The 57,057-nt window shown below is 50.4% G+C and carries 58 protein-coding genes and 1 pseudogene (2 of these 59 only partly in view); 47 read left to right on the plus strand and 12 right to left on the minus strand.

Going from position 1 to position 57,057, the window contains the following annotated elements; genetic code table 11:
• On the minus strand, positions 1–1,080 hold the 5' portion of the coding sequence (locus BQ7367_RS08810) for an MFS transporter (RefSeq protein WP_072525105.1). 90 nt of this gene lie to the left of the window's left edge; only the first 1,080 of its 1,170 coding nucleotides appear in the window; the start codon lies at positions 1,078–1,080; its stop codon lies off the left edge, out of view.
• Between the two features lie 129 nt (positions 1,081–1,209).
• Here BQ7367_RS08810 and BQ7367_RS08815 point away from each other — a divergent pair, with 129 nt between their 5' ends.
• The 8 genes from BQ7367_RS08815 (at position 1,210) to yajC (ending at position 7,421) form a co-directional block, all read left to right on the plus strand.
• A complete protein-coding gene (locus BQ7367_RS08815) occupies positions 1,210–2,136 on the plus strand; it encodes an AraC family transcriptional regulator (RefSeq protein ID WP_072525106.1) in 927 nt (308 codons plus the stop codon).
• Between the two features lie 249 nt (positions 2,137–2,385).
• Entirely contained in the window at positions 2,386–2,862 is a 477-nt protein-coding gene (gene agaV, locus BQ7367_RS08820; protein ID WP_072525107.1) for a PTS N-acetylgalactosamine transporter subunit IIB, read from the plus strand.
• A 37-nt stretch (positions 2,863–2,899) separates the two neighbouring features.
• Positions 2,900–3,733, plus strand: a complete 834-nt coding sequence (locus tag BQ7367_RS08825; protein ID WP_072525108.1) for a PTS mannose/fructose/sorbose/N-acetylgalactosamine transporter subunit IIC — start codon at positions 2,900–2,902, stop codon at positions 3,731–3,733.
• Positions 3,723–4,643, plus strand: a complete 921-nt coding sequence (locus BQ7367_RS08830; protein ID WP_072525109.1) for a PTS system mannose/fructose/sorbose family transporter subunit IID — start codon at positions 3,723–3,725, stop codon at positions 4,641–4,643. Before BQ7367_RS08825 ends, BQ7367_RS08830 begins: the two co-directional genes overlap by 11 nt.
• 99 nt (positions 4,644–4,742) lie before the next feature.
• Positions 4,743–5,402: a hypothetical protein gene (locus tag BQ7367_RS08835; protein WP_072525110.1), complete on the plus strand. Its 660-nt coding sequence runs from the start codon at positions 4,743–4,745 to the stop codon at positions 5,400–5,402.
• Between the two features lie 21 nt (positions 5,403–5,423).
• Positions 5,424–5,852 (plus strand): PTS galactosamine/N-acetylgalactosamine transporter subunit IIA, encoded by a 429-nt coding sequence (gene agaF, locus BQ7367_RS08840; RefSeq protein WP_072525111.1) that lies wholly within the window; start codon positions 5,424–5,426, stop codon positions 5,850–5,852.
• 80 nt (positions 5,853–5,932) lie between these two features.
• Positions 5,933–7,114, plus strand: coding sequence for an SIS domain-containing protein (locus tag BQ7367_RS08845; RefSeq protein WP_072525112.1), 1,182 nt, complete (start codon positions 5,933–5,935; stop codon positions 7,112–7,114).
• A gap of 25 nt (positions 7,115–7,139) precedes the next feature.
• On the plus strand, positions 7,140–7,421 hold the full coding sequence (gene yajC, locus BQ7367_RS08850; protein WP_072525113.1) for a preprotein translocase subunit YajC: 282 nt from the start codon (positions 7,140–7,142) through the stop codon (positions 7,419–7,421).
• Positions 7,422–7,528: 107 nt separating this feature from the next.
• Here yajC and BQ7367_RS08855 read toward each other — a convergent pair whose 3' ends face one another.
• Positions 7,529–8,713, minus strand: coding sequence for a helix-turn-helix transcriptional regulator (locus tag BQ7367_RS08855; protein ID WP_072525114.1), 1,185 nt, complete (start codon positions 8,711–8,713; stop codon positions 7,529–7,531).
• 88 nt (positions 8,714–8,801) lie between these two features.
• Between BQ7367_RS08855 and nagA the strand changes: the two genes are divergently transcribed.
• Together nagA and BQ7367_RS08865 are read left to right on the plus strand one after the other, a co-directional pair.
• Entirely contained in the window at positions 8,802–9,953 is a 1,152-nt protein-coding gene (gene nagA / locus BQ7367_RS08860; RefSeq protein ID WP_072525115.1) for an N-acetylglucosamine-6-phosphate deacetylase, read from the plus strand.
• Positions 9,954–9,982: 29 nt separating this feature from the next.
• On the plus strand, positions 9,983–10,522 hold the full coding sequence (locus BQ7367_RS08865; protein WP_072525116.1) for a hypothetical protein: 540 nt from the start codon (positions 9,983–9,985) through the stop codon (positions 10,520–10,522).
• A 450-nt stretch (positions 10,523–10,972) separates the two neighbouring features.
• On the opposite strand, the gene BQ7367_RS08870 is transcribed toward BQ7367_RS08865, so the two are convergent.
• Positions 10,973–11,899 carry an IS30 family transposase gene (locus BQ7367_RS08870; protein WP_235837579.1) on the minus strand — a complete coding sequence of 309 codons (927 nt, stop codon included), beginning with the start codon at positions 11,897–11,899 and terminating at the stop codon, positions 10,973–10,975.
• Here BQ7367_RS08870 and BQ7367_RS14825 point away from each other — a divergent pair.
• Positions 11,864–12,181 carry a hypothetical protein gene (locus BQ7367_RS14825; RefSeq protein WP_235837580.1) on the plus strand — a complete coding sequence of 106 codons (318 nt, stop codon included), beginning with the start codon at positions 11,864–11,866 and terminating at the stop codon, positions 12,179–12,181. The two genes, BQ7367_RS08870 and BQ7367_RS14825, sit on opposite strands and share 36 nt — an antisense overlap.
• 15 nt (positions 12,182–12,196) lie before the next feature.
• On the opposite strand, the pseudogene BQ7367_RS14950 reads toward BQ7367_RS14825, so the two are convergent.
• A pseudogene (locus BQ7367_RS14950) lies at positions 12,197–12,289 on the minus strand (hypothetical protein); the annotation flags it as partial.
• A gap of 38 nt (positions 12,290–12,327) precedes the next feature.
• Here BQ7367_RS14950 and yhfZ point away from each other — a divergent pair.
• The 8 genes from yhfZ (at position 12,328) to BQ7367_RS08910 (ending at position 20,036) form a co-directional block, all read left to right on the plus strand.
• On the plus strand, positions 12,328–13,410 hold the full coding sequence (gene yhfZ / locus BQ7367_RS08875) for a GntR family transcriptional regulator YhfZ (protein WP_235837581.1): 1,083 nt from the start codon (positions 12,328–12,330) through the stop codon (positions 13,408–13,410).
• Positions 13,411–13,522: 112 nt separating this feature from the next.
• Positions 13,523–13,882 (plus strand): PRD domain-containing protein, encoded by a 360-nt coding sequence (locus BQ7367_RS08880; protein ID WP_072525118.1) that lies wholly within the window; start codon positions 13,523–13,525, stop codon positions 13,880–13,882.
• A gap of 22 nt (positions 13,883–13,904) precedes the next feature.
• Positions 13,905–14,270 (plus strand): DUF2620 family protein, encoded by a 366-nt coding sequence (locus BQ7367_RS08885; RefSeq protein ID WP_072525119.1) that lies wholly within the window; start codon positions 13,905–13,907, stop codon positions 14,268–14,270.
• Positions 14,271–14,298: 28 nt separating this feature from the next.
• The gene (locus tag BQ7367_RS08890) at positions 14,299–15,615 is read left to right on the plus strand and encodes a YhfT family protein (protein ID WP_072525120.1); all 1,317 of its coding nucleotides are present in this window, start codon (positions 14,299–14,301) and stop codon (positions 15,613–15,615) included.
• Positions 15,616–15,653: 38 nt separating this feature from the next.
• Positions 15,654–16,568: a phosphotriesterase family protein gene (locus BQ7367_RS08895; protein WP_072525121.1), complete on the plus strand. Its 915-nt coding sequence runs from the start codon at positions 15,654–15,656 to the stop codon at positions 16,566–16,568.
• Between the two features lie 14 nt (positions 16,569–16,582).
• Positions 16,583–17,686, plus strand: a complete 1,104-nt coding sequence (locus BQ7367_RS08900) for an aminotransferase class V-fold PLP-dependent enzyme (protein ID WP_072525122.1) — start codon at positions 16,583–16,585, stop codon at positions 17,684–17,686.
• Complete coding sequence (locus BQ7367_RS08905; protein ID WP_072525123.1) at positions 17,677–18,834, plus strand: YhfX family PLP-dependent enzyme; 1,158 nt, start codon at positions 17,677–17,679, stop codon at positions 18,832–18,834. The genes BQ7367_RS08900 and BQ7367_RS08905 overlap by 10 nt, the downstream gene beginning before the upstream one ends.
• On the plus strand, positions 18,831–20,036 hold the full coding sequence (locus BQ7367_RS08910; RefSeq protein ID WP_072525124.1) for a phosphopentomutase: 1,206 nt from the start codon (positions 18,831–18,833) through the stop codon (positions 20,034–20,036). The genes BQ7367_RS08905 and BQ7367_RS08910 overlap by 4 nt, the downstream gene beginning before the upstream one ends.
• A gap of 150 nt (positions 20,037–20,186) precedes the next feature.
• On the opposite strand, the gene fba is transcribed toward BQ7367_RS08910, so the two are convergent.
• The gene (fba, locus tag BQ7367_RS08915) at positions 20,187–21,038 is read right to left on the minus strand and encodes a class II fructose-1,6-bisphosphate aldolase (protein ID WP_072525125.1); all 852 of its coding nucleotides are present in this window, start codon (positions 21,036–21,038) and stop codon (positions 20,187–20,189) included.
• A 202-nt stretch (positions 21,039–21,240) separates the two neighbouring features.
• On the opposite strand from fba, the gene BQ7367_RS08920 reads away from it, so the two are divergent.
• The 9 genes from BQ7367_RS08920 (at position 21,241) to BQ7367_RS08960 (ending at position 30,449) form a co-directional block, all read left to right on the plus strand.
• Positions 21,241–22,575, plus strand: coding sequence for a cytochrome c biogenesis protein/redoxin (locus BQ7367_RS08920; protein ID WP_072526152.1), 1,335 nt, complete (start codon positions 21,241–21,243; stop codon positions 22,573–22,575).
• 101 nt (positions 22,576–22,676) lie between these two features.
• On the plus strand, positions 22,677–23,525 hold the full coding sequence (locus tag BQ7367_RS08925; RefSeq protein ID WP_072525126.1) for a DNA-3-methyladenine glycosylase family protein: 849 nt from the start codon (positions 22,677–22,679) through the stop codon (positions 23,523–23,525).
• Positions 23,522–24,052, plus strand: coding sequence for a cysteine hydrolase family protein (locus BQ7367_RS08930; RefSeq protein ID WP_072525127.1), 531 nt, complete (start codon positions 23,522–23,524; stop codon positions 24,050–24,052). The genes BQ7367_RS08925 and BQ7367_RS08930 overlap by 4 nt, the downstream gene beginning before the upstream one ends.
• A 45-nt stretch (positions 24,053–24,097) precedes the next feature.
• Complete coding sequence (locus BQ7367_RS08935; protein WP_072525128.1) at positions 24,098–25,279, plus strand: iron-containing alcohol dehydrogenase; 1,182 nt, start codon at positions 24,098–24,100, stop codon at positions 25,277–25,279.
• 67 nt (positions 25,280–25,346) lie between these two features.
• Positions 25,347–25,877 carry a nitroreductase gene (locus tag BQ7367_RS08940; protein WP_072526153.1) on the plus strand — a complete coding sequence of 177 codons (531 nt, stop codon included), beginning with the start codon at positions 25,347–25,349 and terminating at the stop codon, positions 25,875–25,877.
• Positions 25,878–26,084: 207 nt separating this feature from the next.
• On the plus strand, positions 26,085–26,297 hold the full coding sequence (locus BQ7367_RS08945) for a FeoA family protein (protein ID WP_072525129.1): 213 nt from the start codon (positions 26,085–26,087) through the stop codon (positions 26,295–26,297).
• Between the two features lie 144 nt (positions 26,298–26,441).
• Positions 26,442–26,915: a MarR family winged helix-turn-helix transcriptional regulator gene (locus BQ7367_RS08950; RefSeq protein WP_072525130.1), complete on the plus strand. Its 474-nt coding sequence runs from the start codon at positions 26,442–26,444 to the stop codon at positions 26,913–26,915.
• Complete coding sequence (locus BQ7367_RS08955; protein WP_072525131.1) at positions 26,912–28,648, plus strand: ABC transporter ATP-binding protein; 1,737 nt, start codon at positions 26,912–26,914, stop codon at positions 28,646–28,648. Before BQ7367_RS08950 ends, BQ7367_RS08955 begins: the two co-directional genes overlap by 4 nt.
• On the plus strand, positions 28,641–30,449 hold the full coding sequence (locus tag BQ7367_RS08960) for an ABC transporter ATP-binding protein (RefSeq protein WP_072525132.1): 1,809 nt from the start codon (positions 28,641–28,643) through the stop codon (positions 30,447–30,449). The genes BQ7367_RS08955 and BQ7367_RS08960 overlap by 8 nt, the downstream gene beginning before the upstream one ends.
• Before the next feature lie 160 nt (positions 30,450–30,609).
• On the opposite strand, the gene BQ7367_RS08965 is transcribed toward BQ7367_RS08960, so the two are convergent.
• Positions 30,610–32,358, minus strand: coding sequence for an IS1634 family transposase (locus tag BQ7367_RS08965; protein ID WP_072524224.1), 1,749 nt, complete (start codon positions 32,356–32,358; stop codon positions 30,610–30,612).
• A gap of 308 nt (positions 32,359–32,666) precedes the next feature.
• Between BQ7367_RS08965 and BQ7367_RS08970 the strand changes: the two genes are divergently transcribed.
• Entirely contained in the window at positions 32,667–33,917 is a 1,251-nt protein-coding gene (locus BQ7367_RS08970) for a glutamate-5-semialdehyde dehydrogenase (protein WP_072525133.1), read from the plus strand.
• Between the two features lie 180 nt (positions 33,918–34,097).
• Here the strand turns inward: BQ7367_RS08970 and hypE are convergent, their stop codons facing one another.
• The 6 genes from hypE to hypA are packed head-to-tail and all read right to left on the minus strand — an operon-like array spanning position 34,098 to position 39,763.
• A complete protein-coding gene (gene hypE, locus BQ7367_RS08975; protein WP_072525134.1) occupies positions 34,098–35,117 on the minus strand; it encodes a hydrogenase expression/formation protein HypE in 1,020 nt (339 codons plus the stop codon).
• On the minus strand, positions 35,114–36,241 hold the full coding sequence (gene hypD / locus BQ7367_RS08980; RefSeq protein ID WP_072525135.1) for a hydrogenase formation protein HypD: 1,128 nt from the start codon (positions 36,239–36,241) through the stop codon (positions 35,114–35,116). The genes hypE and hypD overlap by 4 nt, the downstream gene beginning before the upstream one ends.
• The gene (locus BQ7367_RS08985; RefSeq protein WP_072525136.1) at positions 36,231–36,449 is read right to left on the minus strand and encodes a HypC/HybG/HupF family hydrogenase formation chaperone; all 219 of its coding nucleotides are present in this window, start codon (positions 36,447–36,449) and stop codon (positions 36,231–36,233) included. The genes hypD and BQ7367_RS08985 overlap by 11 nt, the downstream gene beginning before the upstream one ends.
• 5 nt (positions 36,450–36,454) lie before the next feature.
• Entirely contained in the window at positions 36,455–38,767 is a 2,313-nt protein-coding gene (hypF, locus tag BQ7367_RS08990; RefSeq protein WP_072525137.1) for a carbamoyltransferase HypF, read from the minus strand.
• Complete coding sequence (gene hypB / locus BQ7367_RS08995; RefSeq protein ID WP_072525138.1) at positions 38,764–39,420, minus strand: hydrogenase nickel incorporation protein HypB; 657 nt, start codon at positions 39,418–39,420, stop codon at positions 38,764–38,766. Before hypB ends, hypF begins: the two co-directional genes overlap by 4 nt.
• Positions 39,380–39,763 (minus strand): hydrogenase maturation nickel metallochaperone HypA, encoded by a 384-nt coding sequence (hypA, locus tag BQ7367_RS09000; protein ID WP_072525139.1) that lies wholly within the window; start codon positions 39,761–39,763, stop codon positions 39,380–39,382. Before hypA ends, hypB begins: the two co-directional genes overlap by 41 nt.
• A 216-nt stretch (positions 39,764–39,979) precedes the next feature.
• Here hypA and BQ7367_RS09005 point away from each other — a divergent pair, with 216 nt between their 5' ends.
• From BQ7367_RS09005 to BQ7367_RS09090, 18 genes are all read left to right on the plus strand, one after another.
• Positions 39,980–41,872: an NADH-quinone oxidoreductase subunit 5 family protein gene (locus BQ7367_RS09005; protein ID WP_072525140.1), complete on the plus strand. Its 1,893-nt coding sequence runs from the start codon at positions 39,980–39,982 to the stop codon at positions 41,870–41,872.
• The gene (locus tag BQ7367_RS09010; RefSeq protein ID WP_072525141.1) at positions 41,869–42,732 is read left to right on the plus strand and encodes a complex I subunit 1 family protein; all 864 of its coding nucleotides are present in this window, start codon (positions 41,869–41,871) and stop codon (positions 42,730–42,732) included. The genes BQ7367_RS09005 and BQ7367_RS09010 overlap by 4 nt, the downstream gene beginning before the upstream one ends.
• Before the next feature lie 16 nt (positions 42,733–42,748).
• Complete coding sequence (locus BQ7367_RS09015; protein ID WP_072525142.1) at positions 42,749–43,186, plus strand: NADH-quinone oxidoreductase subunit B family protein; 438 nt, start codon at positions 42,749–42,751, stop codon at positions 43,184–43,186.
• A gap of 5 nt (positions 43,187–43,191) precedes the next feature.
• Positions 43,192–43,599: an NADH-quinone oxidoreductase subunit C gene (locus BQ7367_RS09020; RefSeq protein WP_235837582.1), complete on the plus strand. Its 408-nt coding sequence runs from the start codon at positions 43,192–43,194 to the stop codon at positions 43,597–43,599.
• A gap of 5 nt (positions 43,600–43,604) precedes the next feature.
• Positions 43,605–44,684 carry a hydrogenase large subunit gene (locus BQ7367_RS09025; RefSeq protein WP_072525143.1) on the plus strand — a complete coding sequence of 360 codons (1,080 nt, stop codon included), beginning with the start codon at positions 43,605–43,607 and terminating at the stop codon, positions 44,682–44,684.
• Between the two features lie 46 nt (positions 44,685–44,730).
• On the plus strand, positions 44,731–45,309 hold the full coding sequence (locus BQ7367_RS09030; protein ID WP_072525144.1) for a 4Fe-4S binding protein: 579 nt from the start codon (positions 44,731–44,733) through the stop codon (positions 45,307–45,309).
• A 198-nt stretch (positions 45,310–45,507) separates the two neighbouring features.
• The gene (locus BQ7367_RS09035) at positions 45,508–46,431 is read left to right on the plus strand and encodes a Fic family protein (RefSeq protein ID WP_072525145.1); all 924 of its coding nucleotides are present in this window, start codon (positions 45,508–45,510) and stop codon (positions 46,429–46,431) included.
• 301 nt (positions 46,432–46,732) lie between these two features.
• Positions 46,733–47,773 carry an N-acetyl-gamma-glutamyl-phosphate reductase gene (gene argC, locus BQ7367_RS09040; RefSeq protein WP_072525146.1) on the plus strand — a complete coding sequence of 347 codons (1,041 nt, stop codon included), beginning with the start codon at positions 46,733–46,735 and terminating at the stop codon, positions 47,771–47,773.
• 18 nt (positions 47,774–47,791) lie between these two features.
• Positions 47,792–48,238: a GNAT family N-acetyltransferase gene (locus BQ7367_RS09045; RefSeq protein WP_072525147.1), complete on the plus strand. Its 447-nt coding sequence runs from the start codon at positions 47,792–47,794 to the stop codon at positions 48,236–48,238.
• A 72-nt stretch (positions 48,239–48,310) separates the two neighbouring features.
• Entirely contained in the window at positions 48,311–49,534 is a 1,224-nt protein-coding gene (gene argJ / locus BQ7367_RS09050) for a bifunctional glutamate N-acetyltransferase/amino-acid acetyltransferase ArgJ (protein WP_072526155.1), read from the plus strand.
• Between the two features lie 52 nt (positions 49,535–49,586).
• Entirely contained in the window at positions 49,587–50,486 is a 900-nt protein-coding gene (gene argB, locus BQ7367_RS09055) for an acetylglutamate kinase (protein ID WP_072525148.1), read from the plus strand.
• Positions 50,476–51,657: an aspartate aminotransferase family protein gene (locus BQ7367_RS09060; protein ID WP_072525149.1), complete on the plus strand. Its 1,182-nt coding sequence runs from the start codon at positions 50,476–50,478 to the stop codon at positions 51,655–51,657. The genes argB and BQ7367_RS09060 overlap by 11 nt, the downstream gene beginning before the upstream one ends.
• 77 nt (positions 51,658–51,734) lie before the next feature.
• Entirely contained in the window at positions 51,735–52,166 is a 432-nt protein-coding gene (locus BQ7367_RS09065; RefSeq protein ID WP_072525150.1) for a DMT family transporter, read from the plus strand.
• Between the two features lie 156 nt (positions 52,167–52,322).
• Positions 52,323–52,988 carry a helix-hairpin-helix domain-containing protein gene (locus tag BQ7367_RS09070; RefSeq protein ID WP_072525151.1) on the plus strand — a complete coding sequence of 222 codons (666 nt, stop codon included), beginning with the start codon at positions 52,323–52,325 and terminating at the stop codon, positions 52,986–52,988.
• Between the two features lie 24 nt (positions 52,989–53,012).
• Positions 53,013–53,699, plus strand: a complete 687-nt coding sequence (locus BQ7367_RS09075; RefSeq protein ID WP_072525152.1) for a response regulator transcription factor — start codon at positions 53,013–53,015, stop codon at positions 53,697–53,699.
• On the plus strand, positions 53,656–55,131 hold the full coding sequence (locus BQ7367_RS09080) for a sensor histidine kinase (RefSeq protein WP_083588914.1): 1,476 nt from the start codon (positions 53,656–53,658) through the stop codon (positions 55,129–55,131). Before BQ7367_RS09075 ends, BQ7367_RS09080 begins: the two co-directional genes overlap by 44 nt.
• A 13-nt stretch (positions 55,132–55,144) precedes the next feature.
• Positions 55,145–56,065, plus strand: a complete 921-nt coding sequence (locus BQ7367_RS09085; protein ID WP_072525153.1) for a GerMN domain-containing protein — start codon at positions 55,145–55,147, stop codon at positions 56,063–56,065.
• A 5-nt stretch (positions 56,066–56,070) separates the two neighbouring features.
• Positions 56,071–57,057 carry the 5' end (the start) of a ComEC/Rec2 family competence protein gene (locus tag BQ7367_RS09090; RefSeq protein ID WP_072525154.1) on the plus strand. The gene runs 1,314 nt beyond the window's last position, so the window shows 987 of its 2,301 coding nt (coding positions 1–987); its start codon is at positions 56,071–56,073; its stop codon lies beyond the right edge, outside the window.

Raw genomic sequence — 57,057 nt, forward strand, 5'->3', positions numbered from 1 at the left:
ACGATTGGCGATCAGTCCGAAAACCGGCGGCATCAGGCAGGTGCCGGTATAGGCGGACGCCATCTGCACTCCGATCATGGCCTGCGATCTTTCCGCTCCGAAATGCTGTGGAGTGGAATGAATGACAGAGGGATAAACTGGAGCGCAGCCCAGGCCCGTAAGAGCCAGGCCGGCAAGAGCGGAGACTTCACCAAAAGGGAGCAGGAACAGCAGAATGCCTGCCAGCAGAAGTCCCTGTCCCAGCCGTATCATTTGTGTGTCATTTAACTTCAGTGTCAGAAAACCGCTCAGCGCGCGTCCCACAGTGATACCGATGAAAAACAGTCCGGCGCAGCCGGCGGCTGTCTCAGACGAAAGACCGCGATGAAGCGCCAGATAGCTGCTCGCCCAAAGGCCAATGGTCTGTTCCAGCGCGCAGTAGCAGAAAAAAGTTATCATCACTTCTTTTGCCCCCGGGATCCGGATGATCTGCGGCAAGGATAATGGCCGGTCATGAGGAAGAACCGGTATCTTCCGGTCTGCCGTGGCGATGACTTTTTTATTCCAAAGCGGAAGGCTGAACAACAGCACTGCGGTCAGGACAAATTGCAGAATGGAAATGCAGAGATACCCCAGATTCCAGCTGTGCCCGTCGGATAACGCCGCTCCCATGATATAAGGCCCCAGAGAGGCGCCGATTCCCCACATGCAGTGGAGCCAGTTCATATGACGGCTTGCGTAATGAAGCGCGACATAGTTATTCAGCGAGGCATCCACACAGCCTGCGCCAAGTCCGTAAGGGACGGCCCACAGACATAACATGAAATAGGAATGACTGGCGGAAAATCCCAGAAGAGCCGCGGCGGTTATCAGTACACTGACGGCAGTGACCATTCCCGTACCTGCTTTTTTCGTCAGGCGGTCACTCTGCAGACTGGAAATGATCGTGCCTGCCGCGATGATCATGGAAATTCCGCCCGCATAAGAAACGGGAACAGAAAATTGCTGATACATACTCGGCCATGCCGAGCCCAACAGAGAGTCCGGCAGTCCTAAACTGATGAAGGCCAGATAAATAATGGCCAATAATAACTGAAACATTGTATTCCTCCTGCTGAATTTATACATGGTAATAATATCGCCTATTTTCTGTTGAAACAACTTGATTTTGGACATATAATATAAGAAAACCGACAAAAGCCAAGAATCATGAAAGGAGATATTTGTCCGATGCCATTACAGGAATGCAGTGTGAATGTGAATAGAGAATTAAAAGAACTTCGGCCCCACGGTACGCTTGACTTTCCATGTGCCGGCTATTCAGCTCTTTATGCGGACGATGAGGGTGACATCATAACATGGCACTGGCATGAGGAAATGGAAATTGTTTATGTGATGGAAGGATGCATGGAATTCAGAGTATCTTCCAGAACCTTTATGATCCGGGAAGGAGATGGATTTGCGGTCAATTCAAATGTTCTGCATTACGGAGCAGCCAGCGGAAGCTGTCGGTTATTATCGCTGGTCTTCAGTCCTCTGCTTATAACCGGAAATGATCATTCTGTATTTGCCAGAAAATATTTACAGCCGCTTACAGCGTGCCGGTCCTTTTCGGGGTATCCTGTATTTTGCCGGGAGGATCCGGACATGCTCCGTGATTTTCTCAGAGCGTTCGACGCAATGGAGAAAGAACCTCCGGGATTTGAATTTATTGTCCGGGAAAATCTGTCCCGGATATGCTTTTCTCTGACAGAGAAACTGAAGAGTGAGATCGATACGCCGGGGACGGGAGCAGAACAGAATGATCTGCGGATCCGGAAAATGATAGAATTCATCCACAAAAATTATTCCCGGGAGATATTTTTATCTGAGATCGCGGGACAGGCGGATATAGGGGAAAGAGAGTGCCTGCGCTGCTTCCAGAAAACGATCCGGTGTTCACCGATCCAGTATTTGCTGAAATATCGCATTATGAAGGGAGCGGAAATGCTTTTGCTGGAACCGGGGAGGAGTATTTGTGATATCGCACTCTCCTGCGGGTTTGGAAGTGCCAGCAATTTCGCTCAGTTATTTAAGCGTTTCTATAACCGTACTCCCCGTGAATACCGAAAAGCAGGGAGTCAGCGGCACAAGGACATGCATCTGGATACAAAGTAAAAACAGAATTGTTACTTTTGTGAGAAAGAAGTAAAATTTTTCTATATTTTTTATTAAAATTATATAACCAAAAATGCAAAGGGATTCATAAAAAGTGTAAATTAATTGGGGCAAAGTCTGGTATAATTACTCATGTAAGCAGCTTTTACTTTCCGTGATACCTCGGAAAGAGCTTGTTGAAACAGCATGAGGAAAGGGCTTTGCCCCGTCCTGTGTATGTGAAATCTTATAAGGAAGGAGGTTACGAGGATGCCAGATATCAGGTTGACTAGAATTGACAACCGGCTGATTCACGGTCAGGTGGCAACCCAGTGGTGCGGCGTTGTAGGCGCAAATCTTCTGCTGGTCGCGAACGACGCGGTGGCGGCAGATGAATTCCGTCAGGGTCTGATGAATATGGCTGCGCCGTCCTATGCGCAGACACGGTTCTTTACGATCCAGAAGACGATCGACATCATCCACAGGGCTTCACCAAATCAGCACATTGCGATTATCTGCGAGACCCCACAGGATGTGCTCAAGCTTGTCGAGGGCGGAGTGCCGATCAAGAAAGTAAATATCGGCAACATGCACATGGCTGACGGGAAACGTCAGGTCGCGACTTCGGTTGCGGTCAATGACGACGACGTTGCAACTTTCAGAAAGCTGCAGGAGCTGGGGGTGGAACTTGAGATCAAGAGAGTTCCGGATACACCGGCGGAGAATATTGACAAGTTATTTAAGTAATTAAAAAGTTTTATCGGTTAAGAGGAAAGGAGTAGACATGGGAGATATTACGATCATCCAGGCAATACTGGTCTTCATCGTTGCCTTTATCATGGGTATTGACCAGTTCAGCTTTTTGGAGTCCCTCTATCAGCCCATCGTTACCTGCCCGATCATCGGAGCGATCCTTGGTAACTTTGAGCTTGGTATCGTAGTCGGAGGCGCTTATCAGCTGATCCAGATCGGAAGTATGCCGATCGGAGGAGCACAGCCCCCGAACGCGATCCTTGGTGGTATCATGGCGACAGTCTTTGCGGTTTCACTGAATCTGGAAGCAACTGCAGAAGGCGTTGGTACAGCGCTTGGCCTTGCGATTCCGTTCGCGGTATTCGGGCAGTATGCAGTTACCCTGACATTTACATTTATGTCCGGTATGATGGCAAAGGCTGACAAGTATGCGGAAGAAGCGAATGTGAAAGGTATCCGGAATATCAACTTCCTGGAAATGGGAGTACTCGGCTGCCTGTTCGGTCTCCTGGCGGTAGCAGGTCTGTATGGCGGCACCGCGCTGGGCGATACGCTTCGTCAGTTCTCACTGGATTATTCATGGGTAATGGCAGGCCTTGACGCGGCCGGCGGAGCAATGAAGTTCGTCGGATTCGCGATCCTTATGAAGGTTATGATGTCAAAAGAAATGTGGGGATTCCTGCTGGCAGGTTTCGTTATGGCTCTGCTCTGCAGCGCTAACTCGACTACATCAGGAGCAACTCTGATCCTGTGCGCATTCGTAGGTGTTGCTATCGCAATCTATGACTTCTCGACACAGACAAAGATCAAACAGAACGCAGGCGCAGGTGCCGGCTTTGTGGGAGGTGACCAGGATGGCATATAATATTCCGGATAAATATCAGGATCTGACTCCGGCGCCACAGCTGGATAAGAAAACGTTAAATAAGATGGTATGGCTGTCCTGTTTCTTACAGGCATCCTTCAACTATGAGAGAATGCAGGCGTGTGGATGGCTCTGGTCCATGCTTCCGGGTCTTCAGAAGATACATACGAACAAGGAAGACCTGAAAGCCTCCATGGCACACAACCTGGATTTCCTGAATACTCACCCGTTCCTTGTTACATTTGTAATGGGTATTGTTCTTTCACTGGAGCAGAATAAGGCAGACACACAGACGATCCGTTCCGTGCGTATCTCCGCTGCAGGCCCGCTGGGCGGCATCGGTGACGCACTGTTCTGGCTGACACTTGTTCCGATCGCTGCAGGTTTGACAGCAAACATGGCGATGGACAACAAGAGTATCGCCGGCGCGATCATCTTCCTGCTGATCTTTAATATTGTTCAGTTTGTCATCCGTTTTGGTCTGATGTACTGGTCTTATGGACTGGGAACGAAGGCAGTTACTCTGCTTACTGCTAACGCGAAAGAATTTACGCGTGCGGCAAGCATCCTGGGTATCTTTGTAGTGGGCGGACTGATCGCGAACTATGGATCTACCACGGTACGTATGATCGTTGGCGAGACGCAGATCAATATTCAGGGACTGCTGGACGGCGTTCTGCCGAAGCTGATCCCGCTTCTGATCACACTGGGTATCTATGCTCTGATCAAGAGAGGCTGGACTCCGGTGAGATGTATCATCCTGATCCTTGTAGTGGGTATCGTAGGATGCGCGTTCGGTATCTGGACAGGTAATTCCCAGGCACTGGATGCAGACGGCAACGCACTTCCGGGCGGATATACTCCTCTTGTAGAGTGGTATGAGTACCCGACAGAAGACGCGGCCGAATAGAGTTAATTAAAGAAAAGACCTGACGTGTCGTCAGGAAAAGCGAGGGGAGGGATCCAGGTCCCCCCCTCCTGTTAATCTACAGAGAAATCAGGTGGCTGTTTGAGTACGATAACAATTTTTATTGTAGTGATCGCTCTCGTGATCTATCTTATTTTCCAGGGCGTGAAAAATTTTCAGCTTCATATAATGAATACGGGGCTTGGGAACAGAGACAAGGGTATTGTGGAAAAGACAGCAGATATGCCGGTGTCGAGGAAACTGCTTGGAGAGTATGTCTGTGATCTTTATAAACTGCGTGTATATTACATCACAAAAGACGAAGATAAGTTTGAAAAGATGCTCCGGCATATGATCGATACTGAAAAATATCGTCCGGATGACAGAGAAAGCTTCCTGGAGACATATTTTCATACTTTTCTGATCAAGGGGAACCGAAAATATGCAGACTGGCTCCTCGATGGGATCCGAAAGACGGGAAATGAGAAATTTATCCGGTACAGTGAAGAATCTTACGCAGTCATGCTTGACGGCAGGAATGACCTGATCGATAAAATGGTGGAGGATATTAACTCCAAAGTTTACTATGGATTTGCGCTGGGCGTAATTCTGTTTATGGTTGCAAAACAGTATTCCTATCTTGGAGATGAGAAGAATGCGCTTGAATATATGAGGAGCGCAAAGGCATGTTTTCATCCAAAGGCAGTTTATATGCCTGTTGTTGACAAATATCTGGAAAAAGATTTGAATAGCATGCAGTGAGTGTTTAACAGGAGGAATATCATGATTGGATTATTAGTGACAGGACACGCGAATTTTGGCTCTGGTATGACAAGCTCAGTGAATCTGATCGCGGGAGAGCAGGAGGCATATCAGTATGTGGATTTTCTGCCCACATACAGTACGGAAGACCTGACACAGGAGATAGGCAAAGCGCTCGAAGCTTTGAAAGAATGTGAAGGAATTATTATTTTTACGGATCTGATGGGAGGAACTCCGTTTAATGTGGCTGCCCAGCTTGGACATGGCAAAGAGAATATCCGCATTGTGGCAGGAACCAATCTGCCGATGCTGGTGGAGATCGTTATGTCCCGCAAGTTTATGGATGATCTGGACGGGCTTGTGGATTCAATCCTGGAGACGGGGAAAGAGCAGATCGTTAAATATGAATTCAAGCAGGTAGTACAGGAAGAATCCGAAGAGGGGATCTGACCGAAATATCTGCATACTATAAACATTATGCCGCACAGGCAGCGCCTGCGTGCGGCAGAATAATCAGAAGGAGAAGTAAGATGGGTGAGATTTTTGGTATTACACAGGGAAAAATGCAGGAAACTTCCTCAACTTTTACTCTGACGGAGATTTATCAGCAGCCCGCTACATGGGAGAAAACCTGCAGACAGATCAAAGAGCACAGGGATGAAATTAAAAAGTTTATCGATCAGGTGATCAGGCATGATGATTTTGATGTGATCCTGACAGGCGCGGGTACCAGCGAATTTGTGGGGAATGCATTGTTCCCCCATCTGGCGGGGCTGTTGGACCACAAAGCAAAATCTTATGGGACTACTGACATCGTGGCTACACCGGAGGCTTATCTTTCCCGAACGAAGCCGACACTCCTGATCAGTTTCGGACGTTCCGGAAATTCACCGGAATCTGTGGGGGCCATTGACGCCGCCGAGGCCGTATGCGACAATATCTGGCATCTGTTTATTACGTGCAATAAAAACGGCGCTCTTTCAAAAAGAGCCGACACAACAGACAACTGTTACGCCATTAATCTGACAGATGAGACACATGACCAGAGCTTTGCCATGACATCCAGTTTTTCCAATATGTATCTGGCAGCTTATCTGTGTTTCCATCTGGACGATCTGGACGAAGTCCTGGATAAGGTCCGTAAGATTACAGCGGCGGGACAGGAGTTCCTTGACACGAAATACAGTATCGCTCAGAAGATCGTGGACGAGTATGATTTCAGACGTATCGTTTATCTGGGGAGCAATACGCTGAAGGGCACGGCTCAGGAGTCCGCGCTTAAGATGCTGGAACTTACGGCAGGACGGGTTGTGACCATGTATGATACTCCGATGGGGTTCAGGCACGGGCCAAAATCCATTGTGGATGATACAACGCTTACGGTAATATATCTCAGCGATGATCCTTACACAAGACAGTATGAGATGGATCTGTTAAAGGAAATGAGCGGACAGCGCAAAGGCAATAAGATCGTGGCTGTTATGAGCGGCCAGGATGAAACTGCCGCCGGTCTTGCGGATTACGCGGTAGTCTATGGACTGGATGGAGCTTATGAGAATGTACAGCTGGGGCTTGATTATATACTCTTTGCCCAGACTCTGGCGGTGCTGAAATCTCTGTCACTGTCAATTACGCCGGATAATCCGTGTCCGACAGGGGAAGTAAACCGGGTTGTAAAAGGAGTTACCCTGTATCCTTACACAAGAAAATAGGACCGTAGGAGGCTAGACAATAACTATGAACTTAGAGATCATCATATGGAGCTGTGTCACTGTAGGCGTTCTGGCAGGAATCTTTGTCATCATCCTTGGAATCATCTCGGCTAGGAACATGAAGAAAAACAGAGAATCCATGAAGGAGCTTCAGAACGGGATCAAGCCGGGAGCAAGGATCCTGTTTGGCGGCGGTATCTATGGAAAGATCGTGAAAGTAAAGAATGACACGATCGATGTTGAGATTAATAAGAGTACAGTTATACAGATTTCACGCTACAGTATCCAGAGCATCATAACTGAATAAATGGAAACAGCGTATTTTTAGAAGCATAAGGATTCATAGCGAAACCAGTAAAATAGAACCGGTTGACACCGGTTCTATTTCCGGCATATGAACCTGGAACTCCCGGATCAGGGAGAATGTTCTGACGATTGTTTACTCTGGTTTTCTGCTATTTTTCTTGAATAGGCGCTGGGAGTAGTGTTAAAATATTTTTTGAACAGCCTTGAAAAATAATGGATAGAGCTGAACCCAAGTTTATACGCGACTTCACTGATCGTATATTGCTCTTCCCGGATCAGCTCTTTGCTTTTTTGGAGCTTCATGTTGAGAAGATAATTTTTCGGGGAACTGTTCAAGTGGGTTTTAAACAGTGCCTGAAGAGAAGATCTGGAAACATAGAACTCATGGCAGATTTCTTCTATAGTGATGGGTTCGGTTATCCGTTTGTTCATATAGACCAGGATCTCGGACAAGAGATCATTACGGGCCGAGCTGTTGTCTGTAAAAAGAGTCTGATGGCTGATCGTCTCATAGAACTGCATAAGCAGAAGGAGGGCTTCCTGAAGATAGCAGACCATCAGTGTGCGTGTATAATAGGAATTTTCAAAACTCTCAATCAGCAGTTTCCAGAGGATCTGCTGAAGTTCGCTGGTGCAGTGGAAAGTATGTTCGAGGATATGGAGAGCTTTTCTCTGATTTACGTCAAACACCACTGTGAGATAGGAACAGTCCGTATCCACATTGATGACAGCCGCATCGGCCCGATATAGGATCAGGTCATGCGGATGAAGGGAATAGGTCCCTGAGGACAGAGTAATATCCAGAGCTCCTTCATAGACATAAATCATTTCATAAGACTTGTGAGCCGGTTTCGAGAGACGGCACTGTTTGGAGCGCTTGACAAACCAGCAGTCCAGTATCCTGCGTACGTGGAAGGGAACAGAGACGGGCTGGTATGTGTATGGGGACGGAAGCTCCGCGATAGCCGGAGTGGTTTCCGAAGCAATCAGATGCCATTCCAGAGGAATGGACAGCGGGATAATATTAAAATAGACTCCCGGGCGGAGCTTTATATTATGTCTGACCGGAAATGTTCTTAAATCATTCATCTTGCGGGAACTGGCCACCAGGATCAGCGCCAGGCCAGGCGGACACTCAATATAGATCTCACAAGGAAAATAAAAAAGTTCTGTCAGCCTCTTCTGATCGGAGGTGAATTCCTGACGGTCCAGTCCATGCTTCTGGATATCAAGCGGCTCGTCGTAGAATGTACCGAAAGGTTCAAAAGTGCTGTCAAGTGTTTGATTTGTCATAGGATGGCCCTCATTTTGCGCAAAACAGTTTGTACTTTTTAAAGTATAGTATATGTATTTTTAAAAATCAAGACAGGAGGTATCTATTATGATCATTCAGAGTAAAAAGGTCTGGCTTGCTGATCAGTTTGTGCCGGCGCAGATCGAGGTGAAAGACGGAAAGATCGTGGATCTGCTGGAATATGGTACAAAGCAGGCGGACGTTGATTATGGGAGCAATCGGATTCTCCCGGGATTTATTGATATCCACTGCCATGGCGCGTATGGGTTTGATACGAATGACGCCAAGGAGGAAGGCCTGCGTTACTGGGCACGTAATATTGTGGATGAAGGAGTTACTGCTTTTCTTGCCACTACGATCACACAGAGTGAGCAGGTACTTACAAATGCATTGAAAAATGTGGCAAAAGTCGTAAAAGACGGCTATGAAGGTGCTGAGATTCTGGGAGTTCATTTCGAAGGCCCCTATCTTGATATGAAGTATAAAGGAGCACAGCCGGAACAGTATATTGTAAAGCCTGCCGTAGAACAGTTTAAGAAATATCAGGAGGCAGCTGACGGGCTGATCCGGTATATTACGATAGCCACAGAGCAGGATGAGGATTTTGCTCTGACACGTTATTGTACAGAACATGGCGTGGTTGTCAGCATTGGACATTCTGCGGCGACGAGCCGGGAAGCGGTACAGGCCTTTGCGCATGGCGCAAGATCCATGACGCATGTATACAATGGCATGACTCCCTTTAATCACAGAGCCAACGGTCTGGTAGGCGCGGCATTCCGAATGAAAAGCATGTACGGAGAGGTCATCTGCGACGGCAATCATTCCACTCCGGCTGCGCTGCGCATGTTTTTTGACGCCAAGGGGCCCCATTATGGGATCATGATCAGCGACGCTCTCATGGCCAAAGGATCACCTGCCGGATCCAAATTTATATTCGGCGGAAATGAGATTGAGATTTATGAGGATGGAAGCGCGCATCTGACTTCTTCAAAGAGTCTTGCAGGCTCTACTCTTCATATCAATGAGGGTCTCAGGATCCTGATTGAGGAGGCACTGGTCCCGGTGGATACGGCAATCAATTCCTGCACGAAAAATCCGGCTGCCTGCCTGCGTATCGATGACAGAAAAGGGTCTGTCAAAGTGGGGCTGGATGCGGATCTGGTTGTTCTGGATCCGGACTATCAGGTGCTGCAGACATACTGTATGGGCAGGGCTATGATCGGAGAAAAAGAATAGGAAACAAAAGATCAGGAAGGTAAGTTAAGATGAGCAAGAAAAAGAGACCGGCCCCGGTGGAGAAGATCCGCCTGTCGGGAAGGAATATTTATACAGATAAGAGAGGCCGTACGATATTCTACGATATGATAACCAAAAAAGGATATCTGGTGGATAAGAAAAACGAAAATTCAGCGGTGTTTTTCAAAAACAGATTTGTTGTGATCCTGTTTGCGGCAATCCTGTTCGGGGCAACATTTCTGACCGTGTTACAGGCTGTGATCGCCTGGGCAGTTATGATGGTTCTGTCAGAATTTGCCTTCCGCTGGTCTTTCCTGAAAAAGCTGGAGCCGGTTACAGATGTAGATTTTGAACGGCGTGTCTCAGCATTGCAGTATATCGTGGAGAACAAGGAAAAAGGAAGAGTTATAGTCCTGGCAGTATTGTATCTGGCATTTGCGGTTCTTATTATCCTGAACGCGTATATGGAAGAATACGCTGTGGGATTGTGGGTGTTCAGCGGATGTCTGGCAGTGGTAGGAGTGTATTTCGGTGTCTTGCACATCATTGCGCTTACCAAAATGAAATAAAAGTGTAAATATTCAGAAAATGGCGAAAATTGGGGACAGGCACCTTTTAAAAGGTGCCTGTCCCCAATTTTCGCCATTTTCTGAATTGTTTTTTGTAACAATGAAATTTGTTGGAAATGATAGTAATATAAATAAAATGAAATATATACATGTATATATTTCACAGTTGATCTAAGAAAAAAGAGGAGGTGATATAAAAAAGGTTGAGTGAAAAAGTAAATTCTGCATGTAAAGTTAAATTCCATACTGAAGACTAAATTCGTTATTAAAGGGTTTGACGAAATGCGTCAAACCCTTTAAAGTGGAATTTAACCAGATAATAATTACTTTTCTGCAATAAAATTGTATGCCAATAAGACAACTGGAATCTGCCCTGTAAGACTAAATTCCACTTGTCTGGCACGATCGGTATGGAGCCTTTATCCGCAGATTCGTTATTATTATCTGGTTTTATTTTTTGAGTAATGCAGGCGTTAATACGATCTCATCTGCCGGTATTTCAGTGAGAGCGAAAAAGTTTAATAGCTCCTGGGGCAGCATAAGCTTAGCCAGAGCCATAGGCGATAACCCTCCAAGGCTTTGCCGTGGTGAGCTGTTGATATGGCTCATCATCAGGTTGATATCTTTTTGTGAGTAATCGTCAAAGGATGTTCCTTTCGGGCATATTTTCCGGATATACTCATGGTTCTTCTCACAATGGGGGTTTTGCCAGGAACACATAGGGTCACAGTAATAAATACTTGTCCGGATCAGGTTGTCTTCCCCGCATTCCAATGCATCCGGGATCTGAAATTCACCGCCTCTGTCCGTTAAAATCAGCGAAAATGCAGAAGCAAAGGAAAAGGTCCCAATCGCATGTTCAATAGAGTCGAATACGTTTTTTACATGACGTGACTCCTTGCTGTCAAGGAGATAAGCCATCATAAAAGAGCAGCCGGAAAAATGGAAAGTGAGCAGTGCCCTGCGGGAACCTTCACAGCCGAGTACGGTGTCCATTTCCGTAATCCTTGTATCCGGGAATTCTTTTAAAAATGCCTGGAGATCTTTATAAGTACGTCCTTCATAGATTGCCTTATCGGCTGGCTCAGAAGGACCGGAAGAGCGGATCTTATATTTTACTTTTTTAGGCAGGTCGATATTTTTAACACTCAGGGCACCGGATTCAATGTAATTGTAAAGAGTCTTTTCTGAGTAAGGGATTTCCGGATGATTCTGAAGGATCATGTAAGGAGACTGACCCTGCAGGATGAGAGGGGAAACCAGCTCGTCCTGCCTTATTAAATCTTCCGGAGAAATATTGATACCGGTCCTGGATTCAAGAAGAACTGTGCGGTATTCCCTATGAGCGGTCGTGGCCCTATAATAGGCTTTGTCCAACCGGCATCCACTTTTCTTGCTGCAGGCATTGCAGACAAAAGGAGCTTTATCCAGGATTGGGCAATGATAAGTGCGAGGAGTGAAGTCATCGCAATGGGAATTGCAGTGATTACAGAGTTTACACATCCTTTTGCAGACTGGGGCATAAATACCACAGATGTTCTTTTTCTTGCAGTCTTTAACCAGGGCACATTTGTTTTTAGATTCATTGAAATGGTTATGTTCCTGAAAAGAGCGGTGCTTTTTGATCTCTTTGGAGATTGTAGTTGGGTCTTTCCCTAACTGCAGAGCAATACTACGAAGGGACCTACCCTGATCCAAGCCCTTTTCAATCGTGATACGTTGATCCATTGTCAAATGTTTTTGGGTTCCGGGGATTGATTTACACATAAGTACCTCTTTTCTACTGCGGATAGAAGGTACTAAGAATGATAAAGGATATAGAAGAAGAGAGTAAGACTAAATTCAGCATGAAAGCGGAATTTAGTTTTTCATTCAAGGGTGATATAAAAAATGACGAAAAAATGTTGACAATTATCAGAAGGTGTACTATAGTAACAATATACAATATTTTGTACGAAGGTGTTATCGGTATGGATAAAGGGCTGTACCAGAAGATCGGGGTTACGATCGGACAACTGGCGATGGATTTTCTGACGAGAAATATAGGAGACAGGATTCCGTCTGTCTCGGAATATCAGGAGAAATTCGGAGTATCCAGAGGAACGATCCAAAACGCGCTTGCATACATAAAAGACAATCGCGCGGTTTCACTGCGATCCCACGGACATATGGGTACCTTTATCGAAGCCATGGATTACACCAGACTGCAGAACTGCTGCGTCAGGGAAGAGATCCTTGGCATTATGCCGCTGCCATATTCTGTCACGTATGAAGGATTTGCTACGGCGATTTATGAGGCCCTCGGGAAGCTGAATTTTAATATGGCATATGCCAGAGGCGCGGTGGGGAGACTCCGCCTGGTAGAGGCAGGGACCTATCAGTTTGCAGTATGTTCGCGATATGCGGCAGAACTGGCAATCCGTCAGGGATGTGGAGTCCAGATCGTTCTTGATTTTGGAGTGGGCAGTTTCCTTTCCCGCCATGTTCTGATGCTGCGTGATAATCATGCGACGGGGCTTGAGGACGGTATGCGTGTAGGGTATGACAGTGCGTCCCTGGACCAGAGCAAGATCACGGAAAGGATCATTCAGGGCAGGAATGTCAGACTTGTGGAGACAAAGACGCAGAATATTGTATCAAGTCTTAAGGCAGGAACGATCGATGCCGGTGTCTGGAATTATGACAGTGTGGTGGATCATGGGCAGGGCGGTCTGAAAGTCGTATTTTTGTCAGATGAAGAATATGACACGGATTTTTCGGCCGCGGTGATCGTTGTAAAGGTCGGAGCGGAATATATTAAGGCGCTCCTGGAAAAAAATATAAAGAAGGAACACGTACTTAAAGTACTTGAGGAAGTGCGGGAAGGAAAACGACCCGCGGACTATTAAAAAGATATAGTTGTCTGTGGAAAATTTTGAATATCTGCTGTTTGAGGTTTACCACAGGCAAATATATATAGACCAATATACAAAATATTGTATATTGAGAAAGGAGGGTGTTTTGAGCAGGGCTGAAGATCTATATGCGCGGATCGATGTTCTGTGTGGCGCCGGGCTGATATCCGGAGAGGATGCGGATACCTGCCGTGAGACAGTAGATATGCTGCTGTCTGAGAAGGAAGACGTGGATGAAGAGAGGTCGGGAATTTTCATCACTCATCTGGCGATGGCGCTTAAGAGGGCACAGAACGGGCAGACGGAGACTCCTATCGACGCGGCTGTGCTGGAGGAATTAAAAGAAGAGCCTGTCTATGAGAAAGCTGCTGAGTTTTTCGACAGAATGACAGAGATACTTCCAGAGCCGCTTCCGGATGCGGAAACAGGATTCATCATGGTTCATTTATGTAATGTATTGGCATGATCAAAAAACAGGAGGAGAGAAAATGAAAATCGCAGTAGGCGGAATGCAGAAAAATGAAATGAGAGACGCGATCCTGAAAGCTTGTCCAGACGCGGAAATCATTGTTACCACAGACATGGGCGCGGTGCCTATGTTAAAAGACGGCCGGGCAGACTACTATTTCGGAGCCTGTGAGAGCGGCGGGGGATCGGCCATCTCAATCTTGATCGGGCTGATGGGATACAGTAACTGCTGTACTGTATGCAAGAATGGGGGAAGTCCGAACAGAGATGAGATCCAGAAGTTTGTGGATGCCGGAAAGATCTGTTTCGGGATGACAGTTTCCAATATTGACGGAACAGTTCCCGTACTTATGGATGTGCTGATGAAGAAGGAAGCAGAAAAGTAATTCTAAAGAAGAAAGAGAGGAAACAGGAATGGAACTTAGTGTAATAAACATTATCTTAGTTATGGTAACATGTGCCATGACCGCATTTATGTCGCACATGGGAATGGCGGTATTCCATGACGGAATCCGCCCGGTTATCCCGGAATATATTGAGGGGCGCATGCACAGGTCTGAGATGGCTACCATCGCGTTTGGACTCAGTGTGGGATTTATCGCGTCAGTCGGTATCGGAAACGCGCTGGCTACGAATCTTTTGAATCCGTGGCTGCTGTTCCTGGCGACGGATATCATCGGGATCGCTTCCCCGAAGAAATGGCTTGCACCGATCCTCGGAGCGGCTTACGGCGTACTTTGTATCACCGCCATCGGAGGCGTCAATACGGTGCTGACAGGAATGCCTGTAGATCTGATCTCCGCGCTTGGCAATGTAGGTACCTATGTAGTGACCGGCTTTGCAATTTTCCCAATTGTAACGATCATTATGCAGTTTGGAATGAAAACGGGCATCATCTCAGCTGTAGTCGTGCTCATCTTCCGTTTCGCGGGACCCAGATTTTCTTCTATCAGCGATGACGCATGGACAATGATGGTGGGTGTGATCCTTCTCGTTGTGCTCTGTATCAGCCGTGATATGAAGAATAAACCGGAAAAAAGCGAGGGAGAGTCGCTGAATGTATTTTCTGAGAGAACTGCAAGGATCCGGAAGAATCTTCCGTTCCTGATGGTAGCCGGCGCGCTGATCGCCGTGATCTGTAATGTACATGTATTTGCCGGCTCTGACGTATCTATGTTCGACCTGGCTAAGGCATACGCCATGTCAGATCCCGGAGAAGCAAATTCTCTGATCCGGACAGTGGCTACAAACGAGTTCATGAGAGCGCTGAGCTTTATTCCGTTGATCGCTACGACAGCTGTGACGACAGGTGTATACGCGGTGGCAGGATTTACGTTTATCTATGTGGCAGGATATCTTGCGCCCAACCCGATCGTCGCAGCCATCCTTGGCGCGGTCATCATCCTGGTGGAAGTAATGCTTCTCGGCCTGATCGGAAAGTTCCTGGGCAAATTCCCGTCCATGCGTGACGCTTCCGACAATATCAGAAGTGCGATGAACACCTGCGTAGAGTTCGCTCTTCTCATCGGTTCTATTTCGGCCTGCTGCGCAATGGGAGAGACCACATCAGTCGGAGCGACCGGAGGATTTATCATCGGCGGCGTGATCTATCTTGTCAACGAGGCTACAGGACGCAAGATCATGCGTATGGCAATCGGGCCGATTGCCGCGATCGCAACGGGTCTGCTTCTGAACCTTACCTATCTGATCGGACTGACACCGCTTGTATAATTCAGAAAAAGACGACGATTTAAGAAGGTGACGATAACATGATAAACACAGTAGGAGGGGCAATTGACGCCGGACAGCTGGGCGTTACAATGTGCCACGAACATCTCGCGCTGGACCTGTCAAGGGTCCGGGGCGACGATGATTCCGTATTTGACGATATCGGGATGATAGAAAAAGAAGTCATGCTTATGAAAGAGCCGGGCGTACAGTCTGTCATCGAAGTTACATGCAATGATATGGGCCGGAATGTGGAAATGCTGGCCCGTATCAGCAGAGACTGCGGCATCCATATCGTGCCGGCTACCGGGTTTTATCTGGAGGCCTACCATCCGGAAGAGATCAGGCAGAGCAGTCCGGAGGCCATCTGTGACATTTTCTGCCGGGACATCCAGGAAGGGATCGGAGAGACCGGAATAAAGGCCGGGATCATCGGGGAAGTGGCAGGAGGCGAGAAGGAGCTTGCCCCCAGTGAGAGAAATGTGCTGGCTGCGGCGGGCATGGCAGGATATAAAACAGGCTGCGCCGTGACGACTCACTGCCAGCTGGGCCGGCTGGGACTGGAACAGTCCGCGCTGATTCAGAAACAGGGGATCAACCCTGACAAGATCATTCTGGGACATATTGATCTGTCAGATGACAGGGAATATCAGAAGAGCCTGCTGGACACAGGCGTGAACATCGGGTATGACACCATAGGAAAGACTTCCTATCTGTCCGATGAACGGCGGGCGGATAATCTGATGTGGCTGCTTGAGAAGGGGTATGAAGACCATATCCTTCTGTCTCAGGATATTTCCAGGAAATCGTATATGGCAGGACAGGGAAAATATGACGGATATACAACCGTAATGAAAAAGTTTGTTCCGATGCTCAGAGAAAGAGGAATCACGGAGGAAACGCTGAGGAAGCTGCTCGTCTCTAATCCGGCCAGAATCGTGGATATGGGGTACTAAAGGAGGAAAACATATTGCAGACATATCCGTTGAAAGGAATGAATTTAGACGAAGCCAGGGCGGTCCAGTTCCGGGTGATCGACTGCATCATGAAAGAATTTGAAGGTCACGAGATCTTAAGCCGGGGCGACCTGGGAGTCGTCCCGGGGCTGAACAAGCCTGTGGCCACATCCAAGGTAGAGCGGGTTATCGCTGATATTTTTGAGGCGGAGTCCTGTGTCCTGGTCCGGGGAGCCGGAAGCGGCGCGATCCGTCTCGGTCTGTATTCCATGATCGGGCCGGGAGAGAAGATCCTGATCCATGACGCGCCTGTGTACAGCACGACGGCTACGTCCATGGAAATGATGGGACTTCGGTGTATGAAAGCGGATTATAATGACCCGGACAACCTGAAGGCCGTGCTGGCGAAGGAGAAAGATATCCGGGGCGCGGTAGTTCAGTACACCCGCCAGAAACCGGATGACAGATATGATATGGAGTCCGTTATCCGGACCATAAAGGAAGGCGCAGATATCCCCATACTGACAGATGATAACTATGCGGTTATGAAAATGAAAAAAACAGGAGTCCAGTGCGGTGCGGATCTGTCCTGCTTCTCTTCTTTTAAGCTTCTTGGCCCGGAAGGGATCGGGATCGTGATTGGAAAAGAGAAGTATGTCCGGAAAATTGTGGACTGCAGTTACTCCGGAGGCATGCAGACCCAGGGGCATGAAGCCCTGGATGTGCTGCGTGGACTTGTGTACGCGCCGGTGTCGCTGGCGGTGGAAGCGGAAGTTATCGAAGAGTGTGTAGACCGCCTGAAGAAGGGGGAAGTACCCGGGATCAGGGATGCTTTTCCGGCAAATGCTCAGTCCAAGGTCCTGCTGGTGGAATTTGAAGAGGACATCGCAGAGCAGGTCCTTGAGGCGGCAGAGAGGCTTGGCGCGGCTCCGAACCCGATAGGGTCTGAATCAAAATATGAAATGGTCCCGATGTTTTACAGGATATCCGGCACATTCCGCAGGATCGATCCCACGTTTGAGAAAAGGATGATCCGGATCAACCCGATGCGCGGCGGGGCGGATACGGTACTGCGGGTACTGAAACGGGCCATGGAAAGTGTGAGTATATGTTTCTGAATCAGTTGAAAAAGAGAAATGAAAAACTGCTCGAGACCGCGTTTGAGCTCCATCAGTCGGGCAGGATCGATCCGGATTCCTACGTGATCGATGTGGATACATTTACAGAAAATGCGAAAAAGATCTCCGAAAAGGCAAAAGAATGTGGGATCACGCTGTTCTTCATGCTGAAGCAGGTGGGAAGGAATCCATGGCTGGCGGAGAGACTTATGGAACTCGGATTTGCCGGGGCAGTGACGGTAGACTACAGGGAAGCACGGGTTATGATGCGCCATAATATCCCCATCGGGAATGTGGGCCATCTGGTGCAGATTCCCAGCAGACAGGTTCCGGAGATCGTCGCGTACGGACCGGAGTATATTACGGTCTATACAAAAGAAAAGGCGGCGGAGATCCATCAGGCGGCAGAAAAGCTCGGAAAGACCCAGAAAATCCTGCTCCGCGTGACAGGTGAAGGGGATATGATGTACTCCGGGCAGACTGCAGGGTTTGCCATGGAGGAACTGGAGGAGACTGCGGACTGGATCCGGAAAAACTGTGGGAATGTCAGGATCGCGGGTGTGACTTCCTTCCCCTGCTATCTCTATGATGAAAAAGCGGGAGAGATCCGGCCTACCCATAATCTGAAAACCGTGCTTGAGTCGGCAGACCGGCTGGAAAAAACGGGGATCCGATGCGGACTGATCAACACCCCGTCCGCCAGCTGCTGCGCCACATTTGAACAGATGGTGAAATACGGAGGAAACTGCGCGGAGCCGGGGCACAGTCTGACAGGCACGACCCCGCTGCACGCTGTCAAAGATCAGCCGGAGATCCCGTGCTGTGTCTATGTGACAGAAATTTCTCATAACTTTGAAGGTCTGGGATACTGCTACGGCGGAGGATATTACAGGCGTTCCCATGTGGCCAATGCCCTGGTGGGGAAAAGCCTTGGAGAATCAGAAATGCTCTCTGTGATCCCGCCGGAGTGCGAGAGCATTGATTATCACTTCGGATTATCAAAGACATGCCGTGTGGGAGATACCGTTTTGATGGCTTTCCGCTATCAGATCTTTGTGACACGGAGCGATGTGGTGCTGGTGAAAGGCATACAGAGCGGAAATCCGGAGATCATCGGCGTATATGACAGTCAAGGGAGGCAGAAATGAACAGAAGATTTGTGGTAATTGTTCTGGATGGTTTTGGGATCGGCGCTATGGAGGATACAGCCAGAGTAAGACCTGCCGATGTAAAGGCCAACACGCTGCGGTCGATCCTGAAGGATTTTCCGGATATGAAGCTGGAAAATCTGGAAAAGCTGGGACTTATGAATGCTTTTGGCAGTGAGAGCGCAAAAATGCGGTTCTCGGAGGATGCTAATTACGGGAAATGTGAACTCATGCATTTCGGCGCGGATACTTTTATGGGGCATCAGGAGATCATGGGTACCCTTCCGAAAAAGCCGGATCAGCATCCTTTCCAGGAAAAAGTCGAGGAGGTCTATCATCATCTGAAAAGCAAGAACCATAAAGTCGAGGTGATTGAAAGAGGCGGACTTCGATATCTTCTGGTCGACGATTATGCGACAGTCGCGGACAATTTGGAGGCGGATCTGGGGATGTGTTATAATGTCACAGCGCCGCTGGATGATATGCCCTTTGAAAAAGAGCTTGAAATCGGACGCCATGTAAGAGAAGTAGTCACAGTGGGCAGGGTGATCGTGTTCGGAGGAACCGGAAATACGATGGAAGATCTGTGGAATGCGGAGGAGACGAAACAGGACAGATTCATCGGGATCGCGTCCGCAAAATCGAAATCCTATGAGCAGGGTTATCAGTGCAGGCATCTCGGATATGGCGTGGATCCGGAGGTGCAGGCGCCTACGATCCTGGCAAAAGCAGGACACAGGGTATCTCTGTTCGGGAAAGTGGCGGACATTGTGAGCAATGAGCAGGGAAAAAGTGTTTCCTGCGTTCCAACAGAAGAAGTGCTGGAACTGACGATACAGGAGCTGGCCGGAATGAAGGAAGGGTTTATCTGCACGAATGTGCAGGAGACGGATCTGGCCGGGCACTCACAGTCTTCCGAAACATACAGAGAGATCCTGGAGATCGCAGACCGCAAGATCGGGGAGCTGATCCCCATGCTGACAGAACAGGATGTACTTGTGGTCATGGCTGATCACGGCAATGATCCGGATATCGGCCACAGCAAACATACAAGGGAATGCGTGCCGCTGCTTGTATACCGGAAAGGCATGCACGGAGTGAAATTTGGCACGAGAAAAACACTTTCGGATGTGGGGGCTTCAGCCTGTGCATATCTGAAGGCACCGCTCCCGGAGAGTGGAACGCCGTTTATTGTGGACTGACAGACTGAAAGATTATCAGAAAATATATCATCGGGAAATTACATAAAAAGGGAAGTCCTCCCGGAACCGGTTTTATGGATCAGGAAGGGCTTCCCTTTTTTATAAATTTTTCTTTATTTCTGTATCATTCTGTTTTGTCTGCAATCCTGTTTATGCCTGTCCCTCAGAACCGCATACGCTGATCTTCTGTTTTACCAGATCTGTCACATGCTGCATACCGACAGTGCCGTATTTCTTCGGATCAAATACGTCCGGATTGGCAGCCAGGTATTCTTTGACCCCGTCGCTGAACGCGATGCGGAGTTCTGTGGCATAGTTCACTTTGCAGATCCCGCGTCTGATGGATTCACGGACCGCCTCATCCGGTACGCCTGATGCTCCGTGGAGAACAAGCGGGATGGACACGACCTCGCGGATCTCTGTCAGCCGGTCAAAATCCAGCCTCGGAATTCCTTTGTACAGACCGTGAGCCGTTCCGATCGCGACCGCCAGAGAGGTAACGCCTGTGCGCTCCGCGAATTCTTTTGCCTGCTGAGGATCTGTATACGGATTCTCGTCTCCGCCGTCCAGATCATCTTCCTTGCCGCCTACCTTGCCAAGTTCTGCTTCCACGCTGATACCGGAGGGAGCGCATGCCTCCTGGACGCGGCGGGTCAGAGTGATGTTGTCCTCAAAAGACTCATGGGAGCCGTCGATCATAATGGAAGTATATCCTGCCCTCAGAGCCTGCATTGCCAGTTCAAAGCTGCTGCCATGGTCCAGGTGCATCGCGACCGGTACGGAAGCTCTCTTAGCCGCAGTCTGCACCATCGCGAAGAAATAATCGACTCCTGCATATTTGATCGTGGAAGGAGTTGTCTGCATGATGACGGGGGCTTTCATTTCTTCCGCGGCTTTCAGGACTGCCATGACCATCTCAAGATTCTCTACATTGAATGCGCCGACTGCGTAATGGCCGGCCTGTGCCTTTTTTAACATTTCTGTTGTCGTGACTAATGGCATAAAATCTACCTCATTTCTTTAAAAATATTTTATACTTTATACCCTGTAGTATAGCACAGCAGATAAATGTTTGTCCCGCCATTTTTTATTTTATTAAAAAGTGCAAAAAGAATACCTGAATGTGATGAAGTCACTGTTCCGGATATGGAAAATATGGTATGCTGTCAGAACACAGACAGAGAAAGAAAAGGAGATTGTTTATATGGGATTTACAGTTGAGACAGGGATCTCTGCCCTTACCGTGTTTTTACAGGGACTTTTCAGTTTCTTTTCACCCTGCGTGCTTCCGCTCGTGCCGCTTTATCTGGGGTATCTGGCCGGAGGGCTGAATACAGGGGGTAATGCAAAGAACGATGCAGACATGAGAGCAAATCCGGGATTTCGGGAAAGGATGCGGCTGTTTGTCCGCGTACTCTGTTTTACGATAGGGATCAGTGGCGCGTTTTTTGTGCTGGGACTGGGCGCGTCGGCCGCAGGAAGTTTTTTCCGTGAGAACCGAATGCTGTTTGCCCGCATCGGCGGCGTGATCGTCATCCTGTTCGGCCTGTATCAGTTGGGAGTAATTGGAAGTTCCAGAGCGCTCGGGACAGAGCACCGGCTTCCGGTCCGTCTGGAAAAAATGACCATGTCCCCGGTCACAGCTCTGATCATGGGCTTTACCTTTAGTTTTGCCTGGACACCCTGTGTGGGGCCGGCACTGACCAGTGTCCTTCTGATGGCCGGGAGCGCTCAGTCCGGCGGTATGGGTTTTCTGCTGATCGGAGTGTATACGCTGGGTTTTATCCTGCCCTTTCTGGCAGCAGGGATATTCACGGCCGGTCTGCTGGCATGGTTTAAGAAGCACGGCAGAGTCGTCCGGTACACAGTCAAGATCGGGGGAGTACTTATGATCCTCATGGGACTGCTCATGTTTACGGGAAAGATGAATGATATCACCGGATATCTGTCCACAGCAGGCGGCAGCACGGCAGAGGAGACGGCCGGAAATGAAGAAGACGCTGCCGGAAATGAAGAAGACGCTGCCGGAAATGAGGGAGATATCACCGGAAATGAAGAGGATGAAGACGCAGGGCAAAATGAAGAAACGGCAGAGACAGTCCGGGCATACGGATTTGAACTGAGCGACCAGTACGGGAACACCCATACGCTGGAACAGTATGAAGGAAAAGTTATTTTCCTGAATTTCTGGGCCACCTGGTGCGGTCCCTGCAGGAACGAGATGCCGGAGATCCAGAAGCTCTATGAGGAATACGCGGCGCAGGGGGAGGACGCGGAAGTGGCGATCCTCGGCGTGGCCGGCCCCGGAATGGGCGGAGAGGGGTCTGCGGAGGATATCACTGCCTTTATGGAGGAGAACGGCTATACCTATCCCGTCCTCATGGATGAGACAGGGGAAATGTTCAGCTACTATGGAATTTCCGCGTTCCCGACCACATTTATGATCGACAGAGAAGGAAATGTTTTTGGGTATGTGAGCGGGCAGCTGACAGAAGATATTATGAGAAGCATCATTGATCAGACGCTGGCGGCCAATTGATTTTTCGATTTCCTTAGAGTATACTGAAAACGGCCGGATCCTGCGGAAATCTTTACCGATGGACGGATGAGAGCCTGGGCAGGATCCATAAGGGAGGAACTATGGTTACGATCGAAGACAGATATTTTTCTGTCCCGCAGATCTGCGGGTCCGGTCAGTGCTTTCGCCTTGACCCGGTGTCGGAAAACAGTTATGAGCTGACTGCAGGCGGGCGTTATCTGAAGATTCGGACAGAGACAGCAGGAAACGAGGAGGATCCCATCTACCGGACGACTCTTTTCTGCCGGAAAGAGGAATATGAATCATTCTGGAAGCGTTATTTTGATCTGGATACCAGTTATGAAGCGTACCGGGAACGGATCGCTCCGGATGATGAATATTTAAGAAAAGCGGCGCAGTTTGGCAGAGGCATCCGCATTCTCAGACAGGATACCTGGGAAATGATCCTGACATTTATCCTGTCCCAGCAGAATAACATTCCCCGGATCAAGGGCCTGATACACGCGTTGAGTGAGAGATACGGGGAGAAGAAAACGACAGAGGACGGGATGGTATTCTATGCGTTCCCCCGGGCAGACCGGCTGGCCGGAGTCTGCGAGGAGGAACTGCGGGCGATGAAACTGGGATACCGGAGCCGGTATATCTGCGGAACTGCCCGGATGATCATAGAGAAGGCTGTAGATATCGAAGCACTTTCGGATATGGAGTATGAAAGCGCGCGGGCAGAGCTGATGAGGCTTCCGGGGATCGGAGGCAAAGTGGCAGACTGTATCTGTCTGTTTGCCCTTCATCAGATGGACGCGTTTCCGGTGGACACGCATATCCGGAAAGCGCTGGATGCACAGTACAGCGGCGGCTTTCCCTATGAAAGATACCGAGAGTGCGCCGGGGTGATGCAGCAGTACATATTTTATTATGATCTGAAACAGGGAAGGAGAACAAAGAAATGAAGATACTAGTTGTGGTGGATATGCAGAATGATTTTATCGACGGCTCTCTGGGGACGACAGAAGCCCAGAGGATCGTGCCGGCAGTGTCGGAAATGATCCGGGATTTTGACGGGCGGGTCATCGCCACCAGAGATACCCATGGAGAAAATTATCTGGAAAGTGAGGAAGGAAAACATCTTCCGGTGGTACACTGCGTGAAAGGAACAACGGGCTGGAAAATTCGCAGTGAGATCGCGGAAGCTGCTGCAGGGAAAGCAGGATATACGATTATTGACAAACCAACGTTTGGCAGCAAAGAGCTGGGCGAGTATATCCGGAAACTGAATGATACAGAAGAGCCTGTGGAAGAAATTACTTTGGCCGGATTATGTACGGATATCTGTGTGATCTCAAATGCGCTTCTGTTAAAGGCTTTTCTTCCGGAGGTTCCGATCCGGGTGGCCGGGGCATGCTGCGCCGGCGTTACTCCTGAGAGCCACCAGCAGGCGCTGAACGCCATGAAGATGTGCCAGATTGAGATCATATAGGTTGAGGTCATATAAAGAGAAAGCGGAGAACGGAGGAGACAACGGATGGAAAATTTTGCTTACTATACACCGACGAAAGTGGTTTTCGGAAAGGGCGCAGAAAAGCAGGCAGGGGAGTTGGTAAAGGAGCAGGGCTGCAGAAAAGTGCTGGTGCATTATGGAGGCGGCAGCGCAGTCAGGAGCGGACTTCTGGACCGGATTTACAGTTCGCTGGACGAGAATGGGATCTCATATATTTCTCTGGGCGGAGTTGTGCCAAATCCAAGACTGTCTCTGATCTACCGGGGCATTGACATGTGCCGGAAGGAAGGGGTTGACTTTATCCTTGCCGTGGGAGGCGGAAGCGTGATCGATTCTGCCAAGGCCATCGGGTATGGCATGGCAAATGAAGGAGATGTGTGGGATTTCTACGAAGGGCTGCGCACAGCGCAGGACTGCCTTCCGATCGGCGTCGTCCTTACCATCTCTGCGGCAGGTTCTGAGATGAGCAATTCTTCTGTCATAACAAAAGAAGAGGGATGGCTGAAGCGGGGTTATAAATCAGACCTCTGCCGTCCCAGATTTGCGGTCATGAACCCGGAGCTGACGGTAACGCTTCCCAAATATCAGACTTCCTGCGGATGTGTGGATATCATGATGCACACAATGGAGCGGTACTTTAATATGAGCGATAATATGGAGCTGACCGACGGGATCAGTGAACATCTGCTCCGCACAGTCATGAAGAACGCGGAGATCCTTATGGATGATCCAGAGAATTATAATGCCAGGGCGGAAGTTATGTGGGCAGGAAGCCTGTCTCATAACGGACTGACCGGATGCGGGACGGATGGAGGCGACTGGGCGTGCCATCAGCTGGAACACGAGCTGGGAGGAATGTTCGACGTGGCTCACGGAGCCGGGCTGGCGGCTGTCTGGGGCAGCTGGGCCAGGTATGTGATGGACGCGCGCCCGGAGCGGTTTGCCCGGTTCGCCGTGAACGTGATGGGGGTAATCCCCGGGGGCGATGATCAGGAGACGGCCCTGAAGGGAATTGAGGCAATGGAAGACTTTTACCGCAGGATCGAGATGCCGGTATGTATCCGGGACATGGGCATCCTCCTTACGGAAGAACAGATGCGTAAGCTGGCAGAAAAGTGCGGCCATTTCGGAAGACGGACCGTGGGGTGCGTGAAGAAACTGACAGAGGAAGATATGTATCAGATCTATGTCCTGGCCCGGGAATGAGAAGTTCCGGGCTGAGAAAATACCGACAACAGACAGAAACAGAGCAGGACAAAAGGAGGAAGTCAGAATGGAAGCAACACTCAAAGACTTAAAAGAGAGAAGAAGCATCCGCGCCTATAAGCCGGAACAGATCAGAGAAGAAGAGCTGCAGAAGATCCTTGAGGCAGGCATCTATGCTCCTACGGGCATGGGAATGCAGTCTCCCAAGATCGTTGTCGTACAGGACAAGAAGACCAGAGATCTTTTGTCAAAGCTGAACGCCCATTATCTGGGAAACGAAGGATGCGATCCCTTTTATGGGGCACCCACAGTCCTGGTGGTGCTGGCTTCAAGAGAACGTCCTACCTGCGTGGAGGACGGATCCCTTGTGCTTGGGAATCTGATGAACGCGGCTCAGGCAGTAGGAGTGGGGTCCTGCTGGATCCACCGGGCGAGAGAGGTGTTTGATTCAGAAGAAGGAAAAGCCCTGCTGAAACAGTGGGGGATCGAAGGCGATTATGTGGGCGTGGGACACTGTATCCTGGGATATCCGGCCGATGGCGCCGTACCGGAGGCAAAGTCCAGGAAAGAGGACTATATCGTATATGTGAGGGAATGAAATCATAGGGGCTCTCCGTGGAACAGCTGATAAAATTTATCAATTCAGGCAGTATACAGCCGGGCATCGGCGGGCATCCTTCCAGTATCCGGGAGGTTTGCGGTTTTGTGGTGTGTGCCTGCTTACAGATGTCATCTGCATGCAACAAAGATTTCCATTGACTAACTCTGCGCAGGCTTTCTACAATAAAGAAAAAGGAGTGATACTATGCAGGCGTTGTCAAATGTGAAAGCAGGGGAGACCTGCACGATCAAGTGGATGTTCGGACTGCCGGAAGTGATCGGGTTCCTGCGCAGCCGCCAAGTGGAGGAAGGAAGCACTGTGCGGGTCATACAGCAGTGCAGGGACAGTGTGATCATCGGGGTGCAGGACAGGAGACTCGCCCTTGGCAGTGAAGTGGCAGAGCGGATTAAAGTGTAGTCAGCAGCTGTAATTGGGAGTATAGCTATTGAAGCTGTTTAGCTGTGAAGTATAGATGAGTATGAAATTGCTTGACAAAATCCAATATGGGACTTATCCTATAAAAGTCCCATATTGGATTTTATTTTATGGAGGGAAGAATCTATGAACAATACCGTAAAGATTCAGAACACATTACTTTTACAGACGGCGAAAAGACTCAATGAACTATATCATAATTATGCTGTGTCACACGGATTGTCTGATCCCGCGCTGAATATTTTGTATACACTGTTTGATACGGATGGGCCGGTCACACAAAACGATCTTGCGGTGATGTGGAGTTATCCGAAACAAACGATCAATTTTACAATTTCCGGATTTGTGAAAAAAGGATATATCCGGCTTGAGCGTCTTGCCGGAGCCCGAAACAGCAAAGCGGTCAGACTGACAGATGAAGGACAGCGCCTCTGTCAGGCTATGATCGCTCCCTTAATGGAGTCTGAAGAGCGTTCCTTACTGCGGATGACGGAGGAAGAACGAGAGCTTATGGTAAAGCTGGAGGAAAAGCAGTGCAGATATTTTGAGGAAGAGATCAGGGAGATGATTCAAAAGAAAGGCAGAACAGAGGATATATGAAGAGGATCTTACCTTTTTTAAAACCTTATCAGCGGCAGCTTGCCCTGATTATACTGATCGTCTTTGCAGATGTGGGCGGCTCCCTTCTTGTCCCCACGATCACAGCTGATATGATCAATCTGGCAGTCGGCGGTGGAAGCGCTCGGAAGATTATACTAAGTGGTGCCATCATGTTGTGCATTGCTCTTTGCTCAGGAGGTCTGACTTTGTTGGGAAGCTGGCTGTGTGCCAGAATGTCGGCGGATATCGGGCGGGATCTTCGTTCAGCTCTCTACGACAGATCACAGGAGTTTTCAGCGTCAGATTTTGAAGTGTTCGGTACTGCTTCCATGATTACAAGAACAATGAATGATGTCAGCGTGATCCAGCAGTCTCTTATTAATTTCCTTCAAATGGTGCTTCCGGTTCCTGTGATGTGTGTGATGGGAATTATATTTTCATTCAGGATAGACCGGGATATGGGAGTGTTGATTTTTAGTGTTACCGTATTTGTGCTGACAGCCGCTCTTCTGATCATGCGGAAAGCCGCTCCTGTTTTTGAAAGACTACAGGGATTTCTTGACCGAATGAATGTGGTCCTGCGTGAAAATCTTACAGGCGTCAGGGTGATTCGTGCTTTTAACAAGGAATCTCATGAGACAGAAAGAATGAAAAAGACATTTGAAGAGTATGCGGAATCATCAATCCAGGCAAACCGTCTATTCGCGGGACTGGACTGTCTTGCCACTGTAACGATCAATTTCTGTATCGTGGCAGTACTTTATTTCGGGGGAAACCGTGTTGGAGCCGGGGAGATGAACATTGGTGATATTACCGCGATAACAGAATATGCAGTGTGGATTTTGTTCTATGTGATGATGGCACAAATGGTTATCCTGCTTATCCCCCGCGCTGTGACCTGTCTGCGGCGCGTCTGCGCAGTGCTGGAGCTGGAGCCGTCAATAGCGGACAGAGAATTGCTTCAGGAGAAAGAAACTGGAGAAAACAGCGATGAGGTGATCAATTTCGACCATGTATCTTTCGGGTTTGCCGATACGGATGTGAATACACTCTCTGATCTTTCTTTCTGCTGCAGGAGAGGAGAGACAACTGCGGTTATAGGGGGAACAGGAAGCGGAAAGTCTACGATAGCTAAGCTGATCATGCGTTTCCACGATGTTACATCAGGAAAGATCCTTATGATGGGACAGGACATTCGGAGCATCTCACAGCATAGACTTAGAGGACATATCTCTTATGTGCCTCAGAGAGCATGGCTGTTCTCTGGTACGATCGCGGAAAATCTAAGGTATGGAAATGAGAACGCCACGGAAGAAGAACTCAAGCATGCTCTTGGTGTGTCCCAGGCAGATTTTGTTCAGGATTTACCGGATGGAACGAATGCTTATGTGGCGCAGGGTGGCAGGAATTTTTCCGGAGGACAGAGGCAGAGATTATCCATAGCCCGCGCTCTCGTAAGAAAGGCGGATCTGTATATTTTTGATGACAGTTTTTCTGCGCTTGATTTTAAAACAGATGCGTCTCTCCGGCGTGCTCTGAAAAAAGAGACACGGGAGGCGGCGGTACTTATTATTGCTCAGCGTGTCAGCACTATCCTCCATGCGGATCAGATCCTGGTCGTGGACGATGGAAAGATCGTGGGGCTGGGGAGACATGAGGAACTATTGAAAACCTGTCCTGTTTATCGAGATATTGTAGACTCTCAGATGAAAGGAGGAGACGGGGATGTCTGAAGAAAAGAGCTATCTGGAGGAAGAAGCCCTGGAAGCTCAAAACGCAGGAAGGACTTTGCGCAGGTTCCTGCGCTCCATGGGAAAACAGCGGCTGCGTCTGATCATTGTTCTTCTCTCGGTGGCGTCCTATACGGTTTTCAATCTTCTGGCGCCTCTGTACAGCGCGTTGGTGGTAGATCTGATCTGGGAGCAGATCCAAGAACTTAGAAGTATTGAGGCCATTTTTCACATTACATGGACAACAGGAGGGCAGCAAATCTTTTTCCTGCTTGTTTTATATGCCACGGCCGGAATGTTTTATATACTGCAAAATTTTCTTATGGCCAGTTTCGCAGAACGCCTGAGTCTGCAATTGAGAAAGGAAGTAAGCGAAAAGCTGCATCGTCTGCCCCTTTCCTTCTATGACCGGCATCAGGCAGGCGAGATCATGAGTTATATCACTAATGATCTCGACAAGATGTCTGAAGCGTTGCAGACAGGTATGCTTCGACTGTTTGTGGCAGCGGGCACTGTTGTGGGGTCCATTGTTATGATGCTGCGGTTCAGCGTGGTGCTTACAATAATATTTCTTGCGTTTACCGGTGTTTCACTCCTGTTGACAAGTATTGTTTCAAAGCATACGCTTTTCTGTGCTGTGCAAAGACAGGAGGCGGTGGGAAAAATGAATGGCCTGATCGAGGAATCATACAGTGGAAGAATGGTCATCAAGGCCTTTAACCGCGAGTCGTGGAGCTCAGAAAAAGTGCAAAATGCTGCGGAAGAACTGGCCAGAGCTTCAGAAAAGGCGGATTTTTTGATCAACGCGGTGAATCCGGGGATCCGTATCATCAATCGATGCGGTCTGGTGGCGATCGCTGTTCTGGGCGGGAATATGCTGCTGAGCGGCAGAATGAGCCCTGGAATCTTCCAAGCCTTTTTTCAGTATGTTAATCAGGCAGGGGAACCGATCACGGAACTTTCTTACATGTTGAACTCCATGCAGTCCGCTTTAGCTTCAGTGGAGCGGGTATATGCGCTGCTGGATGAAGAGGAACTGTCACCGGAATCTGCTGTTTCGGTAAAGCCGGAAGCTGTGCGAGGCGCGTTGAAATTTTCTCACGTCCGCTTCGGATATACTTCAGAGAAGATATTAATGGAAGATGTTTCTTTTGGAGTGAATCCGGGTCAGAAGATCGCTATTGTCGGAAGTACGGGAGCGGGAAAGACAACACTTGTAAATCTGCTGATGCGTTTTTATGAGGTGAACGGAGGGAGGATCCTGCTGGATGGCACGAATACTGCCGACATGATACGGTCTGATCTGAGGGGATGTTTTGGCATGGTCCTGCAAGATGCCTGGCTTTTTGAAGGGACGATCGCGGAGAATATCGCCTATGGGAAACCCGACGCAGACCGTGAAGAGATTATTTCGGCGGCAAAGGCCGCCAGGGCACATTTTTTTATCCGTACACTGCCGCAGGGTTATGATACTGTGCTCAGTAATGATGCAGAAAATATCTCTATCGGTCAGCGTCAGCTTCTTACGATTGCCCGTGTGTTCCTCTGTGATCCCGAGATACTGATACTCGATGAGGCTACGTCGTCAGTAGACACCCGGACAGAGATGGAGATTGGAAGGGCCATGAAAGCTCTGATGGAGGGAAGGACCAGTTTCGTGATCGCCCATCGTCTGTCCACGATTATAGATGCGGATTTGATCCTCGTTATGCAGGATGGAACGATCATTGAGCAGGGAGATCACCGGGAGCTGCTTCGGGCAGGTGGAGCTTACGCGGAACTTTATAACAGCCAGTTCGCATAAAAATATGAGTGACACAATGGCCGGTCATTTCACGAAAATACTGGCAGAAAATCTGTGCCAATGATACAATCCCATCTTTGACAGTTGAAAGAGTAAAAAGAGGCTACAAACCCAGTAAATATGGGCGTTGTAGCCTCTTTCGGTCTTGCATCGATATGTGCTATATTTTGTCTCTTTCCAAAACTTTTGTATTTTTAATGAGAGTGCGCATGGAGGTTTTGGTAATGATCTCATAATCCGTACGGAAACCAAAAACCTGGTGCAGGGTATCTGTAAGTTCTGTACGGGTGTAAGAGGGGATATAACCGCCGGCAGAAGATAAAAGGGTCATCTTCATGGAACGCAGGGTTTGGATGAGTTGATTACACGTATAGTCCTCTCCAACAGCCTTTTCCAACAGCCGATACACGGTCAGGCTGAGATAGCAGGTCATGAAATGGGCTTTGATGTGGTCTTCTGTACGGACAAAGGCTGGGCGGGAGCCGAGATCCTCTTTCATGATGCGGAAGTTTTCTTCGATCTGCCAACGCTGCCGGTTGATCCGGATGATCTCACTTACCTCTCCCTCTAGATTGGTCACTACGGCATAAAACCCATCATACATCGCTTCTTTCTCGATCTGTTCCCGGTCAAGGGCATAGATTGTTTTTTCAGCGATCTCCCCATCCGCCGTAACCGTAGTGGCTTTTATAAAACGCATAGGATCATTCGGGTTTTTGCTCTTTCGTTTCTTCCCCGCGGAGGAGAAAAGTTTTTGCGCCCGTTCAATCTGGCCTTCCCGGATCCTTCTTTGGTAAGCGGCGTATTTCGGGGAATAGGTAACGATCAGAGTCTCATCCATATCTGCTGTCACAAGAGGGTATTCCTTATAATAAACAGAGTTGTAGGTCTCTTCATCCGTTTCATCCAGTGTGCGAAGGTCAATAAACTTTTTGGAACCTATCTTGCGGAACTGCGTGGGATCCATCGCGATCCTCCGTTCATCCTCTTTCATTTTTTTCAGAGAATGTGTGATCACATAGGCTCTGTTAGCGAAACTGTTGAAGCGGCGGTTATTCAGAGAACCCAGCCCGCTATCCGAACAGAAAATAAATTCGCTGCAGTTGAAATCCCGGATGATCTTCTGCTCTAATGGCTTCAAAGTTGTCTGTTCATTCTGGTTCCCGGGGAAAATATCGAAAGACAAAGGGATCCCGTCCGCATCCATGAACAAACCCATGGTCACGATCGGATTGGGACGATGTTCCTTGCTTTTGCCGTATCTGCGCAGTTCGTCCTCCTGTTCGATCTCAAAATAAAAGTTTGTGCAGTCGTAGTACAGGATTTTTTTGTTCCTGGGAAGGACAAAGTTGGAATTCTGGTAGAGTTCACTCTGTATAAAATCGGATTCCTCAGCAAGGACGGAAAGGGCACGGTAAACATCCTGTAAGGAGTATTTTGGCGGTTCCAGCAGGGTCTTGCAGTACGCATAGCTTTCCCGCTTGCTGGAGGGATGGAGAATACGGGCATAGATCAGGTCTGTTAAAATGGCGTGGAGATCATACAGATATTTATGGCGGCCTTTGATGGAACGGCAGATCTTATCCAGGCGAAGTTGGGTAACAAGGGACTGGAGAAAGAGATATCCGATGTTAAAAAGGCGCTGCTCATTTGGGGCGATACGTGCTCCCTGAGAAAAATCTATAGAAACTTTCCCGTTTTTCTGATTATAGAGTTCTGTTTCTTTTCGTGCTTCGTTTTTAGCCCATGCCAGCATCATATCTTTGTCTCCGTCAAACTGAGCGATGAGATCGTTAAATTTTCCGAGTTTTTTATAGATACGGGAAGATGATTTTCCATCCTCTTTCCGAAACGATTGATAAATATATACATCTTTATTATTTTTACTGCCTGTAATAGCGATATACATGATAAAAAACGCCTCTCTTTTCTTTTTATTATAACACACTATTACAAACAAGTACAGAGAAAAACATAAAATTTGACAAAAAAATGCAGGCTTTATGCGGCCTGCAAGGTATTTTTGATTTATTCAACTGTAAAACTCCCGAGCTTACGCGGAACTTTATAACAGCCAGTTCGCATAAAAATATGAGTGACACAATGGCCGGTCATTTCACGAAAATACTGGCAGAAAATCTGTGCCAATGATACAATAAGAACAATACAGGCAAAACGAATGTACGGAAAAGGATTCAGACAGAAAGGAGAGCTCAGATGGAAACCTACATGGAAATGCTTACAAAACGTGCAAATAATGCCGCGACCGAGGCTGCGAAGCTTGGTACTGCGGATAAAAACAGAGGGCTGCTGGCAGTGGCGGAAGAGCTGACCGCCCAGCAGGATATGATCCTTGCAGAGAATGAAAAAGATCTGGAAGCGGCCAGAGAAAAGGGGATCAAACAGTCCTTGATCGACCGGCTGGCACTTTCTGAGAAGCGTATCGACGATATGGCGGAAGGGTTAAGGCAGATCGCCGGACTGGACGATCCGGTGGGTGAGGTGCTGTATATGAAGACAAGACCGAACGGACTTCGGATAGGGCAGAAACGGGTTCCTCTCGGGGTCGTAGGCATTATTTATGAGTCCCGTCCCAATGTGACGGCAGATGCTTTCGGTCTCTGTTTCAAAACGGGGAACGCGGTGATCCTCCGCGGAGGAAGTGACGCGATCCATTCTAATCAGGCCATTGTGCGCGCCATCAAGTCCGGACTCCGGAAAGAGAAACTCTGCCAGGATCTGATCGTTCTGGTGGAAGATACGAGCCGCGAAGTGGTCGGCGAGATGATGAAGATGCATGGCGGCATTGATGTCCTTATCCCCAGAGGCGGAGCAGGACTGATCGCCAATGTGGTGGAGAACAGTACCGTGCCTGTGATCGAGACCGGGACCGGCAACTGTCATGTCTATGTGGATGCGTCTGCAGATATCCGGATGGCGGCAGACATTATAGAAAATGCCAAGACTCAGAGACTGGGAGTATGTAACGCCTGTGAATCTCTGGTAATACACGGGGACATCGCGCCGGAGGCGCTGCCACCCATTGTAGAGAAACTGAAAGCCCATGACGTTGAGATCCGGGGAGATGAGAGAGCGCGGGCGATCAGTGAGGATATTATTCCTGCGTCGGAAGAGGACTGGGGTACGGAATATCTGGACGCCATTATTTCCGTGAAGATCGTGGATACCATTGATGAGGCGATCGCCCATATCAATAAGTACAATACAGGACACTCAGAATCTATTGTCACAAGAGATTATGCGAACGCTCTGAAGTTCCAGGATGAGATCGACGCGGCGGCTGTTTATGTGAATGCGTCTACCCGGTTTACGGATGGTTTTGAGTTCGGATTCGGAGCGGAGATCGGCATCAGCACCCAGAAGCTTCACGCCAGAGGGCCGATGGGACTGGAAGCGCTGACTACCACAAAGTATATTATTTTCGGGAATGGACAGGTGAGGAAGTAGGCTGCGGCGGGAACCGCAGCAAGCTCACCGGAGAGGGCGCTATGCAGCAGCTCAGATCCGTCGCAAAGCTCCGGATCTTCGCTGTATGGCATGCGCCATATATCAAAACAGAGCCATGAGCCTGTGTGAGCTTGCTCACACATAGGCTTATGGCTCTGTTTTACTGCATAGCGGGTTTGGTTAACATATCCTCGGGAGTTGGGCGCCGGTCAGCCGGGAGAGGATGCGTCTGCCGCCGATGGGGGTTTTCAGAAGGACTTTTCCGGGCATTTCTTCTGTGACGGTGCCGATCCGGGCAGCGGCTTCCCCTCCGGGAACGGAGCGGATGGCGTCCAGTACTGCCGGAGCGGCTTCGGGTGCGCAGACCGCCAGCATCCGGCCTTCACAGGCACAGTACAGGGGATCCAGTCCCAGCATATCGCAGGCCGCAGTGACGGAAGGATCTGTCGGGATGTCTGTCTCTGTCAGTTCGATGGAGAAGGGCATGCCGTCGGTGAATTCGTTGAGTGTGGTAGCGACGCCGCCTCTTGTAGGGTCACGGAGGATACGGATGGCTCCGGGATACCTGCTGTCTGCCGCATCCAGCGTCGCGGCGGAAATGCGGTGGAGCGGACGGCAGTCGGAGAGAAGCGGGCTGTCCTCCCGGAGCAGGCCTGCGCGGGCCATCATGACAGCGGCCCCGTGGCAGCCCACCGTCCCGCTGATCAGAACGGCATCACCGGGCCGGATGGCATCCCTCCCGGGCAGCCCGGCCTTCTGAAAGCCGATCCCCGCCGTATTGATATAGATTCCGTCTCCTTTGCCTGAGTCTACCACTTTGGTATCGCCGGTGACGATGGTCACGCCGGCTTCCCCGGCTTCCTCTGCTATGGAAGATACGATCTGCCGGAGATCAGAAAAGAGAAATCCTTCCTCCAGGATGAAGGACAGGCTTAAATATCTGGGCGTTCCGCCTGCCATGCACAGGTCGTTCACAGTTCCGCATACCGAAAGCTTTCCGATATCTCCGCCGGGGAATTTCCAGGGAGACACGACGAAGCTGTCCGTGGAGAATACCAGTCTGTTGCTGCCTTCCAGGACCGCCCCGTCGCCCAGCAGGGAAAGGGCGGGATTGTCAAAGGCGGGAAGCAGGATGGACTCGATCAGTTCAGCGGTCTTTCTCCCGCCGCTCCCGTAATCCAGCGTGATCCTTTCATTCATTTCTTATTTCCTCCTGTCTCTTTTAGGATATACGCTCCGAACTGCCATGCGGCGGCGCATGCTCCTTCACCGGATACCATGCAGGGTCCTACCGGGTTTTCCGGGGAACAGGTTTTCCGGAAAAGAGGACATTCTGCAGGGGAAGCAGTCCCGCGGATGACCTGGGCGCAGCGGCATCCGGGGCTCTCTTTGTCCGGTCCCGGATGAAGGGCGAATTTTAACGCGGCATCCCAGGGAGCGTATGGATCCTTCAGGGCATAACCGCTGGCATCTATGCGGCCCAGGCCTCTCCAGTCCGAGGAAACCGGGCGGAATATCTGATCCATAAGAGCAATGGCAGCGGGATTTCCCCGGGGGCGTACGATCCGGGTATATTCATTTTTTACGGCAGGCCGGTCCTGCGCCAGCATCTGCATCAGCTCCAGAATGGAGTACAGAAGGTCCGCCGGCTCAAATCCGCTCACCACACCGGGAAGATGGTAGTCATCTGTCAGGAAGGAAAAAGCGTCTGATCCGATGACGGCGGCCACATGTCCCGGACAGAGGAAACCGTTTACCCGGAAATCCGGCGCCTCAATGAGAGCGCGCAGGGCAGGCTCAGTCTTTTTGAGCAGGCAGAGGACAGAGAAATTTTTCAGCTCCAGCCTGGCTGCTTCCTGCACGCAGGCGGCAGTGCCCGGAGCTGTGGTCTCAAATCCCACGCCCAGGAATACCACCTCCAGCTCCGGATGTTCCCGGGCGATCCGGATGGCATCCATGGGGGAATAGACAGATTCCACCTTTCCTCCCTGTGCCCTGCGGGCCAGAAGACTGTCGCCCTGCCGGGAGCCGGGAACCCGCAGAAGGTCCCCGTAGCTGGTGATCATGATCCCGGGCTGCCGGGAAAGCTCCAGGATCATATCGATCACATTGGCAGGTGTGACGCAGACCGGGCATCCGGGCCCTGAGAGGAGACGGACAGAATCCGGGAGAACGCTCTTGATCCCACTGCGGGCGATGGCCATGGTATGGGTTCCGCAGATCTCCATCAGGCGCACCGGCCCCGTTAGGACAGAAAGCGAGCGGATCTTTTCCAGAAGTTCAGGAGCATTTTCCGGCTGTCTGAATTTACGGTCAAAGAGCATCTTTCATTTCCTCCAGCAGTTCCAGATTTTCCTGTGCTTCTTTTTCTGTCATTTTCTGTATGGCAAATCCGGCGTGGACCATGACATAGTCCCCCGGCTTTGCATCCGGGACAAAGTCGATCCGGATATCCTGGATAAGGCCTCCTGATTCACAGGCGGCGGATGTTCCGTCAATAGTCTGGATCTTCATTGGCATAGCTAAACACATAATGATCAGGCTCCTTTGGTTTCTGACTTTTTCTGCGCGATGGCCAGCTGTCCCAGGCTCAGGCCTTCGTCGTTGGCCGCAGCCTGTCTGTGGGTGTATACGGAGAATCCGTTTTCCTCCAGGAGCCGGGTGACGCCGGACAGGAGAAAACGGTTCTGAAATACACCGCCGGACAATACGACCGGATGTTTCTCCGGATTCAGGGACAAGGACTGCTCCAGCGCCATGCAGCACAGAGAGGCCATAAAGCGCAGAGCGATGTCTCCGGAAAAGACTCCCCGGTCCAGGTCCTCCAGGATCCCGGATATAAGCGGGCGGGTATCGAAATACCGGAGATGACCCTCCTTGTAAAAACGGAGGGGATAGGACAATTCCTTCAGAGACCGTTCCTGTTCCTTGGGCGTCTCCACCGGAGAAAGAGACTCCAGCAGCATGGCGCCTTCTCCCTCAAAATCCACGCTGGAACGGCTAAGCACCAGTGCGCACACGCCGTCGAACAGACGGCCGATGCTGCTGGCGGAAGGAGACAGCCCGCCGGTGATCATTGTCTCTGCGGCCCGGCATTTGTCTTCCGTGAGAGGAACATGGGGATACCCCGGTTTTTCCGCGTCGTTTACAAGCGCCAGGGCAATCCGGCCGATCTCCCGGACCGCCTGGTCTCCTCCCGGAAGCGGGATCGGGCGGATGCTGCCGTCTCTGGAAAATCCGCTGAAGTCTCCGGTCAGGAACTCGCCGCCCCAGATGGAGCCGTCTGTGCCCAGTCCGGTGCCGTCCCAGATGATCCCGAAGCACCGGCTGTCCAGTCCGTTGTCCGCCATGCAGGACGCCATATGCGCCCAGTGGTGCTGAACCCGCAGAAGCGGGACGCCTGCCGCTTTTGCGGAATCCTCGGCCTCCACTGTAGAAAGATAATCCGGGTGGAGGTCACATACATATACAGAAGGATGGAGCCGGAACAGCCGGCAGTAGGTCTCAAGCGCATTTTTATAATGAGAGAGTGTCTCTGCATTTTTCAGGTCTCCGATATGGGGGCTGAAAAAAACCCGGGAACCCTGTCCCAGGGCGAAGGAGGCTTTTTGTTCCGCGCCCATGGCAAAGATCCCGTCTGCATTTTTCCCCAGATCAAGAGGGCGGGGCACGTATCCGCGGCTTTTCCGCAGAAAATATTCCCGTCCCTTCCATTCTGTGACAAGAGAATCATCACACCGGTTTACGATGTCACGGTTATGCAGGAGAAAACCGTCTGCCACAGTGCCCAGTAAATGCAGGGCTTCGTCATTGTCCGTGATGACCGGGCAGCCCGAAACATTCCCGCTGGTCATGACGACCATGTCAGGCCCTCCGTATGTTCCGTCCAGGAGGAGCATGTGCAGGGGAGTGTAGGGCAGCAGGATCCCGATCCGGGCGCTGAAGCTCAGTTCTTTAAAACTTTCCCGGTCTTTTTTGGAAAGCAGGACGATGGGACGGGCGGGACTGGCCAGGATCCGTTCTTCCTCCGGGGAGATGTGGCAGATCTCCCTTGCAGTCTCAACGGAACGGCACATGACCGCAAGGGGCCGTTCCATCCGGCGCTTCCTTTGGCGGAGCCGGTTTACCGCATCCGGATTCCGGGCATCGCAGGCGAGATGGATGCCTCCGGTGCCTTTTACGGCAAGGATGCGGCCTTCAGACAGCAGCTTCTGGGAAACCTCAAAAGGATCGCCTTTTTCGGCGCCGACAAAATATGCCCCTGGTCCGCAGTCCGGGCAGCAGTCCGGCTGCGCGTGGTATCTCCGGTCACTGATATCGTGATACTCTCTCTCACAGTCCGGACACATGGGAAAGGATTTCATTGCGGTCCGTTCCCGGTCATAGGGCAGGGAATGGATGATCGTGTACCTGGGCCCGCAGTTGGTACAGTTGATAAAGGGATACCGGTATCTGCGGTCAGAGGGGGTGTACAGCTCTTTCGCACACTCCGGGCAGATGGAGATATCCGGAGAGACCAGGGTCGATCCGGGATCCGTATGACTTTCCCGGATGGAGAAATCCCGGAAACCCCTTCGGCTATTGAGAGGCGTGGCCTCTATATGGTCAACTGCCGCCATGGGCGGCGGGGATGATCTCAGCGCCGAGAGAAATTCCCGCAGTTCACCGGGCCTGCCCTCCAGCTCGCCTTCCAGTCCGGAAGAAGTATTGCGCACCCACCCCTGTATGTGAAACTGCTCAGCCAGACGGTGGAGGAACGGTCGGAAGCCGACTCCCTGCACGATCCCCTGTACAGAAATATGGATACATTCTCTGGACACATCTGCATCTATGGTTTCGTGATGTCTCATAATACAGCCTTCCGGATCTGTCCGGCAATAAATTCTTCCAGTGAATCCAGGCCCTCGCCGCTGCGGCTGCTGACCCGGAAAAGGGGAGCCCCGGGATTCACACTCTCATAGTTGGCGCAGACTCTCTGTTCATCAAAATCGAAATAAGGAAGCATGTCGTATTTGTTCAGGACCAGGCAGTCTGTATCCGTGAACATAAGGGGATATTTTTCTACTTTGTCATCTCCCTCCGGGATGCTGAGAAGAGTTATGCGCAGACTTTCCCCGATCCGGAATTCCGCCGGGCAGACAAGATTTCCGATATTTTCCACAAAAATGACATCCAGGTCGTTGAGAGGCAGTTCCGGCAGGATATGCTGAATACTCATTGCCTCGATATGGCAGGCTCCGTCCGTGTTCAGCTGGACGGTCGGGATCCCCAGGGCAGCGATGCGCTCCGCATCCACTTTACCGGCGATGTCCCCTTCGATGACGCCGATCCGGAAGGAAGCTTTGAGCCGTTCGATGAGAGCGGTGATGAGACTGGTCTTTCCGGCGCCCGGGCTGCCCATTATATTGATCAGGCAGACGCGGTGTTCGGCCAGTGTCTTTTTCACTTCCTCACTTACATCCTCATTCCAGTCCATGATCTGATGCAGTACTTTTATCTCCATTGAAATCTACCTCCATATTTTTAATATAGAATTCCCTGCCGGACAGCAGTTCCAGGGCCAGGCTCCCGCAGTGGGGACATTCCAGGTGATGGGGAGAGATCTGTCCCTCCCGCCGGCATTCCCGGCAGCGTACTTTAACCGGAAGAAATTCCGCTTCGATCCTGGCGCCTTCGGCGGGGGTCCCTTCGGAGAGCATATCCAGATAGATCTGGATGCAGTCCGGGACAATGCCCTTAAGCTGCCCGATGCAGAGCCGGATTACGCGTATTTTTGAGGCTTTCAGCCGTTCCGCTTCCTTCAGGCAGTTTTCCAGGATGTGTTCGGTGATGCTCAGCTCGTGCATGCGGAACCTCCTTTTGATTTTCTGGTATTTGCTGTCAGAAAAAGGAATCCTCTGTTTCTGACAATGTACATTGTAGCACATCCGGAGAAAAAGAGAAGAGAAAAAAATTCAAGTCAAGTATTGTAAATTTTAAAAAACAGGATTATAACTGTTATAGGCAATTTTGTATATAAACATGCAAGGATTGACAAAAATGAGAGAGAGGAAGGTCGGATCATGATAATGATACCATTTCTGATCGGAATACCGGTGCTGCTGGCGGTACTGTTTCCCTTTATCAGGCAGGAGAAGATAAGGGGATATGTAGTGTACGCAGGCGCCGGTATCATTATGTTTGCGACGATTGTATTCATCGTGGTGTGGCTGACAGACGGTGCGCAGACATGGGCGCTGTATCCGTCAACGGAATGGGCGGATCACCTGATAGCGGCCGGCGACATTTTCCTGATGTGTCTGATCGTGTATATGGGCATAAAATACAGGAGGGTTCTGCCCATCCTGCTTTCGGTTGTCCAGACAGTGCTGATGCTGTACATAGAGGCCACAACGGAAGTGACGGAAGGACCGCATATGGGGGTGGACTGGATGACAGTGCTGATGTGCATTATCATCGCGGTCATCGGCGGTTTTATCTGTATCTATACAGTAGGATATATGAAAGGCTACCATAACCATCACAAAGAGGTGAAGGACAGGCAGCCCTTCTTCTTTTCTATGCTGTTTCTGTTCCTTGGAGCCATGTTTGGCCTTGTCCTGTCGCAGAATCTGATCTGGATGTATTTCTTCTGGGAGGTCACCAGTGTGATCTCGTTCCTGATGATCGGATATACAAGGACGGAAGAGGCGGTCAATAACAGTTTCTGTGCCCTCTGGATGAATCTGCTGGGCGGACTGGGCTTTGCCATGGCTATCGCGTGGATGGCCGCGGTGGAAGGTACGGTTCAGCTTTTGGATGTGTGCAGTGTGGGAGGAGAGCTTCCGTTGATCTGCCTGGCTCTGGCCGGTTTGACTAAATCGGCTCAGCTGCCGTTTTCTACCTGGCTGGTGGGAGCGATGGTGGCGCCCACTCCTTCCAGCGCGCTGCTGCACAGTGCCACGATGGTCAAGGCAGGAGTATATCTGCTGCTGCGGATTTCACCGGCGTTTGCGGGCACCACAACAGGGGTCATCGTCTCCAGCATCGGAGGGTTTACTTTTATTGCGGCCAGTATGATGGCGATCGCCCAGAATGACGGGAAGAAGGTGCTTGCCTTCTCCACCATCTCCAATCTGGGACTGATCGTGGGGTGCGCGGGCATTGGCGTGGAAGAGACGGTCTGGGCGGCGATCTTCCTGATGATCTTTCATTCGGTCAGCAAATCCATGCTGTTCCAGTCTGTCGGGGCAACGGAGAATACGCTGGGATCACGGGACATCGAAGATATGCACGGATTGATCGTCCGTGTGCCGAAGCTGGCATATATCATGGGGATCGGGATCGCCGGGATGTACCTGGCGCCCTTCGGGATGCTGATCTCCAAGTGGGTGGCTCTGAAAGCCTTTGTAGATTCCGGAAACTTTATCCTGGTGCTGTTTATCGCTTACGGCAGCGCCACCACGATGTTCTACTGGACGAAATGGCTGGCGAAGCTGCTGTGCTATCATATACCCAGAGAGACGGTAAAGGATGTGACCTGCAGGGATGAATATGTCTCCATGTTTTTCCACGCCGCGTCCATGCTCCTGCTCTGTCTGTTCCTGCCATTTGTAGCGGTGGGAGTCGTCAATCCCATTGTCCGTGAGCTGTTCGGGAACTCGACGGATGTGCTGTCCATGAGCGTGCTGACGACGATGGCGGTCATGCTCGTCTCCATTTTTATCGTTCCGGTAGTGATGTTCTTTATCAGCAGGATGTCACACAGGGAGCTGGTACCCATTTATATGAACGGCGTCAATGAGGGAGACAACCGTTATTTTACGAACAGTTATGGAAAGAAGGAGCATCTGTATCTGAGCAACTGGTATCTGCGGTTTGAATTCGGCAGAAGGCATCTGAGGATTCCTTCCATTATTCTGGCGACGGCATTGCTTGTGATCGGCTTTTGTATTGTGATCGGAGGTGCGATATGATTCGGGTAGTTATGGTACTTGCATTTTTGATCCTGGGACCTTTGGTGGGCGGACTGCTGGACGGCGCGGACCGGATCATCAGCGCCCGCATGCAGCGCAGAAGAGGACCGAAACTGCTACAGCCATTTTATGATCTGGGGAAATTATTTTCAAAAGAACTGATCGCGGTAAATAATGTCCAGCTTCTGCTGAACTTAAGTTATCTTGTGATCCTGATGATCGCAGGGTCTATGCTGTTTGCGGGAGCGGATCTCCTGATGGTACTTTTTATCCTGAGTACGGCAGATATGTTCCTGATCATGGCGGCATCCAGCGATTCTTCACCTTACGCCAACATGGGAGCCAGCAGGGAGATGCTTCAGATGATGGCTTACGAGCCTCTGACCCTCCTTGTGGCGGTAGGTTTTTATCTGACGACAGGATCCTTTCATGTATCTGATATTGTGACAATGGATTACAGCGCAGTAGCGTGGATGCCGGGACTGCTGGTTGGATTTATGTTTACCGCGGCAATAAAATTCAGGAAATCTCCGTTCGATCTGTCCACCAGCCATCATGCCCATCAGGAGATGGTGAAGGGACTTACCACGGAAATGTCCGGGATGACGCTGGCGATCATGGAGATCGCGGAATATTACGAGAGAGTCCTTCTGTTTGGGATTTTCTTCCTCTTTTTTATAAACAGTACCTGGTGGAGCTGGATCGCGGCTCTGATCATCTGTTCGGGCATCTTTTTCCTTGAGACGCTGTGGGACAATGTGGCTGCCCGGGTGAAGTGGAAGGTGCTCTTCTATGGATGCTGGACAGTGACGCTGGTAGCAGGAGGAATTAATATCCTGATCCTGATGCTGGTAAAATAAGTGGAGGGTTTCAATTATGAGCAAGGTATCAAAATCACCATGGCTGCTCCACTATGACGCGAGCAGCTGCAACGGATGTGACATAGAAGTGCTGGACTGTCTGACACCGAAGTATGATATCGAACGGTTCGGGATCATAAATACAGGAGACCCGTTCCAGGCAGATATCCTTCTGATCACAGGAGGCGTCAACAGCCAGACAGAGAGTGTGGTAAAGCAACTGTACAGCCAGATGCCGGAACCTAAAGTTGTGGTGGCAGTAGGGATCTGTGCCTGTACAGGCGGTGTTTTTAAGGAATGCTATAATATCAAAGGCGGGATAGACACTGTCATTCCCGTAGACGTATATGTGCCGGGATGCGCGGCGCGTCCGGAGTCCATTATCGACGGTGTTGTCAGAGCGCTGGAGATACTGGATGAGAAGCAGGCTGCACACAGAAAGGGCAGGAGGTGACAGGGATGGATGATAAGAAGATGCCTGAGGGAAAAAGCGAAGCCGAACACAGGAGAGAGATCGGCTATAAAAGCGAGATCCGGGAAATATCTCTGGAAAATTTCTTCCAGGCTGTGCTGGCAATGAGGGCGCAGGGCTGGCGTCTGGCCCAGATCTGTGCCGTTTGCGTGGAAGGCGGATATGAGATGAGCTACTCCTTCTGCAACGATAAAAATTACTGGATGCTGACGCTCCGGCTGGATGTAAAAGAAGATCAGGAAATCGCCAGTATCACGCATATCTACCCGTGTGCGTTTATCCAGGAAAATGAAGCGGCGGAACTTTTCGGGGTGAAGATCAAGCACATTGAGCCGGATTATCATAATACGCTGTATCGGATCGATGAGGCTGCACCGTTTAAGAAAAAGGAGTAGGAAAAATGGCAAAGAGAAGTATAGTACCGTTTGGCCCCCAGCACCCGGTGCTGCCGGAGCCGGTCCATCTGGATCTTGTGCTGGAGGACGAGACCGTAGTGGATGTGGTGCCGAGCATCGGATTTATTCACAGAGGGCTGGAAAAACTGGTCGAAAAACGAGATTTTAAACAATATGTATATGTGGCGGAGCGTATCTGCGGGATATGCAGCTGCGGACACGGATTGGGATACTGTCAGGCAGTGGAGGAAATTATGGGGATCCAGGTACCTGACCGCGCAAAATACTTAAGGACGATCTGGCTGGAAATGAGCCGTCTCCACAGCCATCTGCTGTGGATGGGACTGCTGGCGGATGCCATGGGATTTGAAAGCCTGTTCATGGAGAGCTGGCGGATGCGTGAAAAAGTGCTGGATATGTTTGATGAGACGACAGGTGGAAGGATCATCCATTCTGTCAATCAGGTGGGCGGCGTACAGAAAGATATGGACAGCGACATGTTAAACCATATTCTCAGTATGGTCAGCGATCTGCAGAAGGAGTTAAAGCCTGTTGTTGATACATTTCTCCAGGATTATACCGTTCAGAGCCGACTGAAGGGGACCGGGATCCTGAGCCGGGAAGACGCGGTCGGAATGGGCGCCGTAGGTCCTATGCTCCGTGCCAGCGGCGAGCCCTATGACGCCCGCCTGCTGGGGTATGCGGCGTACGGGGATCTGAGTGTGGAGCCCATGATCTCTACAGAGTGTGATTCCTACGCAAGATGCGAAGTGCGTCTGAAGGAACTGTTTCAGTCCTTCGATCTGATCCGGGAGGCCATCGGGAAAATCCCGGCAGGAGAGATCAGCGTGCCGGTTAAGGGGAATCCGTCCGGGGAATTTTTCGTGCGGATCGAGCAGCCCAGAGGAGAGGGGATCTATTATGTGAAGGGAAACGGGACAAAATTTCTTGACCGGTTCCGGCTACGCACACCTACGACAAGCAATATCCCTCCCATGGTGGAGATGCTCAAGGGCTGTCAGCTGGCGGATGTGCCGCTGCTGATCCTGACAATAGACCCGTGTGTGAGCTGTACAGAGCGATAGATTATGACGATATCCTGCTGTGAAAGCGGAAGATTGGAGCAGTAGTATGGAAAAGACAAGATTATTTACATTGACTGGAAGGGTACTGAAGAATCTCTTCCGGAAACCGGCTACGGTAAAGTATCCGGATCAGCCTGTAGAGTACCCGGAAAGGATGCGCGGGCATGTAGGCATCCGGATTGAAGAATGTATTACCTGCGGCCTGTGCATGCGTTCCTGTCCGTCTCAGGCGATCCAGGTGGACCGAAAGGCGGGAACATGGACGATCGACCGCTTTGACTGTGTTCAGTGCGGCAGCTGCGTCAATGTCTGCCCGAAGAAATGTCTGACCATGGAGATGGGGTACACGGCTCCGGATGTGGCAAAAAAGAGCGAGACATATACAAAGCCGCAGGAAGAGAGACCCAAGGAAGCTCCGGACGGCGGCACGGATGCCGCTGCGGGAGGAAAGCCCGAGGCAGATCTGGAAAAATGTGTATACTGTACTTTGTGTGCGAAGAAGTGTCCTCAGGAGGCCATCCAGGTGGACCGGAAAGAAAAGATATGGAAGCTGGATGCTGAGAAATGTGTGGAGTGTGGACTCTGTGTCTCCTCATGCCCGAAGAAAGCGATTACAATGAAATAGCAGATGGAATAATAGCAGAGAAGATTTATCCCCGGGGCGGCCCTGAGACTGAATGCAGTGGACAGACGCCGCGGGGATTTTTTCTGCTATCATCGGAAAAATAATATTGAAATATTTCATAAATACATTGTAATTATTCCGATTGTGTAATATACTAAATTTACGCTAACAGCCCTCAAAGCAGGAGGAATGAAAAAGATGGACTATTTAACTGTGACACAGACAGCGGAAAAATGGGGTCTCTCTACCCGCCGTGTTCGTATGCTTTGTGCCAACGGCGAAATTGACGGAGTTATCCGCAAAGGCAAATTATATATGATACCCGCGGAAACAGAAAAACCCTTGGATAAACGAAAGCTGCCGAACAAAAGAAAACGCGGCAGATTTGCAGATATACTAACTGAAATAGATATCAAAAAAATTAAACTTGATGGCATGCGGCCGCTTACTGCAGGCGAAGCACAACGCTTACGTGACGAATTTATGGTCGATTTTACTTATAATTCAAATGCTATTGAAGGCAATACGCTGACACTTAAAGAAACCGCTATGGTGCTCCAGGGAATGACCATAGACCGCAAGCCTTTGAAAGACCATCTTGAAGCAGTCGGCCATCGTGACGCATTTCTTTATATCCAAGATATTGCACAAAATAAAACAAGGTTGAGAGACACGGAAATTAAGGCAGTTCATTCACTGGTACTAATGAACAGACCGGAAGATAAAGGAGTTTACCGCCGCATTCCCGTTACGATTGCAGGCGCATATACCGCACCGGTGCAACCATATCTTATTGAGTCGAAATTGACGGCGCTGCTTGCCGAAAATGAAGAGCGAAAAAAGACAATGCATCCGATTGAACGTATTGCCCGTTTTCATCTTGAATTTGAGGGAATACACCCGTTTATCGACGGTAATGGCAGAACAGGCCGTTTAATTCTAAATCTTGAGCTTATTCGAAGTGGTTATCCTGCGATCAATGTTAAGTTTGCTGACCGTAAACGCTACTATGACGCTTTTGACGCGTTTTATCGTGACGGGAAAGCCGATGATATGATATTACTTGTCGCCGAGTATGTAGATGAAAGACTCGGTAAATATTTGGAGATTGTAAAAGAGTAAAAATTTTAGGGAAAACAACAAGGCATGCATTTAGCTGAGGTGCGATAACGAAGTAAATATGTAAGGTGGCGGTGCGGCCAAAAGGCTGTGCCGCCGCTTTGCTGTCAGGCCGTTTTTTGTCAACGAGCTTGTTGTATTTAAGGGGTTGCATAATATTCTCAAAAGATGTATAATTATGCAACGGTTCCTGTAATGCATGAAATACTTTACTTGTTGCCCCATGTGGTATATGATTAAAAAATGTAATGCAGGACAGACAGTATGTATATGGCTGTAAATACGGAAAAGAGGAGTTTGGGAAATGATAAAAGTCGGAATCATCGGGGCCACCGGATATGCAGGCGGCGAGCTGGTGCGCATCCTGACAGGGCATAAAGATGCAGAGATCAAGTGGTATGGATCCAGAAGCTATATTGACCAGAAATATGCGGATGTATACCGGAATATGTTCCGGATCGTGGACGCGGTCTGTATGGATGACAATATGGAAGCGCTGGCGGACCAGGTGGACGTGATCTTCACGGCCACGCCTCAGGGACTGTGCGCGTCCCTTATAAATGAAGAGATCCTGTCCAGGACAAAGGTGATCGATCTGAGTGCGGATTTCCGCCTGAAGGATGTTAAAGTCTATGAGGAGTGGTACCGGATAGAACATAAGGCGCCTCAGTTTATCGGGGAGGCAGTCTACGGCCTGTGCGAGATTAACCGGGAAGACATCCGGAAAGCCAGGCTGGTGGCAAATCCGGGCTGCTATACCACCTGCTCCATCCTGACAGCATGGCCTCTGGCGAAGGAAGGACTGATCGACATGAGCACCCTGATCATAGACGCCAAGTCGGGAACATCCGGAGCAGGCCGCGGGGCGAAGCTGCCCAACCTGTTCTGCGAGGTCAACGAGAATATCAAAGCCTACGGAGTGGCCGGCCACCGCCACACCCCGGAGATCGAGGAGCAGCTTGGATACGCGGCCGGGGAACCGGTGGTCTTAAGCTTTACGCCCCATCTTGTTCCCATGAACCGGGGCATCCTGGCGACAGAGTACGCGAGCCTGAAAAAGGATGTGAGCTGGGAGGATGTAAAGGCAGTTTATGACAGATATTATGGAGAAGAAAAATTCATCCGTGTTCTGGACAAAGATATTTGTCCGGAGACAAAGTGGGTGGAAGGAAGCAATTATGTGGACATCGGATTTAAGATCGATCCCAGGACCCGTCGGATCATCATGATGGGGGCTATCGATAATCTGGTGAAAGGCGCTGCGGGACAGGCGGTCCAGAATATGAACCTGATGTTCGGCCTTAAGGAGAGCGAAGGGCTGGAACTGGTGCCCATGTTCCCATAGGGAGAGGTGTTTTTATTCATGATACGTGTGATGACCATAGAAGATTATGACGGGGTCTATGCTCTGTGGAAGAAGATCAAAGGCTTCGGGATCCGCAGCATCGATGATTCCCGGGAGGGAGTGGAGCGGTTCCTGAAGCGGAATCCGACGACCAGCGTGGTGGCGGTCAGGGATGGCAGGATCGTCGGGAGTATCCTGTGCGGCCACGACGGCAGGAGAGGATGTCTTTACCATGTCTGTGTGGACGAGAAGTACCGGCGGCAGGGAATCGGGAGAGATATGGTGGTCTTTGCGATGAAAGCTCTGAAAGAGGAGAAGATCAACAAAGTATCGCTCATTGCCTTTACGAAGAACGACATCGGGAACGCGTTCTGGAACACCATCGGATGGACGGAACGCCTGGATCTGAATTATTATGATTTTACATTAAATGAGGCAAACATCACTGCCTTTAATGAGCAGTGACCATTGTATAACTGCCCCGGGAATAACTTAAAAAGAGGAACACTTAAGAACAAGGAGAAAAGACAGATGGAGATCAGGATGATCGATGGCGGCGTCACTGCCGCAAAAGGATTTCAGGCGGCCGCGGCCGCCGCGGGTATTAAATATCAGGACAGGACGGATATGGCGCTGATCTGGAGCGAGAAGCCCTGCAAAACAGCCGGGACTTTTACGACCAATGTAGTAAAAGCGGCTCCGGTCAAATGGGACAGAGCCATTGTGGAAAGTCAGAAGAAAGTCCGGGCAGTAGTGGTAAATTCCGGTATCGCCAATGCGTGTACCGGTGAAGAAGGAATGCAGTACTGCAGGGAGACGGCAGAAGAGGCGGCCAGGACACTGGGCGTGGATCCGGACAGCGTGCTGGTGGGATCCACAGGGGTCATTGGGATGCAGCTGCCCATGGACAGACTGAAAGCGGGGATCGCGCAGCTGGCCCAGGCGAAGCAGGGAGATCTGCCAAGCGGAACGGAAGCGGCGAAAGCGATCATGACGACAGATACGAGAAAAAAAGAAGCCGCCGCGGTATTTGAGATCGGGGGAAAGACCGTGACCATCGGCGGGATGGCCAAGGGTTCCGGCATGATCCATCCCAATATGTGCACCATGCTGGCATTTATCACCACGGACGCGAAGATCTCCGGGAAAGCCCTCCGGGAGGCCATGAGCCGGGTTGTGGAAGAGACCTACAACATGATCTCTGTGGACGGGGACACTTCCACCAATGACACGGCGCTCCTTCTGGCCAACGGTATGGCGGAGAATGAGAAGATCCGGTTTGGGACCCCGGAGTTTGACATTTTCTGCAGGGCGCTCCATGCCGTGAACGAGACGCTGGCAAAGATGATGGCCGGGGACGGCGAGGGGGCCACGGCTCTTTTTGAGGCAAAGGTCATCGGCGCCGGGACAAAGGAACAGGCCAGGCTTCTGGCAAAATCCATCGTCTGCTCCAATCTGACCAAGGCCGCCATCGCGGGACATGACGCCAACTGGGGACGGATCCTCTGCGCCATGGGCTATTCCGGGGCACAGTTTGATCCGGAGAAGGTGGATCTGTACTTTGAAAGTGCGGCAGGCAAGCTGAAGATCATCGAGAACGGAATCGCATTGGATTACAGTGAGGAGAAAGCCACGGAGATCCTGTCCCGGCCGGAGGTGACCGCCATTGCGGATATCAAAGAAGGGGACCGGGAGGCCACGGCATGGGGCTGTGACCTGACCCACGGATATATCGACATTAACGCGGACTACAGGAGCTGACGCGAAAGAAGTTGTTTTCAGTGAAGAAAGATCGTGACACAGGGAGGACATCATGAACGAGAATATGCAGAAATATCTGGACAAGGCGCAGGTGCTGATCGAGGCGCTGCCCTATATCCAGCGGTTTAACCGGAAGATCATCGTAGTTAAATACGGCGGCAGCGCCATGGTGGATGAAGAGCTCAAACGCCGGGTCATCGAGGACGTGACCCTCTTAAAGCTGTGCGGGTTCAAACCCATCATCGTCCACGGCGGCGGCAAGGAGATCAGCAGGTGGGTAGGCAAGGCCGGAATGGAGCCGAAGTTCATCAACGGTCTGCGGGTGACGGACGAGGATACCATGGAGATCGCGGAGATGGTCCTGGGCCGTGTCAACAAGAGTCTGGTCCAGCTGGTGGAAAGCCTGGGAGTCAGGGCCATCGGTGTCAGCGGAAAGGACGGCGCGCTGCTGAAAGTGGAAAAGAAGTATTCCGAAGGTCAGGATATCGGATATGTGGGAGAGATCAGAGAAGTGAACGCTCAGGTGCTCTATGACCTTCTGGAGAAAGACTTCCTCCCCATTGTCTGTCCGGTGGGACTGGATGATGACTACAATACATATAATATCAACGCGGACGACGCGGCGTGCGCTATTGCCCGGGCGATGAAGGCGGAGAAGCTGGCGTTCCTGACAGACATCGAAGGGGTATACAAGGATCCGGATGACCCGTCCACGCTTATCTCGGAGCTGTGGGTGGAGCAGGCCAGAGAGCTGATCGAGAAGGGATATATCGGAGGAGGCATGCTGCCCAAACTGCAGAACTGCATCGATGCCATCGAGCACGGTGTGTCCAGAGTCCATATCCTGGACGGAAGGATCCCTCACTGTCTGCTCCTTGAGATCTTTACAAACAAGGGGATCGGCACAGCCATCCTACATCAGAAAGAAAGCAGGTATTATCATGGTGAATGAAAAAATACAGTCGACGGAAGAAAACCTGATCCACGTGTACAACCGTTTCCCCATCGCCCTGGATCACGGCGAGGGAATGTATGTGTATGACACAGAAGGAAGAAAATATCTGGATTTCGCGGCAGGGTTCGCGGTGACCGGACTGGGGTACGGCTGCCGGGAACTGAATGAAGCCCTGAAGGAACAGATCGACAGGCTGTGTCATATCTCCAATCTTTACTATCACGAGAGCTGCGGGGAGGCCGCGGCGGCCCTGAACCGGATATCCGGCATGGACCGGGTCTTCTTCACAAACAGTGGCGGCGAGGCTATTGAGGGGGCTCTGAAGGCGGCGAGAAGATATGCTTACACAAAAAGGACCGGGCGGTCTGAGTTCATTGCTATGGAAAATTCCTTCCACGGCAGGAGTTTCGGGGCAGTTTCCGTCACCGGCCATGATGCCTACCGGGAGCCGTTTGAGCCTCTTGTGCCGGGTGTGAAGTTTGCCATATTTAATGATCTGGACAGTGTGAAGGAACTTGTCAGCGACAGGACATGCGCCATTATACTGGAGCCTCTTCAGGGAGAGGGCGGGATCAATCTGGCAACTCAGGAGTTCATGGAAGGCATCCGTCAGATCTGCGACGAGAATGATATCCTGATGATCTGTGATGAGGTGCAGTGCGGGATGGGACGGACAGGAAACATGTTCGCATGGCAGGGATTTGGAGTGAAGCCGGATATCCTGACAATGGCAAAGGCCATAGGCAACGGAATCCCGGTGGGAGCTTTCGCCATGACGGAAAGGGTGGCGCAATCTTCTCTGAAACCCGGTGATCACGGAGCCACTTACGGCGGGAATCCACTGGCCTGCACCGCAGTGAAGAAGGTGATTGAGATTTTTGAACGGGAGGACATCGTAGGTCATGTAAACCAGGTCGCGCCATATCTGACCAGACGGCTGGATGAGCTGGTGGATGAGCTGGACTGCGTCACGGAGCGCAAGGGAAAGGGACTGATGCAGGGCATCGTGATCACGAAACCGGTGGCAGAAGTGAATCAGAAGGCCATCGAGGAGGGACTTCTGGTGATCCAGGCCCAGGGAAATGTACTCCGCTTTGTGCCGCCTCTGATCGTGGAAGAGGAGCATATCGACGAGATGATCGAAAAAATGAAACGGGCTCTGGCATAGACGCCGCGGCCGTATAGAAAACCAGTCATGGGACATACTAAGAGAAAAGCGGGCATAAACTGCATGGAGGTATGGAAATGACTGGTTTTTTGATCGCCCTTTTATCCGGGGCACTGATGAGCATACAGGGAGTATTCAACACACAGGTGACAAAGACCACCGGTGTATGGGTCAGCAACGGATGGGTGCAGCTGACGGCATTCGCAGTCTGCGTGGCGGCATGGCTTTTTACCGGGAGGGACAGTGTCATGGCCCTGGCAAAAGTAGAACCAAAATACATGCTTCTGGGAGGCGTGATCGGAGCGGGGATCACCTGGACCGTGATCAAGAGCATCGCGGCACTGGGGCCTGCAAAATCAGCTCTTCTCATTGTGATCGCGCAGCTCGCGGTGGCTTATATCATCCAGCTTCTGGGACTGTTCGGTATGGACAGGGAACCCTTGGACTGGAGAAAGGTGGGAGGCCTGGCGCTGGCGATCATAGGGATCGCGATCTTTCAGTGGGAGTGAGAGAAAAATCTGCTCTGTAACAATCTTGTAACTAAAATGTCAATCACGTAACATAAGATTAATTGTCTATTGTAATTCTGATAAAAATTCGTTACAATATTATTGTTCGGCATAAAAGGGGCATTTCTTCCGGTCTGCAGACCAGGGAGAAGGATTATGTGTGGAGATAAAAACAAGATCAGGCCAGAATCTGTAATTGCCACAGCACTGCTGATGGCTGTATTTTTTCTGGTTTGGGGCTGCGGAAAGCAGACAGAAAAAGACGGATTAGAAGAGATTGGCCTTTCGGAAGAGCTAAGAGAAGAGTCGGAAGGCGGTATATCGGACGGGAGCACCGGCAGCGGTGACGAAGGAGGATCCGCCGGGGAGGCCGGGCAGACAGAGTCGGTCTATGTATATGTATGTGGAGAGGTGAAGTCTCCGGGAGTATATGAACTGAAAAGTGACGCGCGTGTGTTTCAGGCCATACAGCTGGCCGGCGGCATGACTGAGGAAGCGGCTTTGGATGCGGTCAATCAGGCCAGGACAGTGACCGACGGCGAGCAGATCTATGTTCCTACAATTGCCGAGGCCGAAGCGCAGGGCACAGGGGTTGGTGAAGGTACATCGATTACAGGTGCGGACGGAAACAAAAAAATAAATATTAATACGGCCGGAAAAGAGGAACTCATGACACTCACCGGGATCGGTGAGGCCAAGGCCCTGAGCATCCTGACGTACCGGGAAGAACACGGGGCGTTCGGAAGCATTGAAGAGCTGATGGAGATCGAGGGAATTAAAGAGGGAGTATTCAATAAGATCAAGGAAGATATAACGATTTAAGACAGGGAAGCAGGAAAGAGGAGTATGAGTAAGAAGATATTGGTTGTAGATGACGAAAAGCTGATCGTGAAAGGAATCCGTTTCAGTCTGGAGCAGGAAGGCATGGAAGTGGACTGTGCCTATGACGGCGAGGAGGCACTGGAATACGCGAAAAACTGCGAATATGATCTGGTGCTTTTGGATGTTATGCTTCCGAAGCTGGACGGGTTTGAGGTATGTCAGCAGATCCGTGAGTTCTCGGATATGCCCATCGTGATGCTGACGGCAAAGAGTGAGGATATGGACAAGATACTGGGCCTGGAATACGGGGCAGACGATTATATTACAAAGCCGTTCAATATCCTTGAAGTAAAGGCCCGGATCAAGGCGATCATGCGCCGTACTTCGAAGAAAAAGGAACCCGCGGGCAGCCCGGTCCTCATCAAGGGAAATATGAAGATCGACTGTGAGAGCAGACGGGTGTTCATCGGAGAGAGAGAGATCAATCTTACGGCAAAGGAGTACGATGTCCTGGAACTCCTTGCCATGAATCCAAACAAGGTATACAGCAGAGAGAATCTGCTGAATCTCGTATGGGGATACGATTATCCGGGAGACGCAAGAACAGTGGATGTGCATATACGCAGACTCAGAGAAAAGATCGAGATGAATCCGAGCGAACCCAAATATGTACATACAAAGTGGGGAGTTGGTTATTATTTCCAGGGCTAAGCGTCAGTTTAAATTCAGAGAGAATATCTTCAGGAATATGCGGGTCCGTTTTATCCTGTTTATGATGCTGGCAGGGCTTCTGCCCTGCCTGACAGCTCTATTCGGGATTGTAAAATTCTATGAGTCGCGGGCAGTAGAGCTTCGGACCGCGGAGATACAGAATCAGTGTACAATTCTGGGCAATCAGCTCAACAATTACGGTTATCTTACGGACACCTCCTCCGAGGTGATCAACGCGAATCTCACCCAGCTTACCAATATTTATAACGGGCGTGTCATGATCATTGACAACGAACTTAAAGTAATAAAGGATACATATGGACTGGATGAAGGAAAGACGGATGTGTCCGAAAATGTAGTCCGGTGTATGAAGGGCGAGACGGCAAGTGATTATGACAGGAAAAATCATTATATCGAGGTGACTTCACCGATTATGGACACAGGCGGCGATAAAGTTGTGGGAGTTATGCTGATCAGCGTGTCCACGGACAATATCGAGGCTACCAGACAGGTGCTGTATACCCATGGCGGGGTGGCAGTGGGAATCGTAATGATTCTTCTGGCAGTATTCAGCGTGTTCCTGGCAGACCGGATGGTCCGGCCCATTCATAAGATCACGGGAGCGATCGAAAATGTCACAGAAGGATACAGCGATGACGTGCTTCATGTAGATACATTTACAGAGACGAGACAGCTCAGCGAGGCGTTCAATAAGATGCTGGGCAGACTGAGGCTTCTGGATGAGTCGAGAGAGGAGTTTGTCTCCAACGTCTCACATGAGCTGAAGACCCCCATGACTTCCATGAAGGTGCTGGCAGATTCTCTGCTGGAGCAGGAGAATGTCCCGGCTGAGATGTATCAGGAATTTATGGAGGACATTGCGAAAGAAATCGACCGGGAGAACCAGATCATTACGGATCTGCTCTCTCTTGTAAAAATGGACCGTACCGGACAGAATATCAATATCCAGTCTGTCAATATCAATGAGCTGCTGGAGAAGATCTTAAGGCTTTTAAAACCCATCGCGGAGAAGAAAAAAGTGGAGATCATCATGGAGAGCTTCCGGCCGGTAACTGCCGAGGTGGATGAGACAAAACTGACCCTTGCCATATCCAATCTGGTAGAGAACGCGGTCAAATATAACCATGAGAACGGATGGGTCCATGTATCTCTTAACGCGGACCACAAATATTTTTATATCAAAGTGGAAGACTCCGGCATCGGCATACCCGAGGAGGATCAGGCGCATATTTTCGAAAGGTTTTACCGGGTGGACAAGTCCCATTCCCGGGAGATGGGCGGAACGGGACTGGGGCTTGCCATTGCCCGCAGCGCAGTGATCGTTCACCGCGGGTCTATCCGGGTATACAGTAACGAGGGAGAAGGAACTACGTTCACAGTACGGATTCCTCTGAACTACGTAGCGGCATAGGAGGCAGTAAAAGATGGGAAGAAAATATATTGTTTCTGCCGTCTGTCTACTGACGGCGATTCTGGTGGCCGGATGCGGAGGAAGGACAGATGTGGGAGAGGGTGAATCGTTTATCTACGGACTCAACGCCGACCGTACCGGACTGGTCAAGGTCAGGTATGACATTTCCGGGGAGGAAGCGGAAAAGGCAGCGGAAGATATGCTCAGTGAGCTGAAAAAGCCGGCCGAAGATATTGAATATACCGCCCCGCTTCCGGAAGAGGTGGAGATCAACAGCTGCAAGCTTAGAGGAAGCATACTGGATGTGGATTTCAGCGGTGAGTATCTGGAGACAGACGTGCTGGAGGAAAAGCTGATCCGGGCGGCCGTGGTCCAGTCCCTGGTGAAGATCGACGGGATCAACGCGGTTTTGTTTACGGTGGAAGGGGAAGAACTCAAAGACAGCAGCGGCGCTCCGGCAGGACTTTTGAACGAAGATGACTTTGTGGAAAACACAGGTTCCTCCCTCGGGGCGTATCAGACAGATACCCTGACGCTTTATTTTGCGGATGAAAGCGGAGAAAAGCTGGTGGCTGAAGAGACAGAAGTCAGGCACAGCACCAATGTATCCCGGGAAAAGCTCATTGTTGAAAGACTGATGCAGGGGCCGAAAGACAGCGGCTTCCCCGTGATTAATCCTTCCGCGAATCTGCTGAGCGTGACCATCAAGGACGGGATCTGCTATGTCAATTTTGACAGTACATTTCTGACGGGAGCATATGATGTACTCCCGGAAGTGACCATATATTCTATCGTGAATTCTCTGGTGGAGGGAACAGAGGCACAGAAAGTGCAGATCACGATCAATGGGGAATCAAACGCAAAATATATGGAGGCCGTGGACCTTTCACAGCCTCTGGAGGAGAATATGGAACTGGTCGCAGCCGAAGAATAAAGTAGATGAAAAAGCGGCCGCTTTGCTTAATATGTCTGGTGTTTCTCGCTGTTCAGGCGGCAAGAATCGGTCTGGCCGGCGCGGAGGGAATTCATCCTTCCGCGCTGGAACAGATGATAGAAGAAGAAAATCTCAGTTCTAAGGTCACATTATCAGGGACCATTTACCGGATAGATGAAAAAGAGAATATAACAGCACTTTTCCTGAAAGGCAATGCTGTGTCGGCCGCGGGCCGAACGTTTATGGAGCCGCGGCTTCTGACCTATGTGGAGCCAGATCAGGCGAAACCGCTTGGGATCGGGAACAGGGCAGAGATATCCGGAGAGGCGCAGGTTTTTGACCGGGCGCGCAATCCGGGGAATTTTGACCAGAGATCTTATTACCGGAAACAGGGGATCCAAGTCCTTGTGTGGGCAGACCGTGTGGATATCCTCTCCGCGAAGACCGACAGAGTGGCGCAGTTTCTGGCAGATTTCAGGACCCGGTGGACGGCTCTTCTTACAGAACAGCTGGGCAGCTATCATGGAGGTACGATGAGCGCCATCCTGCTGGGAGAGAAGGACGGTCTGGACCAGGAGATGAAAAAACTTTATCAGAAGAGCGGTATCGGACATATTCTGGCCATATCCGGGCTTCATATGTCATTTATCGGGACCGGGATATATCGTCTTTTCCGGAGAGCGGGACTGGGATTTGTCCCCGCCGGCGCTGCCGGCGGAAGTCTTCTGATCTTATATACTCTGATGGTGGGCGCAGGTGTGTCCAGCATGAGGGCCCTGATCATGTTCCTTGTAAGAGTGGGCGCTGATATGACGGGCAGGGACTATGATCTGTTGACAAGTCTTGCCCTTGCGGCTGCCATTGTGTGCGGCATCCAGCCGCTGTATCTTATGGATGCCGGGTTTCTTCTCTCTTTTGGCTCGATCCTGGGTATTGCCATTTTAAGCCCGGTGTTCCAAGCCTTGCCGGGAACAGCGGAGAATAAGCCCCCA

The organism is Clostridium sp. Marseille-P3244, from assembly GCF_900120155.1.
In the GTDB taxonomy this organism is placed as follows: Bacteria; Bacillota; Clostridia; order Lachnospirales; family Lachnospiraceae; genus Mediterraneibacter.

What these genes read in the sequence shown, in the direction of transcription:
- BQ7367_RS09065 (WP_072525150.1), top strand. Translation starts at nt 51,735, where the DNA reads ATGACTGGTTTTTTGATCGCCCTTTTATCCGGGGCACTGATGAGCATA.
- BQ7367_RS08815 (WP_072525106.1), top strand. Translation starts at nt 1,210, where the DNA reads ATGCCATTACAGGAATGCAGTGTGAATGTGAATAGAGAATTAAAAGAA.
- BQ7367_RS08935 (WP_072525128.1), top strand. Translation starts at nt 24,098, where the DNA reads ATGGAAAATTTTGCTTACTATACACCGACGAAAGTGGTTTTCGGAAAG.
- BQ7367_RS09060 (WP_072525149.1), top strand. Translation starts at nt 50,476, where the DNA reads ATGGTGAATGAAAAAATACAGTCGACGGAAGAAAACCTGATCCACGTG.
- BQ7367_RS09075 (WP_072525152.1), top strand. Translation starts at nt 53,013, where the DNA reads ATGAGTAAGAAGATATTGGTTGTAGATGACGAAAAGCTGATCGTGAAA.
- BQ7367_RS09025 (WP_072525143.1), top strand. Translation starts at nt 43,605, where the DNA reads ATGGCAAAGAGAAGTATAGTACCGTTTGGCCCCCAGCACCCGGTGCTG.
- BQ7367_RS09020 (WP_235837582.1), top strand. Translation starts at nt 43,192, where the DNA reads ATGGATGATAAGAAGATGCCTGAGGGAAAAAGCGAAGCCGAACACAGG.
- BQ7367_RS09015 (WP_072525142.1), top strand. Translation starts at nt 42,749, where the DNA reads ATGAGCAAGGTATCAAAATCACCATGGCTGCTCCACTATGACGCGAGC.
- BQ7367_RS08910 (WP_072525124.1), top strand. Translation starts at nt 18,831, where the DNA reads ATGAACAGAAGATTTGTGGTAATTGTTCTGGATGGTTTTGGGATCGGC.
- BQ7367_RS09030 (WP_072525144.1), top strand. Translation starts at nt 44,731, where the DNA reads ATGGAAAAGACAAGATTATTTACATTGACTGGAAGGGTACTGAAGAAT.
- yajC (WP_072525113.1), top strand. Translation starts at nt 7,140, where the DNA reads ATGAACTTAGAGATCATCATATGGAGCTGTGTCACTGTAGGCGTTCTG.
- BQ7367_RS08960 (WP_072525132.1), top strand. Translation starts at nt 28,641, where the DNA reads ATGTCTGAAGAAAAGAGCTATCTGGAGGAAGAAGCCCTGGAAGCTCAA.
- hypE (WP_072525134.1), bottom strand. Translation starts at nt 35,117, where the DNA reads ATGAATGAAAGGATCACGCTGGATTACGGGAGCGGCGGGAGAAAGACC.
- agaF (WP_072525111.1), top strand. Translation starts at nt 5,424, where the DNA reads ATGATTGGATTATTAGTGACAGGACACGCGAATTTTGGCTCTGGTATG.
- BQ7367_RS09010 (WP_072525141.1), top strand. Translation starts at nt 41,869, where the DNA reads ATGATTCGGGTAGTTATGGTACTTGCATTTTTGATCCTGGGACCTTTG.
- argB (WP_072525148.1), top strand. Translation starts at nt 49,587, where the DNA reads ATGAACGAGAATATGCAGAAATATCTGGACAAGGCGCAGGTGCTGATC.
- BQ7367_RS09080 (WP_083588914.1), top strand. Translation starts at nt 53,656, where the DNA reads ATGTACATACAAAGTGGGGAGTTGGTTATTATTTCCAGGGCTAAGCGT.
- BQ7367_RS08955 (WP_072525131.1), top strand. Translation starts at nt 26,912, where the DNA reads ATGAAGAGGATCTTACCTTTTTTAAAACCTTATCAGCGGCAGCTTGCC.
- BQ7367_RS08845 (WP_072525112.1), top strand. Translation starts at nt 5,933, where the DNA reads ATGGGTGAGATTTTTGGTATTACACAGGGAAAAATGCAGGAAACTTCC.
- BQ7367_RS09045 (WP_072525147.1), top strand. Translation starts at nt 47,792, where the DNA reads ATGATACGTGTGATGACCATAGAAGATTATGACGGGGTCTATGCTCTG.
- BQ7367_RS08825 (WP_072525108.1), top strand. Translation starts at nt 2,900, where the DNA reads ATGGGAGATATTACGATCATCCAGGCAATACTGGTCTTCATCGTTGCC.
- BQ7367_RS08970 (WP_072525133.1), top strand. Translation starts at nt 32,667, where the DNA reads ATGGAAACCTACATGGAAATGCTTACAAAACGTGCAAATAATGCCGCG.
- BQ7367_RS09085 (WP_072525153.1), top strand. Translation starts at nt 55,145, where the DNA reads ATGGGAAGAAAATATATTGTTTCTGCCGTCTGTCTACTGACGGCGATT.
- yhfZ (WP_235837581.1), top strand. Translation starts at nt 12,328, where the DNA reads ATGATAAAGGATATAGAAGAAGAGAGTAAGACTAAATTCAGCATGAAA.
- BQ7367_RS08920 (WP_072526152.1), top strand. Translation starts at nt 21,241, where the DNA reads ATGGGATTTACAGTTGAGACAGGGATCTCTGCCCTTACCGTGTTTTTA.
- hypF (WP_072525137.1), bottom strand. Translation starts at nt 38,767, where the DNA reads ATGAGACATCACGAAACCATAGATGCAGATGTGTCCAGAGAATGTATC.
- BQ7367_RS08830 (WP_072525109.1), top strand. Translation starts at nt 3,723, where the DNA reads ATGGCATATAATATTCCGGATAAATATCAGGATCTGACTCCGGCGCCA.
- BQ7367_RS08895 (WP_072525121.1), top strand. Translation starts at nt 15,654, where the DNA reads ATGATAAACACAGTAGGAGGGGCAATTGACGCCGGACAGCTGGGCGTT.
- BQ7367_RS08940 (WP_072526153.1), top strand. Translation starts at nt 25,347, where the DNA reads ATGGAAGCAACACTCAAAGACTTAAAAGAGAGAAGAAGCATCCGCGCC.
- fba (WP_072525125.1), bottom strand. Translation starts at nt 21,038, where the DNA reads ATGCCATTAGTCACGACAACAGAAATGTTAAAAAAGGCACAGGCCGGC.
- BQ7367_RS09035 (WP_072525145.1), top strand. Translation starts at nt 45,508, where the DNA reads ATGGACTATTTAACTGTGACACAGACAGCGGAAAAATGGGGTCTCTCT.
- nagA (WP_072525115.1), top strand. Translation starts at nt 8,802, where the DNA reads ATGATCATTCAGAGTAAAAAGGTCTGGCTTGCTGATCAGTTTGTGCCG.
- BQ7367_RS08855 (WP_072525114.1), bottom strand. Translation starts at nt 8,713, where the DNA reads ATGACAAATCAAACACTTGACAGCACTTTTGAACCTTTCGGTACATTC.
- BQ7367_RS14825 (WP_235837580.1), top strand. Translation starts at nt 11,864, where the DNA reads ATGAGCGGTCGTGGCCCTATAATAGGCTTTGTCCAACCGGCATCCACT.
- BQ7367_RS08925 (WP_072525126.1), top strand. Translation starts at nt 22,677, where the DNA reads ATGGTTACGATCGAAGACAGATATTTTTCTGTCCCGCAGATCTGCGGG.
- hypA (WP_072525139.1), bottom strand. Translation starts at nt 39,763, where the DNA reads ATGCACGAGCTGAGCATCACCGAACACATCCTGGAAAACTGCCTGAAG.
- BQ7367_RS08945 (WP_072525129.1), top strand. Translation starts at nt 26,085, where the DNA reads ATGCAGGCGTTGTCAAATGTGAAAGCAGGGGAGACCTGCACGATCAAG.
- BQ7367_RS08965 (WP_072524224.1), bottom strand. Translation starts at nt 32,358, where the DNA reads ATGTATATCGCTATTACAGGCAGTAAAAATAATAAAGATGTATATATT.
- hypB (WP_072525138.1), bottom strand. Translation starts at nt 39,420, where the DNA reads ATGGAGATAAAAGTACTGCATCAGATCATGGACTGGAATGAGGATGTA.
- BQ7367_RS08865 (WP_072525116.1), top strand. Translation starts at nt 9,983, where the DNA reads ATGAGCAAGAAAAAGAGACCGGCCCCGGTGGAGAAGATCCGCCTGTCG.
- hypD (WP_072525135.1), bottom strand. Translation starts at nt 36,241, where the DNA reads ATGCTCTTTGACCGTAAATTCAGACAGCCGGAAAATGCTCCTGAACTT.
- BQ7367_RS09070 (WP_072525151.1), top strand. Translation starts at nt 52,323, where the DNA reads ATGTGTGGAGATAAAAACAAGATCAGGCCAGAATCTGTAATTGCCACA.
- BQ7367_RS08985 (WP_072525136.1), bottom strand. Translation starts at nt 36,449, where the DNA reads ATGTGTTTAGCTATGCCAATGAAGATCCAGACTATTGACGGAACATCC.
- BQ7367_RS08905 (WP_072525123.1), top strand. Translation starts at nt 17,677, where the DNA reads ATGTTTCTGAATCAGTTGAAAAAGAGAAATGAAAAACTGCTCGAGACC.
- argC (WP_072525146.1), top strand. Translation starts at nt 46,733, where the DNA reads ATGATAAAAGTCGGAATCATCGGGGCCACCGGATATGCAGGCGGCGAG.
- BQ7367_RS08885 (WP_072525119.1), top strand. Translation starts at nt 13,905, where the DNA reads ATGAAAATCGCAGTAGGCGGAATGCAGAAAAATGAAATGAGAGACGCG.
- BQ7367_RS09005 (WP_072525140.1), top strand. Translation starts at nt 39,980, where the DNA reads ATGATAATGATACCATTTCTGATCGGAATACCGGTGCTGCTGGCGGTA.
- BQ7367_RS08890 (WP_072525120.1), top strand. Translation starts at nt 14,299, where the DNA reads ATGGAACTTAGTGTAATAAACATTATCTTAGTTATGGTAACATGTGCC.
- BQ7367_RS08930 (WP_072525127.1), top strand. Translation starts at nt 23,522, where the DNA reads ATGAAGATACTAGTTGTGGTGGATATGCAGAATGATTTTATCGACGGC.
- BQ7367_RS08950 (WP_072525130.1), top strand. Translation starts at nt 26,442, where the DNA reads ATGAACAATACCGTAAAGATTCAGAACACATTACTTTTACAGACGGCG.
- agaV (WP_072525107.1), top strand. Translation starts at nt 2,386, where the DNA reads ATGCCAGATATCAGGTTGACTAGAATTGACAACCGGCTGATTCACGGT.